The following is a 40489-nucleotide window of genomic DNA, read 5'->3' as shown; positions in this document are numbered from 1 at the left end:
ACCCCGTCCGTCGTCGGGCCGTTGCTGGTCTCGTCGAGCGTCACCGAGCTGCCGACGACCGCGTTGGTGATCGAGGGAACATCGTCCTGGATATTGATCGAGATGGTCGAGGTCGACGTATTGCCAAAACCATCGGTTACGGTGAACGTGAACACATCCTGTATGGGCTGCAAATTAGCGCCATCGTTGCCCGCCGGGACATTCGCCTCCGGCGACGTCAATGTGTAGGTGTAAGTGCCATCCGCGTTGACATGCAGGATGCCGTACGTCCCATTGATGTTCGTCCCGACATTGCCGCTCACGTCGCTGCCGACATTGCCGGCCTCAACGCCGGTTACGGTCGCCCCGTCAGGATCCGAGAAGGTCAGCGTGCCCGTCGTGGTTTCCGAGCCGTCGCCCGCATGCGAGCCGTCCACCGTCCCTGGGCCGAGGTCGCCGGCCGGTGGCGTCGTGTTGATGCCCGCTTCGTTGACCGCCGCAACCTCCGCCACGACACGCGGCTGGCTGCCAGTCACCTCGATCGTCAGCGTCGCCGGCGAGGTGTCGCCGTCGCCGTCGGTGATCGTGTAGTTGAAGACATCGGTGCCGGTCGGAGCGTTCGGGGTGGCCTGATAGCTGTAATCGCCATTGGCGTAGACCGTCAGCACGCCATGCGCGCCCGTCACCGTCGTCACGCCGTTGTTCGTTACCGAACCTGTCCACGCGATCGACGCGATCCCGTCCGCTCCCGCCGTGTCGGCCGCGCCGGTGCCGTGGGTGCTGGTGCCGGTCTCGACATTGCCCGTCACCGTTTCGCCGGACTGCGCCGCGTCTGTATCGGCACGCGCCGTCGGCACGTCGTTGACGATGTCGATGGTAAGTGTGGTGGAGGCGGGATCGCCGTCGGAATCGACCACCTTGACGGCGAAGTCGTCATGGGTGCCGTTGCCCGAGGTGTTGTCGAGCAGCGTGTAGGAATAGGTATAGCCGGTCGCCGGCGTGCCGGTGATGGTCAGGTCGCCATACTGACCGTGCACCAGGATGCCGCCGGCCGCGTTGGTCACCTCGACCTGGACGTTGTTCTTGTCGGTCACATAGAGGTGGCCGATCGTGTCGCCGCCCGTGGTGATGTTGAGCGAACCTGTCGCGGTCTCGCTGGTGTCGGCGAGATTGTTCGGATCGCCGGCCGTTGCCGAGGAGCCCGCAGTCTCGCCGGCCCGCGGCGGCAGGCCCGCCTCGTTGACGCTGGTGTCGGAGCCCGCGCCGATCTCGATCGTCGGCGTCGAGTCGTTCAGCAGGTTGATCGTCACCGTCGCCACCGACGGGTCGCCGTCGCCGTCGACGATCCGGTACTGGAACGTCACCGTGCCCTGCTCGCCGGCGGCCGGCGTGTAGGTGAAGGTGCCGTCATTGTTGTAGGTCACCGCTCCGGAGCCGGTCAGCGAGTTCGCCACCAGGCTCACCTTGGTCGGGTCTGCGATGTTGACGCCGTCCGCGCCAGGCACGTCGTTGGCGAACACGTCCACCGTCACCGGGGCGTTCTCGGTCGCCTGCGTGGCGCTGTCGTTGTGCGCCGTCGGAACATCATCGACGATCCGCACCGACAGCGTGCCGGGAGCGGAGACGTCGCCATCGGTGTCGGTGACCGTCACCGTCATGTTGTCGAAGATCGGATCGCTGCCTGCTGGGTGGGTCTCACTATGCTCCAGCGTGTAGCTGTAGCTCACCTGGCCGGTCGCGGCGTCGTAGCCGTCGATGGTCAGCGTGTTGCCGAGCGGCGTGGTGATTTCGATCGGCGTCGACGCGCTGTTGGCAAGGGCTGCGCCCGAAATCACCTGGTCGTTGACGGTCAGCGAGCCGACCCCGTCGGGAGAGGAGATGGTGAAGGTGCCCGTGTTGTGTTCGGAGGGGTCGCCGTCGACGCCTGGCGCCGCGACCTCGCCGGAGCCTTCCGGCAGGCCTTTTTCATTGACGATGGTGTCGCCGCCGCCGGCCTCTGGCGTCAGGTCGATGATTGACGGCGTCGAGTCGGGCAGAAGGCCCGGAAACAGCTCGCGATGGTCCGGCTGGCCGAACGCCAGGTCCGTTGGCGGCAGCAGCGAGGTCAGGCCGAAGCCGTCGCCGATCCCGCCTGCCGGATGCTCGAAATTGCCGCCGGCGCTGCTCGGCGAGCCGTTTCCGCCGGCCGAGATCGAGCCGTCGGCGCCAAAGGCGACGTCGACATGGCTCGCTTCAAGAGCGGCGATCAAGGCGACGCGCGGCACCTCGACATCGCCGATGATGAAGGTCGGCACGTTGAGCGCGCCGTCCTTGATGACGATCTCGGATCCGTCGGGCTGCTGCAGCACGAGGTTGTGCCCTTCGACCTTGATGTTGTCGATCGACACATTGGCCGGAAGCTTCACGACATTGCCGGCTTCGGCGTGATATTCATGCGGAACGTTCGAGGCCGCGGCATTCGCCGCCGGCGCGTTTGCGGCAGGTGCACTGGCGTCCGCCGCCGGCTTGTTCGCACCCTGTGCATTGTCGGCGCCCTGTGCCGGCGCGCCTTTGCCGACATCGACCGGCACCGGCTCGCCCGCGGCCTGGCCGCTGGCCTGGGCGACTTGCACGCCCGCCGGGATCGGATGTTCGCCAACGGTCGAGTGGTCGTCCCAGGAATTGGAAACGGCGTCGAATTCGATACTGGTCGTCATAGCTCAAGCCCCCTTCGGCATTTCCCGGAAAGAGACATGCGAGGCCCGAACTTTGCAACAGAGCTTCAACTTATTTCATATACCCGAATATGTAGAGATTTGCATTTTTTACACTTGGTAAATCCACATGATATATGGCGTTATGTATTCTCCGAAACCGCGCCGGATCAATTTCGGAGCCCGAATCAGGTTTGGTAAATAGAAGTATAAATTTGAATAAAATTTGATAGAAAACAGAATAGATTGATTCGCGGAAATTTACCCACCTTCCTTTCCGATAATTTGAGACAAGATTGGTAGCGTCCACAGTCAAAGGTGGGCGTTATGAAAATACAAAAGACTGCCCCTGGAGTGTCGGGGATCAAGGTTCTGCTGCTGGCCATTGGCTTCGCGGGGGTGGCGAATCAGTCATCCGCCGGCACGATCTCCCTGGCCAATCCGACCCCCCAGACGGTGTTTGCGCCAGCCCTTCTCGGCGGCGTTTCGCTGAGCAGGCCGCAGCCCTGGCAGCCGGCCGCCGCCTACCGGATAACCGGCGTCGTCGGCGCTTACGGACCCCTCGACGCTTACCCGGCGGCGGGTTCGGGCGGCGAGGCTGCCCCTGGCATCGACCCGAGCCAGGTTGACCCGATCCAGACTGGGGCGATCATCCCCGGCGTGTTCGGCTCGGTGGCCTTGTCCATGCACAACTTTCCGGTCGCCGCGCGCTGGGCTCCTGTCTACAAGGCCATCGTCGACTGCACGGCCGGAAGTCCCTGCGATCGTGAGAACGCTGCGTTTGGTACAATCATCGACATCGCCGGCAGCAAGGGTTTTCGCGATAAGCTGTCCTTCGTCAACAGCAGCATCAACCGGCTGATCGCCTATCGCAAGGACAGCGCCGTCTACGGCAAGCTCGACTACTGGGCGAAGCCGTCGGAAATCCTGGAGCATCGTGCCGGCGATTGCGAGGATTTCGCCATATTGAAGATGGCGGCGTTGCTGCGCGCCGGCATCCCGGCGCGGAGCATGTCGCTCGTCGTGCTGCAGGACCGCCGCCGGAAATTCTTTCATGCCGTGCTGTCGGTGAGCACGGGAAGCGGCACCTTCATCTTGGACAGCCTCAGCAACAACGTGGCGATGGACAGCGACCTGCCCGACTACGTCCCGCTCTATTCCTTCAGCACCGATCGCGCCTGGATCCACGGATCGAAGTCGGGCGCGCAAATCGCCGATATCGCCGGCGGCTTCGCCACGGTCGCGCCGGGCGAGGGCGCTTCGCCTGAGGCGACGGTGACGCCAGCGAGTTCCAGTCCTGGTGCGAATTAGGCCGCTTGTCGGTTAAACTATTCAAGGATAGTACCCTGGAACCTTCGCGATTGGCCGAAGCCCTTCCAACGTCGTCATCCTTGGGCGTAGCGACGCGAAGCGGAGCGAAGACCCAAGGATCCATGCCGTGACATTCGCCGAAGTGTACAACGGAGCAGAATTCTGCACCGTGGCAGAGCGTTAATGTAACGGCATGGATCCTCGGGTCTGCGCCGCGTCGCTTCGCTCCTTGCTCCGCCCGAGGATTGTTTGAGAAGGATCGGGTAGTTTGGCGGCCGGGACTGCGGCCTATCACAGCCAGCAGTCCCTGCGGCAGGCGACCGTCCCAAGGTTCGGGTAACACCCGACGTCATCAAGGTCCCTGCCGTCTTTGTCCGCCATCGCTTGGAGAGTTGATTGGCCGCTGGCTCACGCCACGCCCGCAAACAATCCGAAGCCCTTTAAGGATACCACCAGCATGGCCTTCCTGCATCAACAACCGCAATTGTGCCTCGGCTTCGACATCGCCAAGGACACCATCACCGTCTATGACGGCGCCACCACCCGCACCATCGCCAATCAGCGGCGTACGATCCGCGCCTTGCTCAAGAGCTACAAACACATCGACCTTGTCGTGTGCGAGCCGACAGGTGGTCATGAAAGCCTGCTGCTCGAGGAGTGCCTGCGCGCCAGTATCGCCTGCCACCGCGCCGACACGCTCAAGCTCAAGAGCTTCATCCGCTCCTTCGGCACGCACGGCAAGAGCGACGCCATCGATGCCGGCATGCTTTGGGCCTATGGCCGTGAGCGCTGGGAGAAGCTGTGCCTGTGGCAGGCTCGGGACGCCGACGAGACCCGCCTGCGCGCCTTGGTGCGCCGCCGCCAGGATCTCATGACCTTCAGGGGCGCCGAGAAGAACCGCCTCAAGGCCCCCGGCGGCCGCGAGCTCGCCGCCTCCTTCAAGGCGCTGATCAAAGCCGTCGACAATCAGATCAAGGCCATCGAGGCCGACATCCGCGAGCTTATCGCCAACAGCACCACCCTTAAGCACCGGGCAGCCATCTGCACGGCCATGGACAGTCTCGGCCCGATCGTGGCGGCCAAACTCTTGGCGACCTTGCCCGAGCTCGGCACCATGACACGCCGCAAGGCTGCAGCCCTTGCAGGGCTCGCGCCTCATCCAAACGACAGCGGCCAAAAACACGGCTACCGCAAAATCCGTGGCGGACGACCAGAGATCAGGAGCATGCTCTACATGCCCGCCTTGCACGCCGCTGCCGGAAGGGGCGAGTTCGCAGCCTTCTACAAACGCCTTCGCGCCAACGGCAAGAAGCCAATGGTCGCCATCGCCGCCGTCATGCGAAAGATCGTCGTCACCCTAAACGCTAGGCTCAGAGACGCCGCCATTCCTCAGAGTTGATGACGAAGTGACAGGCGTCCCGGCTAATCTCCGGCGCATACGACCTGCCAACGCAACACCGTCCGCGTCGTCAAATGCTGCGCTTGCGACCTACCCGTTGAAGACGAACGCCATCAAAAGCTCCGGCTCGGCCACCGGCGCTCGCACCGCGCTGAGCTGGCCGCGGTAGCGGCGCTCGCCGGCGCCGATGACGAAGCCCGTGGTGACGGGCGTCTCGCTGTTGGCATCGAGGCGGGCGAAGATGTCGGTGACGTTCAGGTCCAGCGCCAGCTTGAGGTCCTGCCTGCCGTCGTCGCCCGGTGCGTTCGGCAATTGCCGCCTGACCAATTGCTGGAACGGCGCGTTGAACGTCAGGATCTTCTTCGACGACGACAGCGCGAAGGCAGGCGAGGGGCAGGCGACCAGGATTGCGTTGATCGTCCGGATCGAGGCGAGCTTGCGCAATTCCATGCTTTCCTCGGCGAGGCCCCTCATGCACGCGACCCGGATCGCCGAGGTGAGGTTGCCCTGGTCGGGATGATTTTCGGCAATCTCTTCGACCAGCATGCCGATCGTGCATTTGCGGCTTTCGGCCATCTGCTTCAGCGATACCCAGAAGGCGCGCTCCAGCCGGATGCCGCGGCGCACGCCGCCACGCGCCACGACCCGGAACTCCGGGCCGAAATCCTCGGCCGCGAGCGACGGCAGCAGCCGTTCGCGCGGAGCGTCGGGGCGGGCGGCGTTATCGTTCACTCATCGCCTCCTGACGCGCCTTGTTGATAGGCTTCAAAAGATAGTTGAGGATCGTCTTGCGGCCGGTCCTGATGTCGACCGAGCAGATCATGCCGGGGATGATCGAGTAGGTCTTGCCGTTCCTTTGCAGCGTGGATTTCTCGGTCGCGACGCGCACCTGGTAGTAGGGCTCGCCCGTCTTCTGGTCGACCAGGCTGTCGGCGGTGATATTGGAAACCTTGCCTTCGATACCGCCGAAGATCGAAAAATCATATGCCGTGACCTTGATCAGCGCGTCCTGGTCCGGCTGGATGAAGGCAACGTCGCGCGGCGAGACCCGCGCCTCGACAAGCAGGGTCTCCGATGTCGGCACGATGCCGGCCACCACCGCGCCGGGCTGCACGAAGGAGCCGAGCGTGTTGACATCGAGCGTGTTGACGATGCCGTCGACAGGCGAGCGTATGTCGGTCCTTGCCACTTTGTCGGTGGCGCCGCGGATGGTTTCGTCCACCACCGACAGGTCGGCCAGCGCCTGCGTCAGGTCGCTCAACGCCTCCTGCTGCAGCTGCAGGCCGAGCTCGTTGACCTGGAGCTGCGCCTCGGTGATCGCCGCCTGCGTCTTCTTGATCGTCTCGCCCGCGAGGTTGAGCTGTCCGTGGAGGTCGGCCTGCTCGCGCTCGACGCGGATCTGCTCGGTCTTGGCCATCAGCCCCTTCTTGACCATCGATTCGACCAGCGCCGTTTCCTGATCGCTGACGGCGAGGCTCTTGGACAGGCGATCGGAATTGGCGGTTGCTTCGTCCAGCTCCTTCTCGCGCTGATCGAGACGCGACTTGAGCACCGACAGCTTCACCTCGAAATTCTCGCGGCGCGCGACCAGCAGCTTCTGCTCGTTGTCGCAGATTTCCGGCGCGACCTTCTGGATTTCCGCCGGACAGGGAAACGACCCCTCGACATTGCCGCTCTGCTCATACTTCAACCGCGCGATGCGCGCCTGCAGCGCCCTCGCCTTGGCCTGCTCCTCGCCAAGGCTCGAAGTGTTCCCGGAATTGTCGAGCCGGATGATCAGGTCGTTCTTCTTGACGGTCTGGCCGATCTTGACGGCGATCTCCTGGACCACGCCGGCCTCGGTCGCCTGGATGATCTGCGTCTTGGAGGCGGGAATGACCTTGCCGTCGCCGCGCGCGATCTCGTCGACCTCGGCAAAGGATGCCCAGGCGGTGAAGGCCACGAACAGTGCCCCTATGATGTAGACGGACGCCGATGCGAAAAGCGGCGGCCGATCTTCCCTTGCAAACATTCCCCAACGCGCCCCAGTCAGGCATTCGCCTTTTGCAATGCCTGGATGACTTGTTCCTTCGCTCCGTCCGCGACCACGCGGCCCTGCTCGATGACGATGAGGCGGTCGACCAGCTCCAGCATGCTGTAGCGATGGGTCGACACGATCAGCGTCGTGTTGCGGTCGAATGCGACCTTGAGCTGTTTGATCAATTGCCGTTCCGAGGCGAGGTCCATCGAACCCGACGGCTCGTCCAGGAAGACGATCTTCGGCTTGGTCAGAAGCAGCCGCGCGATCGCCACGGCTTGCCGCTGGCCGCCCGAGAGATTGGTGCCCCGCTCGCCGACATTCATGTCGTAGCCGCGCGGATGCCGTGAGACGAAGTCGTCGACGCCCGCGGCCTTCGCGGCATCGATGATCTCCTCGTCGGTCGCCTCCGGAGCGGCCATCAGAAGGTTTTCCTTGATGGTGCCCGAAAAAAGGTCGCCGGCCTGCGCGACGATGCCGACCGCGGCGCGCACCTCCGACGGGTGATATTGGCGGATGTCGATGCCGTCGAGCAGCAGCTCGCCGGAGGTCGGCAGGAAGAGCCGGCCGACTAGGCGGCCCATCGTCGTCTTGCCGGAGCCGATGCGGCCGATGATGCCGATCCGCTCGCCCGGCCTGACGGCGATGTTGAGCCCGCTCAGGACCTCGTTCTCCGTGCCCGGATAGGCGAAACCGACATTCTTGAACAGCATCGCGCCGCTGCGGATAGGCCGGTTGACGAAGCCGACCGTGTCGGGCCGGTCCTCCGGCTGCGACATGATCGTGTTGACGATCCTGAGCGACAGCATGGCCTGCCGGAAGCGGGCGAGCGTGATGGCGATCTGGCTGAGCGGCGCGACCGCCCGGCCGGCCAGCATGACGGTGCCGATGATCGCGCCCGTCGAGACCTGGCCTTCCGAGAAGGCGTAGGCGCCGGCAACCACCAGGGCGACGGTCACGAATTGCTGGATGGCGCCGGTGATGTTGCCGGCGGCGGCCGAAAGCTCCTTGATCTTTTCCGACGTGTTGGCCGCGTTCTTCGAATGCTCGCGCCATTTGCGCAGCAGATAGGCCTCGGCGCGCAGTGACTTGATCGTCTCCAGCGTGGAGATCGATTCGACCAGAAGCGCCTGGCGCTGCGACGCTTCGTTCATGGAAGCGGCGACCCGCCTGCCGATGCGCCGCTGCGTCACCAGCCCGACGACGACGGCGATAACGAAGGCCACGGCTGGGATGATCACCAGCCAGCCGCCGATGGCGTAGATGACCGCCAGGAAGACGAAGACGAAAGCCGTGTCGATGAACACGCTGATCGTGTTCGAGGTGAAGAACTCGCGCACGAATTCATATTGCGTCACCCGGTTCGCGTATTCGCCGGTCGAGCCGGGCCGCGCCGCCAGGGACGAGTTGAGCACCTTCTCGAACAGCAGGTAGGAAATCCTGAGATCCGCCTTGCGTCCGGCATAGTCGATCAGCGCGGCGCGGGCCGTCTTCAGCAGGAGATCGAACAGGATGGCCGCGCCGATCCCGAGCGCCAGCACCCAGAGCGTCGAGATCGCCTTGTTCGGCAGGATGCGGTCGTAGACGTTCATGGTGAAGATCGGCGAGGCGATCGCCAACAGGTTGATGAAGATCGCCGACAGCGCGACCTTCGAATAGGTGCGCCAGAAGGCGCCCATCGTTCCGGTCAGCCAATGGCGCCTTTCGATCCTCGGCGCCGTGCCGACTGTCATCTCTTCGGCGGTGTTGTCATAGGTGATCGAGAAGGAGGCGCCGCCGCTGATATAGCTCTCGGCGAGTTCCGATTTGCCGATCGTGGTGCGGCCGTTTTCCTGCGGCGCCGTCAGATATTGCCCGGTCTCGGTCTCGGCGAGCAGCGCAACCGGCGACTGGTTGGCACGGAAGACGATGGCTGGAAGATCGACGCGGCCACGCACGAAATCGCGATGGCCGAACGCCTGCGTCTCGAGGCCGATGCGTTCGGCGAGATGCCTGATGTCGTCCGGCTCGATGCGCGTCTCCGAGATCGGCACCCCGGCAAACAGCACGGTCTCCGCGCTCGGCCGGCCGAGATAGGCTGCAATCGCCGAGAAGCAGGCTTTGAAAGCCTCCTTGGGCGAGACGATGTTAGGTTGCTGGTTCACGATCCGCCCCGGAGGACCAGAGATCGATGGTTACATCGGCTACTTCTTCCTGACCGGCGCGAGGATGTCGAACGGCACGTCGTTCTTCTGCTCCGACGGCGTCCGCGCATAGGTTTCGGTATCGGCCGTTTCCGGCACGCCGAATTCCGTCCGCGCGTAGGCCGCGGCCTGCTTGGCCGGCTGGATGTTCATCGTCTTCAGCAACTGCCCGGTCGCGGCCAGCAGCCGGTATTCGGCAAACAGCGACGCATAGGACGAGGTATCGGCCAGCGTTGCAGTGTTGAAACGGGTGTTCTGTGCGTCGAGCACGTCGAGCAGCGAGCGCTGTCCGACCTTGAACTGCTCGCGGTAGGAAGCAACCAGCTTCTCGTTGGTGGCAGCCTGCAGCCGCAGCGTCTGCGCCAGTTCCGCCTGGCGGAAGCGGCGGTCCCACGATGTGCGGACGGCTTCCTCGATCTCGCGCAGCACCTGATGCAGCGCGAGACGCTGCTCGCTGGTGCGGCGGATCTGCTCCTGCTCGTTGGCTTTGTCGATGCCTCCGCGATAGAGGTTCCAGCGCAGCACGACCCGAGCCTGCAGGTCGCTGGTGTCGCCATTGTCGCCGTCGATGTCATATCCGCCCCTGGCGACACCCTCGGCGGTGATCGTGGGGCCGTATTTCGCCCGCGCGGCGTCGACCAGCGATGCGGCGGCGTCGATGTCGCTGTTGGCCATATGCACGCGTGGATTGTTCTGCCGGGCAAGCCCGATCGCGTCGTCGAGCGAGCGCGGCAGCGCGCCGGCCACATCGGCGGGCCGCGACGGATTGGTCAGCGGCTTGCCGACATTCTTGAAGAAGCGGATCTTGGCCGCCTCCAATTCTTCCGTTGCCTCCTGCATCCGCGCCTTGGCGGCATAAAGGCGCTCCTCGGCCTGCTGCCGGTCGGCATCGTTGAGCGCGCCGCCCGCGATGCCCTGCTTGATGTCGCCGAGGATGGACTGATGGAAGGCGAGGTTCTTCTTCGCTTCGGCGACGATCGACGCCTGCAGCATGTATTCGAGATAGTCCTGGACGACCGCAAGCCCGATGAATTCGGACCGCTCCAGCACCCTAAAGGAAGCTCCGTCCACGCGCGAGGCCTGCCGGTTCAATTCGGCCCGCCTTGCCCCGCTGTCATAAAGCGTCTGCGAAACGGTGAGGTCCGCCTCGTTCGGGTAGAGAGCGTCGTGCTGTTCGTCGAGCGCGCGCCGGGAGGAATTGTCCAGGCGGCGAACGCCGGTCGACGCTTCCAGATCGACGCTGGGAAGGTAGAGGCCTTTTGCCTGGCGCAGCTCGAATTCGATGGCTTCGCGGTTTTCGATCGCCTGCCCAATCTCAGGATTGGACTCGACGGCGACTGCTACAGCTTCCTTGAGTGTGAGTGCGCTGGCGCTTCCGCAAGCCAGCATAGACGCCGTCATGGCGAGCGCAAAGCGCCAGCCGACGGTAACTTTACCCGTCCTGGTCATTTCTACCCCGTAACTATCCCCGCGCCTTATTGTTTTTCTAGACGCTTATTTGCCCAAGCCTGCCACCGGAGCTTTCGGGCAGTATCTAACAGATTTTTCGGGGATGTGAGCGCTTATTGATTTTGGCACCTCTAAAAGCGGGGATTCCGGCCATTAGTCCGATCGGTTGTAGCAAAAATAGCACAGAAACGGTGCCCGCCTGGATCCCGATTCCGCCGAAAACGACTGCAATCATAAGTTTTGTTAACCATTTGCGGGTCCGCAAAGGGATTCGCGCGAAAGCCGCCCGGCAGCTGGCGCCCCTTGCCGGCAAAAACACCGTTTGGTGTCGACCTGGCCATTTTCTCCCTCGGAAAATCGGGCCTTTCCAAGACTCGAGCATATCGCGAAGGCCGCGAATCCGCTGCGAAAAAACTGCTCGGGTTGTGCGCGGCGCGCACCGGAAATTGCCATGACCGGCTGGTTTTGTTGGCAAACGGGGATCGTTCCCTGTATTGCGGGCTGAAGCAAAGCATGGACGTTCTTGTATGACAAATGTCGCCCTGACCGGGCTTGCCCGCGATCTCGCCCGGCGCGCCGCCGAGGGCCGTCCCGTGCGCATCGGCGTCATCGGCTCCGGCGAGATGGGCACCGACCTGGTGACGCAGGGCATGCTGATGCCCGGCATTTCGGTAGCGGCCATCTCCACGCGCCGCCCGCACACGGCCCGTGACGCGATTCGCATCGCCTATGGCGACGATGCGATGGCCGCCGAAGCCGATACCGCCTCCAAGGTCAGCCGGGCGGTCGAGAGCGGCAGGATCGCCATCACCTCGAACGAGATGCTGGTCACCAATCCGCTGATCGATGTCGTCATCGATGCCACGGGAAAACCCGGCGTCGCCGCCGATTTCGACCTGATGGCCATGGAGCATGGCAAGCATCTGGTGATGATGAATGTTGAGGCCGACGTCACCATCGGCTGCTATCTGAAGCAGCAGGCCGACCGGCTGGGTGTCGTCTATTCGGTCGGCGCCGGCGACGAGCCGTCGAGCTGCATGGAGCTGATCGAGTTCGCCTCGGCGCTCGGCTACACCATCGTCTCGGCCGGCAAGGGCAAGAACAACCCGCTCAACCACGACGCCGTTCCCGACGACTACCGGGAAGAGGCGCTGCGCCGGAACATGAACCCGCGCATGCTGGTCGAGTTCGTCGACGGTTCGAAGACCATGGTCGAGATGTGCGCCATCGCTAATGCCACCGGCCTTGTGCCCGACGTTCCGGGCATGCATGGCCCCAAGGCCGATCGCGACCAGCTCGCCGAGGTGCTCGTCCCGCGTGAGGACGGCGGCATCCTGTCGAAAAAGGGCGTCGTCGACTACACGATCGGCAAGGGCGTGGCGCCAGGCGTCTTCGTCATCGTCGAGGCGACGCATCCGCGCGTCATCGAGCGTATGGACGATCTCCATGTCGGCCACGGCCCTTACTACAGCTTCTTCAGACCCTACCACCTGACCTCGCTGGAGGTGCCGCTGACCGCGGCCCGCATCATGCTTTACGGCAAGCCGGACATGGTGCCGCTGCCAAGGCCGGTGGCCGAGGTCTGCGCGGTCGCCAAGCGCGATCTCGCCGCAGGCGAGACCTTCGATGCCATCGGCGAGACCTGCTACCGCTCCTGGACGATGACCACCGCCGAGGCGCGCGCCAGCCGCGCCGTGCCCGTCGGGCTGCTCGAAGGCGGCAAGGTGCTGAAGCCGGTCGGGAAGGGCGAGCTGCTGACCAGCGACAATGCCGCCCCAGACAAGACGACCAGGCTTTATGCCCTGCGCAAGCTGCAGGACGAGATGCTGTACGGCGTGAGTGCTATTTCCCCAGCTCTATCGACCTGAGCCGCGCCGCTTCGACAGCGTCGGTCAAAAGCTTCGTCAGCCGGTCTTCGCCCATCAGCACGGCAAGTGCCGCGGCTGTCGTGCCGTTGGGGCTGGTCACCTGTTGGCGCAGGACGCCCGGTTCTTCGTCGCTTTCGGCGGCAAGCGAGGCGGCGCCATAGACGGTCTGCATAGCGAGCAGCTTGGCGATTTCGGTCGGCAGGCCGGCCTTCTCGGCGGCAACCGTCAGCGCCTCGATGAAATGGAAAATATAGGCCGGGCCGGAACCGGAGACCGCGGTCACCGCGTCCATGAGGCTCTCGTCGTCGATCGTCGTCACGACACCGCTGGCCGAGAGCAACTCGGCGACGAAGCGTCTGACGTCGTCCAAAACCATCGGGTTGGAAAACACCACCATCATACCCTTGCCGATCGCCGCCGGGGTGTTGGGCATGCAGCGGACAATCGGCGCGAGGTCGCCGAGGATCTCCTCGAAGGTGGCGACCGGCGTGCCGGCGGCGATGCTGACGAATGTGGTCCTGCCGTCGCCGAAGCGCTTGTAGCTCGCCGTCACGTCGCGGATCACCTGCGGTTTCACAGCGATGACGACGAGGTCGGGCACGGCATCGGCCGGAATGGCTGAGGCGTCGGCGGCGGCACCGCAGCCCAGTGCCTCGGCGCGCTTGCGCAATTCTGCTTTGGGCTCGACCACGAACACCGTCGACGGCTCGAGCTTGCCGGACTTCAGCCAGCCCGAGAGCATGGCGTAACCCATATTGCCGCAACCGGCGAGAACGAGCCTGATCGTCATGAGAACCTCCGCAAGACGGCTCTCCTTAAACGCTCGCGCGGTTAGGGAAAAGTCCAGTCTCAAGGAGATCGATCGGCCAGATCAGTTGGGACTGCGGGTCGGGAAACGGCATTGGCGTCGATATAGAACCACGACCAGACGCCGATGGTGCGCTGCGCGCCGAGCATGAACAGAACCGCGCCGGCAGCCTGCAGCGCCGTCGCCAGGATCGCCAGCACCGCGGCGCGGCCGAACTTGCCGAGGCCGTTGTTGACAATCAGCACCACCTCCACCGGCCGCCACAAGAGCGCTTCGGCGAAGACGACCGCGGCAAAGACCGGCAGCGCCACCGTGCCGGCGAAGAAGATCAGGTAGACGCCGTAGGAGGCGGCGGCGAGGACCGGCAGCGAAATCACGCCGGGGAACAGGAAACCGGCGGTGGCCGGCTTGGACCAACCTGCGCACGCCCGCAACGCGCCGCTGTCGGAGCGCGGCTTCGAGGCGCCGCCTGCGTAATGCCGTGCCTATTCCCGTCAGCCGGACTATACGCTGTCGGCGGGACCCTCCGAGGATGTCTACGCCTCGTCGTCGACGCCTTTCCAACAATCGCCAGTCGCCGAAGAGCGCACTCCCCAGCCGATCAGCAGGGCCAGATCGACGAGATCCGCGCCAGCCTGCGCGAGTTCCGCGAGGCGGTGCGCGACCTGACCGAAAGCCGCTCCCGCCGCCGCTATTTCTAAAACGCCCGGTCTTCGATAGAAGCTGCCTTCGATAAAAGCTGGCTTCGATAAAAGCAGCCGGTTTCGGGTTTACGGCATCCGACGACGTTTTGACGGGATTGCGCTGTCGAATTTTCGTGAAAATGCCGCGCGGCATTCGACCGCCCGCGCCTAGCGCTGGCGGATCACGATGCTGGATCGAGGATCAGGCTGCGCGTGAGCGCGGCCGCGGAACGTGTTGAGGGTGAATGATGGCCGAAGTGATCGACGGAAAGAGTGTCGCCGAAGACGTGGTTCAGAAGGTCAAGGCACTGACCGTCGAGCTGTCGGCCAAGGGTGCGACCAGGCCCGGCCTGGCGGTGGTGATCGTCGGCGAGGATCCGGCGAGCCAGGTTTATGTCGCCTCGAAATCGCGCACGGCCAAGGAATGCGGCTTCCATTCGCTCCAGCACACGCTGCCGGCCGAGACCACCGAGGCTCAACTACTCAAGATCATCGGCGACCTCAACGCCGATCCGTCGATCCACGGCATCCTGGTGCAGCTGCCGCTGCCTGGCCACATCGACGCCGGCAAGGTCATCCAGACGATCGCGCCGGAAAAGGATGTCGACGGCTTCCATTTCATCAATGTCGGCAAGCTCGGCACTGGCGAACTGGAGACCGCCTTCGTGCCCTGCACGCCGGCTGGCTCGATGCTGTTGATCGAGCGCGTGCGCGGCAAGGACCTTTCCGGCCTCAACGCCGTGGTCGTCGGCCGCTCCAACATCGTCGGCAAGCCGATGGCCAATCTGCTGCTCGCCGCCAACTGCACCGTCACCATTGCCCATAGCCGCACCAGGGACCTGCCGGCACTCGCTCGTACCGCCGACATCCTGGTCGCCGCCGTCGGCCGTCCGGAAATGGTCAAGGGCGATTGGGTGAAGCCCGGCGCCACGGTCATCGATGTCGGCATCAACCGCATCCCCGCTCCGGAAAAGGGTGAGGGCAAGTCGCGGCTGGTCGGCGACGTCGCCTATGCCGATGCGGCCAAGGTCGCCGGCGCCATCACGCCGGTCCCCGGCGGCGTCGGACCGATGACCATTGCCATGCTGATGGCCAACACTGTAGCTTCCGCCTACCTCGCGGCTGGGTTGAAGCGGCCGTCCTTCTGATCGGAAAGCCTGATCCTTGCCGAACTTAATCGCCCCTGTGGAACGGCCGGTCACGAACGATCCCGTTCAGGGGGGGCGGCAGTTCGGCTTTCTGCTGGTCGACAAGTTCTCGATGTTCTCGCTGGCCGCGGCGATCGACTGTTTCCGCTCGGCCAACCGCCTGCTCGGCCGCGATTTTTACGGTTGGACGACGATATCGGCGGATGGCGACGCGGTCATGGCCTCCAACGGCCTGCCGCTGAAGATCGACTATTCCGTCGCCGACATGCCGCCGGTCGACATCCTGTTCGTGTCGGTCGGGCTGACCACCGAATTTCCCGGCAAGAGCAAGGTGCTGGCGGCGCTGCGCAGCTGGGGCCGCCGCGGCAACGCGCTCGGCGCGCTGTCGGTCGGCTCCTACTTGCTCGCCGAGGCCGGGCAGCTCGACGGCTATCGCTGCACCATCCACTGGGAGAACCGCGCCGGCTTCATGGAGCGCTTCCCGGACATCAACTGCACCGGCAACGTCTTCGAGATTGACCGCAAGCGCTACACTTGCGCCGGCGGCACCACCTCGATCGACCTGATGCTGGAGATCGTGCGCGGCGATTTCGGCTCCAATCTTGCCAATGGCGTCGCCAACCAGTTCCAGCACGAGCGCATCCGCTCGGCTGGCGACCGACAGCGCGTCGGCCCCGAGCGCGATCTCACCGGCAAGTCGGAAAAGCTGAGACGCATCGTCGAACTGATGGCCGACCATCTCGACGAGCCTTTGTCGGCGGTTCAGCTCGCCAAGTCGGCGGGGCTTTCGGTGCGCCAGGTCGAGCGCCTGTTCCTGCGCCACCTCAATGTGACGCCCGGCCGCTATTACATGCGGCTCAGGCTCGAGCGGGCGCGCGAATTGCTGCGCCAGACCAACATGCCGATCCTCGACGTGGCGATCGCCACCGGCTTCACCTCGCATTCCTATTTCGCGCAGAGCTACCGGCTGCAATTCGGCCGTCCGCCCTCGGAAGAGCGCCGCACCACCTACTGAGCGGCTTCGCCGGCCATTGGACTTGTCTCCAACGCCCGCCTCAAATAGCTTTCCCGGCGCGGACAGGGGGCTCACTCAGGAGATTTTCATGGCGGGACTGGCACGGAGCGTCGCTGCGGCGATCCTCCTTTTGTCGACGACCACGTTTGGCTTTGCCGCCAACAAGGTCATCATCATTCTCGACGCATCCGGCTCCATGTGGGCCCAGATCGACGGCAAGCCGAAGCTCGAGATCGCGCGCGAATCGCTGCGGACGGTGCTGCAGTCGGTGCCTGCCGACGACGAGATCGGCTTCATGGCCTATGGCCATCGCGCCAAGGGCAGTTGCGAGGATATCGAGCTGATCGTGCCGCCGCAGGCGGGTTCGGCGAGCGCGATTTCGGCTGCCGCCGACAGCATGAAATTCCTCGGCAAGACGCCGCTGACGGCGGCCGTCAAGCAGGCGGCCCAGGCGCTGAAATACACCGAGGACAAGGCCACCGTCGTCCTCATCACCGATGGGCTGGAGACCTGCGGCGGCGATCCTTGCGCGCTCGGCAAGGAACTGAAGGAAACCGGCGTCGACTTCACCGCCGACGTGGTCGGCTTCGGCCTGACCGCCGACGAGGGCAAGCAGATCGCCTGCCTCGCCGAAAATACCGGCGGTAAATACATCCAGGCCTCCGACGAGAAGGCGCTGCAAGAGGCGCTCGTCGAAACCGTCGCGGCGCCGGCTCCCGCGCCAGAGCCCACCCCGGCTCCCGCACCGGCGCCAGCGCCCGAACCCGCCAAGCCTGAATTCAATTTCATGCCGAGCGTGGTCATGGCCGAGGGCGGCGATCCGATCACCGATGGCAATGCCTGGGAGATTTACAAAGCCGCGGCCGATGGCTCGCGCGGCGATCAGGTCATGACCGAGTATGGTGAGCTCAAGACCAACCTCGAGCCGGGCGACTACATCGTCGTCGGCCGCGACGACGAGGCAAGGAGCGAGCAGAAGATCAAAATAGAGGCCGGTCAGGTCTACAAGCCGCTGTTCACGCTGAACGGCGGCACCTTGGTCATCCATCCGCATGCGAGCCAGGGCTCGGAGATCAGCGGCGAGGCGCGCGTTGACTTCGCCTATCCGGGCGGCAGCACCACCCACTATGGCGACGCCAAGGCGACCGTGCCGGCGGGTGAGCAGAAGGTGACGGTGCAGATCGGCGCCGGCAGCGCGATCGAGACCGTCCAGCTTGCCGCCGGGCAGACCGTCGAGAAGGACGTCGTCGTCGGCGTCGGCCACGCCGTGCTCAACGCCTTCTACACCGCCGGCGGCGACAAGGCCGACAATTCCGGCATCGGCTTCGAGATCGTCAAGGCGAAGAAGAAGATCGATGGCAGTCGCGAGAGTGTCGAGCACTCTTATGGCGCCGACAGCAAGTTCTGGTTGCCGCCGGACGATTATGTCGCCATCACCACGCTCGATCTTGCCGTCTCGGAACAGCCCTTCAGCATCAAGGCCGGCGACAACCAGGACATCAAAGTCACGCTGGATGCCGGCGTGCTGGCGATGTCGGCGCCCGGCGCCTATTCGATCGAGATACTGTCGTTGAAGAAGGACATCGAGGGCAAGCGCAAGTCGCTGGGCTTGAGCTATGGCGACAGCTGGCAGCAGACAGTTCCTGCCGGCGACTATGTCGTCGTTCGGCACATGTCGGCTGAAGGCCAGGAGAAGGAAGTGCCGGTGACGATCAAGGCCGGCGAGCGGACTGAGGTCACCGTTCAATAGACATCGCGGTCCGTGACCAAAGAAAAAGGGCGGCTTTGAACCGCCCTTTTTGAGCGCTTAGGGAAGCCGTCAGGCGTTTGCGAAGGCGGCGGCGCCGTGGTCGGCACGGCCGACCAGCTGCCGGAAGCCGGCGAACAGCTCTCGGCCGAAGCCGAATTCGTTGCCGATGAGGTCGGCATCGGCCGTGCGGCGCAGCGCGAGTTCCGTCCCCGGCATCAGCACTTCCAGCGTGCCGGCATCGGCGTCGAGCCGGATGATGTCGCCGTCGTGTATCCTGGCGATCGGTCCGTCCTCGACCGCTTCCGGCGTCACATGGATCGCCGCCGGCACCTTGCCGGAGGCGCCCGACATGCGCCCGTCCGTCACCAGCGCGACGCGCTGGCCGCGGTCCTGCAGGACGCCGAGCACGGTGGTCAGCTTGTGCAGCTCCGGCATGCCGTTGGCCTTCGGTCCCTGGAAGCGGATGACGGCGACGAAGTCGCCGGTGAGCGTGCCGGCCTTGAAGGCATCGTTCAACCCCTGCTGGCTGTCGAACACCTTGGCCGGCGCCTCGATGATGCGGCGCTCGGGCTTGACGGCCGAGGTCTTGATGACGGCATGGCCGAGATTGCCGGCAAGCACCTTCAGTCCGCCGGTCGGCTGGAACGCTTTCTTGAACGGCGCCAGCACCTTCTCGTCGCCGCTCTTGAGCGGTGCCGCCTCGCGCGCGACGCTTCCATCGGCGCCGAGCTTCGCCTCGACCGCATAGGGCCGCAGGCCTTCGCCCCAGACGGTCTGCACGTCCTCATGCAGGATGCCTTCATCGAGCAGCTCGCGGATCAGGAAGCCGAGCCCGCCCGCGGCGTGGAAATGGTTCACGTCGGCAAGTCCATTGGGGTAGACGCGGGCTAGCAGCGGCACCGCTTCCGACAAGTCGGAGATATCCTGCCAGGTCAGCGCGATGCCGGCTGCCGCGGCCATCGCGATCAGATGGATGGTGTGGTTGGTCGAGCCGCCGGTCGCGTGCAGGCCGACCACGCCATTGACGATCGAGCGCTCGTCGATCATGCGACCGACCGGCGTATAGGCATTGCCGAGCGCGGTGATCGCCAGCGCGCGCTTCGCCGCCTCCTTGGTCAGCGCGTCGCGCAACGGCGTGCCCGGATTGACGAAGGAGGCGCCGGGCATGTGCAGGCCCATGATCTCCATCAGCATCTGGTTGGAATTGGCGGTGCCGTAGAAGGTGCAGGTGCCCGGCCCGTGATAGGATTTGGACTCCGCCTCGAGCAGTTCGGCGCGGCCTGCCTTGCCCTCTGCATAGAGCTGGCGGACCTTGGCCTTCTCGTCGTTCGGCAAGCCCGACGTCATCGGTCCGGCCGGGATGAAGACGGCCGGCAGGTGCCCGAAGGTGAGCGCCGCGATCACCAGCCCGGGCACGATCTTGTCGCAGACGCCGAGGAAGACGGCGGCATCGAACATGTTGTGCGAGAGGCCGATCGCCGCCGCCATGGCGATCACGTCGCGCGAGAACAGCGACAGTTCCATGCCCGGCTGGCCTTGCGTGACGCCGTCGCACATCGCCGGCACGCCGCCGGCGACCTGGGCGATGCCGCCGGCCTCACGTGCCGCTTCCTTGATCAGCGCCGGAAACGTTTCGAAGGGCTGATGCGCCGACAGCATGTCGTTGTAGGAGGTGATGATGCCAAGGTTGGGCACGCGGTCGCCGCCGAGCGCGACTTTCTCCGACGGGCTGCAGACGGCAAAGCCGTGAGCGAGGTTGCCGCAGGACAGCACCGCCCGGTTGGCGGCGCGGCCGGATGCCTCCGCGATGCGGCCGAGATAGGCCTCGCGGCCGGCTTTCGAGCGTTGGCGGATGCGTTCCGTGATGGTTTCGATATCGCGTCTGGCTGTCATGACTGGTCCTTTCGAGCCCCGGAAACGTCCTCCCACAGCCTCCGGGGCTGCCTCTTCGTGAAATCAGGGTGCCCAGAACACCTCTACCGGTATTGGCGCCGCCTCGAGCACTTCGCGGATGGGCTTTTTCACGCCCGCTCCCATCGCGCCGTCGAAGGCCGTTCGCTTGTCCTCTCCCTCGATGTGGAGCGCGATGAAGCCGGCGGCAACGATCCGCGCCATCGAAAGCGTCAGCCGCGGCTCGCCTGCGCTCGGTGCCTGCACCGGCAGCACGATCCGCTGCGACGACGGGTCGAGCAATTCAGCGAGATTGTCCGCATCGGGAAAGAAGGAGGCCGTGTGGCCGTCGCCGCCCATGCCGAGCACCACGACGTCGAGCGGCCATGCCAATGATTGCAGGGCCTCGCTGTCCGAGGCGGCTGCGTCCTCGATGCTCGCCGCTTCATGGTAAAGGGGCACGAAATGCGCGGCTGCGGCCTTGTTCTGGAGCAGGTTGGCAGCCACCAGCCCGGCATTCGAGCGCGGCGAGGAGGGCGGCACGAAACGCTCGTCGACCAGCGTCACCGTGACCTTGTCCCAGGCGATCGGGATCGAGGAGAGGGCGGCGAAGAACCTTGCCGGCGTCGTGCCGCCGGATACGGCGAGCAGCGCCGTGCCGCGCTCGGCAATCGCTTTGGTCAACCGGGCCGCGACGTTGCCGGCAAGGGCGGCCGCCAGCTGCTGCCGGTCGGCGAAGCCGTCCCAGTTATAGGCAGGCTGGCTCAGTTGCTCTCGTGCCATGTCCGTCCGTCACGTTCGATCAGCGCGATGGAGGCCGATGGCCCCCAGGTGCCGGCCGTATAGCCCTGCGCTTCCTGCCGGGCGCTTTCCCAGGCGTTCTGGATCGGATCGATCCACTTCCAGGCCGCCTCGACCTCGTCGCGGCGCATGAACAACGTCTGGTTGCCGCGCACCACATCCATGATCAACCGCTCATAGGCGTCCGGCGCCCGGCCCTGGAACGACTGTGCGAAACTCATGTCGAGCGATATCTGGCGCAGCCGCATGCCGCCAGGCCCGGGATCCTTGATCATGATATACTGCTTGACGCCTTCGTCCGGCTGCAAGCGGATGACCAGCTGGTTGGGGAAGATCGGCCCGGCGCTGTCGCCGAAGATGGAATAAGGGATCGGCTTGAACTCGATGACGATTTCCGAAACGCGGGTCGCCAGACGCTTGCCGGTCCTGAGATAGAAGGGAACGCCGGCCCAGCGCCAGTTGCCGATCTCGGCCTTCACGGCAACGAAGGTCTCTGTGTTGCTGTCCTTGCCGAGCTCCTCGACATAGCCTTTGACGGGCCCACCGGCGGAGGCGCCGGCGCGATATTGGCCGCGCACGGTTTGCTTCGGCGCCTCGTTGCCGTTGATGCGCTTCAATGCCCTCAGCACCTTCAGCTTCTCGTCGCGCACGGCGTCCGCGTCCATCGACGACGGAGTTTCCATGGCGACCAGGCAAAGCAGCTGCAGGATGTGGTTCTGCACCATGTCGCGCAGCGCGCCTGCCTTGTCGTAGTAGGTGACGCGGTCCTCCAGCCCGACCGTCTCGGCCACGGTGATCTGCACGTGATCGATATGGGCGGAGTTCCACAACGGCTCGTAGAGCGCATTGGCAAAGCGCAGCGCCATCAGGTTCTGTACCGTTTCTTTGCCGAGATAGTGATCGATGCGGAAGATCTGGCTTTCGTGGAAATCGTCGCCCACCGCGTCGTTGAGGGCCCGCGCCGAGATGAGGTCCCGCCCGATCGGCTTCTCCAGCACGATGCGCGAGTTCGGCGTGATCAGCTTATGCTCTTGGAGCTGGTGCGAGATGTCGCCGAACAGCGCCGGCGCCACCGCGAGGTAAAAGGCGCGGATGCGGTCGCTGTCGCCGACGGCCTTCTTGAGCTTGTCGAAACCCACGCCACTGGTCGCATCGGCCGAAACGTAGGAAAGGCGAGCAAGAAACCGATCCAGTTCCTTGGCGTCGATATCAGCCGGCTTCACATGCCGCGATATCGCCTGCTTGGCGAAGGTCTGGAATTCGGCATCGGTCATCTTCGCGCGTGACGTGCCGATGATGCGCGTCGGCTCGGAGAACTGATGGTCGCACTGGCGATAGTAGAGCGAAGGCAGAAGCTTGCGTTCCGACAGGTCGCCGGTGCCGCCGAAAATGATGAAGTCGAAAGGGTCGACGGGGATGATCTGGCTGGTCATGGTCAGTCCGATTTGATGCCGGTCGCCGGTAGCGGGGCTGATATATTCTAATCGATTTAAATCGTCCAGTGCCATGGTGTCACATCTAGGACCAATCGCTTGCCATTGATTGGGCCCAGATGTGGCCTTGACACTGGCGCTACCGGCAGGCTTGTCGGCAAACAATGGCTTTCCGGAAGCGTTCGCGCCTGCAACATAGATCGTGAATGTGACGAAAGCTAAGGGAGAATGGCGGCGGACACCCCTCAAAGACGGGATGACTGCAATGATGGGGAAAACCATGCGTCTGGAAAACAAGGTTGCCATCATCACCGGCGCGGCGTCGGGCTTCGGCAAGGGCATGGCGAAGCGCTTCGCCGAGGAGGGCGCGCGCGTCGTCGTCGCCGACCTCAACGCCAAGGGCGCCGAGCGCGTCGCGGAGGAAATCGGCGACAGCGCGATCTGGACCCAGACCGACGTCTCGCTACGCTCCGAATTCGACGAGATGGTCTATGCCGCCAAGAGCGCTTTCGGCCGCGTCGACATCATGGTCAACAACGCCGGCTACACCCATCGCAACGGCGACATGCTCGGCGTCGACGAGGAAACCTTCGACCTGATCACAGCCGTCAACATGAAGGCGATCTACCATGCCGCCCTTGCCGTCGTGCCGATCATGGATCGGCAGGGCGGCGGCGTCATTCTGACCACGGCCTCGACGGCCGGCATCAGGCCGCGGCCGGGCCTCACCTGGTACAATGCCTCCAAGGGCTGGGCGATCACCGCCACCAAGTCGATGGCGGTCGAACTCGCCCCGAAGAATATCCGCGTCAACTGCCTTTGCCCGGTCGCCGGCGAGACCGGCATGCTGGAGAAGTTCATGGGCGCCGATACGCCGGAGATCCGCGAAAAATTCCGCGCCACGATCCCGCTCGGCCGGCTCTCGACGCCGCTCGACATCGCCAACGCGGCACTCTGGCTTGCTTCGGACGAAGCCGCCTTCATTACCGGCGTGGCGCTGGAAGTCGATGGTGGGCGCTGCATCTGATCCGCCCCAGCGCGACAGGGCTTTGGCGTTCCGGCCGGCTTCAGCCGGAGCAATTCCAGGGAAAGCGCGCAACGGTCTTCGTCCGGAATCGCTAAAAACAGACACTTTGAAGGCGGATCAGGCGCCGGTCTTGACGTAGGTCTTGTAGATCCAGCCGCGCTTGCCGTTATAGACGATCTCGCACCATTTCTTGCAGCTCACCACCTGCACCGATGCCTTTGCCGGCACCGTGACGATTGCGGCGGCGCCTTTCTTCGGGCCGGTGCGCATGGTGACTGCCCTAAGGATGCGTCCATTGGCGGCAGCGCTGACTTTCTGCTCGTTTGGCTTTGTCGCGGCGTCATTTTCGTCGCCGGCCGGCTGAGCCTCTGGAACCTGTGGCTTTGCGTCGGGGATAGCTGCTGTCTGGGCGCCATCCATCTTGTCGTCCGGCTGCTTTTCATCCACCGATTGCTCAGCCGCCGCAACTTTCGACAGGGCCGTCGAGGCATCGGTCTCGGCAACGGAATCGGCGAAGGCGGCAACGGTCGGCTTCTGCTCCGCCGGCGGCTTGGCAGCCGGAGGGGGTGAAGCGGGCGCAGCCCCGGCCGATGCTGGCTCGGCTCCCGCGCCGGTCCAGCGCGGGCTGTTGGCTGCCAGCGCCGGGATGGCGGCTTCGCGAGCGGCGGTGACCGACGAAACCGCGTCGGCCTTGCGCGCGGCTTGCGGCGCGGCGGCGACGCTGACTGCGCTTGCGGCGGCCGGGGCGATTTTCGTCGTCTTGACCGGGATTGCAGGCACGCTTTGCTCAGCGCTCGCCTGCCGCTCGTTGGCCGGCAGGGCCAGCCAAAGCGCTACCGCCGCCACACCGAGTAGCGCCGCAGTACCGACAGCCGCTATCACAAGATGCGCGTTCGACCGCAGTCCCTGCCAGAACGAGGGCCGCATGTCGTAACCGAACTGCACTGCAAAGCGCCGTCGTTCCGGTGCACCGAAACTGAAGGGCACGTTCACTTAGACCACCTCCAACAACCGGGCCGACGTTCTTTCGATCTTGCCGCAAGAAGTTCGCGGCTGAACGGCATCGGTCCCGAAATTTCAGCGGGCAGGCCCGCGCAAATCCCCGTTTTATCGCCCAGAACCGGCATCCTTTACCGCCGATTATGGCATCACTGCGCCTTTTTGCGAAATTCTGTGCGTTCGTTAAGGATTCTGCAACGTGCCGTAAGGGAAGCGGACTTGTCGAATCAACAGCTTCCGCAGCGTCCCGCTTCAGATCCTGTCGCGCAGCGCGAACCAGTTGAGCGCCAGAAACAACAGCGGCGCGCGGAAACGACGACCGCCCGGGAAGGCGGGAATCTTCAGATCCTCGATAAGCTTCAGCCGATCGCGATTGCCGGCGACCGTCTCGGCATAGAGCTTGCCGAAGAAGTTGGCCAGCATGACGCCATGGCCGGAATAACCGCCCATCGAGATCACGTTCGGCATCACCTCGCGCACGAAGGGTTTCCTCGGCATGGTGATGCCGACATAGCCGCCCCAGCCATGCGTGATCTCGACGTCCTTCAGCGCTGGGTAGAGCTCGGCGATCTGCCGGCGGATGTGGATATGGATGTCCTTTGGATCGTTGACGGCATAGACTTCGCGGCCGCCGAACAAAAGCCGCCCGTCCCTCGACTTGCGGAAGTAGCGCACGACGAAGCGGGAGTCGTCCACCGACTCGCCTCCCGGCAGCACCTTGGATTGTGTTCCGAGCGGTACGGTCGCGCCGATGAAGGAGCCGATCGGCATGATGTGGGACGCGCTCACCGGCTCCAGATTGCCGCCATAGGCGTTGACCGCGATCAGGCATTTCTCGGCCGATATCGTGCCCTTCGGCGTCGTTACCTTCACCTTGCCGCCGCCGCAGGCGATGCCGGTCGAAGGCGTCCGCTCGAACAGGTGTGCGCCGGCCGCGGCAGCCACCCTTGCCGTGCCGATCACCAGCTTCAACGGGTGGATGTGCCCGGTGCCGGTGTCGCGGGTGCCGCCGAAATAGCGCGTCGAGCCCAGCCGTTCCGCCGTCTCGCCGGCGCCCATGAAGGCGATGTGCGGATAGCCGAAGCGGCTCGCCATGATCTCGGCATGGCGCTTGTAGTCGTCGACATAGCGTCGCTTGTGCGCAACCGACAATTGGCCCGGCATGTAGTCGATCTCGATTTCGTTGGCGGCGGCGAAATCCAGCAGATGCGCCTTGGCTTCTTCCGCGAGATCGAACAGCGCCTTGGCGCGCGAGAGGCCGTATTCGGCTTCAAGTTCTTCCGCCCAAGCGCGCTGGCCGGTGCCGAGCTGACCGCCATTGCGCCCCGACGCGCCGTCGCCGAAACGGTACGCATCGATCAGCGCGACATTCATGCCGGCCTTCGCCAGATGTGCCGCCGCCGAAAGACCGGTGAAGCCGCCGCCGATTATGACGACATCGCAAGTCCGGTCGCCGTCCAGAGCCGGATATTCGGGGCGGGTTCCGACCGTGTCCTCATACCAGGAGCGGCCGGGGGAAATGGGAGATTGGTAGGCCATAGTTCGATTGGCAGTAGGACAGTAGGGCAGTAGGGCAGTAGGGCAGTAGGGCAGTAGGGCAGTAGGGCAGTAGGGCAGTAGGGCAGTAGGGCAGTAGGGCTAGTCGTTCGACAGCTTGCGGATGAGAAGACGTAACAGCTTCCCTACGCTTTCGGTGCGTGTCATCAACGATTCGACAGTTTCGGAAGCGACGATCCCAATTCGTTGAGCGATGAGAAGATGGGTCTCCAACTCCTTCGGTGATCCTTGGGCAATCCGGAGAAATTGCTGGTAGGTGGCACGGCTCTCTCTGCCGTAGGCTTCAGCGAGATTCGCGGGGACGGAAGTCGCAGCTCGTCGTGTCTGAGCGGTCAGCCCATAGAGTTCCTCCTTGGGCCAGGATTTTGTCGCTTCATATGTCGAGGTTGCTAGGTCCATGGCCTGCTGCCAAACGACCAACTCCCGGTACGACTCGATCTTTGCTGCCATCCCTACTGCCTTACTGCCCTATTGCCTTACTCCCTAAACATTCAGCAGCAGATACTCCCGCTCCCACGGGCTGATCACTTCCATGAAGGTCTCGAATTCCGCCCGCTTGATCGCCGCGTAGGTTGCGGCGAAGGATTTTCCGAGGATGGCGCCGAGTTCCTTGTCGCTTTCGAACAGGTCGACGGCCTCGAGAAGGTTGCGCGGCAGGTCGATCTCATCCTCGTTGGCGGTGGTGAGCACCGGCGCCGACGCCTTTTCCTTGTGCGTCATGCCGATCAGCCCGCAGGCAAGCGAGGCGGCGAGCGCCAGATAGGGATTGGCATCGGACGACGGGATGCGGTTTTCGACGCGCCGCGCCCCGGGGTCGGATCGCGGCACGCGGAAGGCCGTCGTGCGGTTGTCGTAGCCCCACTTGGTGTTGACCGGCGCGGAGGCCGCCTGCGTCAGCCGGCGGTAGGAATTGACGTAAGGCGCGAACATCACCAGCGCGTTCGGCACATGCTTCTGCATGCCGCCGATGAAATGGAAGAACGCGTCTGTCTCGGAACCGTCCTCGGTCGAGAAGATGTTTCTGCCGGTCTTCTTGTCGACCACCGACTGATGGATGTGCATCGCCGAGCCCGGCTGCCCCTGGATCGGCTTGGCCATGAAAGTGGCGTAGATCTCGTGCTTCAGCGCCGCCTCGCGGATCGTGCGCTTGAACATGAAGACCTGGTCGGCGAGTTCGATCGGGTTGCCGTGGCGCAGGTTGATCTCGAGCTGGCCGGCGCCTTCCTCGTGGATCAACGTGTCGATCTCCAGGCCCTGCCGCTCGGAGAAATGATAGATGTCGTCGATCAGCTCGTCGAACTCGTTGACGCCGGCGATCGAGTAGCCGGCGCCGCCGCCGATCGGCCTACCCGAGCGCCCGACGGGCGGCGTCAGCGGATAGTCCGGGTCGGGGTTCTTGCGCACCAGGTAGAACTCGATCTCGGGCGCCACCACCGGCCTCAGGCCACGGTCGTCATAGGCGGCCAGCACGCGCTTCAGCACATTGCGCGGCGTGAACTCGACGGACCGGCCATCCTGGTGGACGAGGTCGCAGATCACCGCCGCGGTCGGATCCTCTTCCCAAGGCACCGCGGTCAGCGTCGACAGATCGGGAAGCAGCTTCAGGTCGCCGTCATCCTCCGGATAGTGGAAGCCGTTGCCGTCTTCCGGGTAGCCGCCGGAAATCGTCGTCATGAACACCGCCGAAGGCAGCGCCAGCGAAGTGTTGGAGGTGAATTTCTTCGACGGCATCATCTTGCCGCGGGCGACGCCGGCCTGGTCCGGCGTGATGCATTCGATGTCCTCGATGCCGCGCCATTCCAGCCAGGCGCTGGCTTCTTTCCAATTCTTCACACCGCGTTCGTTTTTCAGGAAGGCAGGCGTGCGGGCGCGTCCCCCCCGGCTCGACGGACGGACTTCCTTTTTTTCAGGCGGCATCATTCACCAGATTGTGTTGCGGATTTCGAAGTATAGCCGGGCGTCACCGGGGAAGGGAAGGGGAGGCCGCCAAAGCGCGTCGCGTCGAAACGGATTCGAGCGACGCGCGTCAAACTCTTGTTTTTATGTATGTCGTTCGCCCAAAACCGCTGCGCAGCTTTGGGCGACGTGCATTAAATCGCCTCGGGCGGGTAACCATCTTCAGACTGGCGGCGCGGTGCAACAACGTCTACACCACCCGCTTGCAAGGAACGGTGTCCACTTATGTCCGTCCCCCATTTGACGACGATCGGCTTCGATGCCGACGACACGCTGTGGCAGAACGAGCAGTTCTTCCGCATGACCGAGCAGCGCTTTGTCGCGATGCTTGCCGAACACGGCGAGGCAGGCCAGGTCTCGGCAAGCTTGCTTGAAGCCGCAAGGCGCAATCTCGGCCTCTATGGCTTCGGCATAAAGAGTTTCACGCTGTCGATGATAGAAACGGCGATCGAGGTTACCAAAGGTCGAGTTCCAGCCTCGACAATTGCCGAAATACTGGCCGCCGGCCGGGACATGCTCAGTCACCCGATCGAGCCGCTGCCGCATGCGCGTGAGACGGTCGAAAGGCTCGCCGGTGCCTATCGCGTGGTGCTGATCACCAAGGGCGATCTTCTCGACCAGGAGCGTAAGCTTGCGCAGTCGGGAATGGGCGATCTCTTCGATGCCGTCGAGATCGTCAGCGACAAAAGCGCCGACACCTATGCCCGCATCTTCAGCCGCCATGGTGACGGTCCGCAGAACAGCATGATGGTTGGCAATTCTCTGAGGTCCGACGTGGTTCCCGCCATCGAGGCCGGCGGCTGGGGCATCCATGTGCCGCACGAATTGACCTGGGCGGTCGAACATGCCGAGGCGCCCGTTGCAGCGCCGCGTTTTCGCGAGATCGCAAATCTCGGCGAGTTGCCGGGGCTGGTCGAGGCGATCGCAAAAGCTGGCTGAACGCTGCTCCAGCCTAAGCAATTCCAGGAAAAGTGTGTAACGGTCGGGCTCGGCGACTTCGCCGTAGCCTTCCGTCCGGAATTGCGTCAAAACAAAGAGATAGAGCGGCTCGGCGTTTCCGTGAAACGGTAAACCGCTCTAGCAGCGGCCGACCAGGCGATCGATCACTGGTTGCAGCCTTTCAGGCGTGATCGGCTTGGCAACCACAGCGTCGACCACGCTCGCCAGGCCGAGGCTGTCCGGAGTGCCATTCCTGGTTGAAAGCAGGATCACGGAGGGCAGCGCCTTGCCGGAAGCGCGCCGCAGCGCGTCGATGCCGGACAGCAGCCTGTCGCAATCCTTGTCGTCGGGGCCGCCGTCGACGATGACCGCGCCAGGAATCTGGCTGGCCAGCGCCTTCTCGGCCGTCTCGGGCGGCTCCGAAATCGGCTTCAGACCGCATCTTTCCACGATCTTCGACACGACAACCCGGTTGATCGATGATTTGCCGACCACAAGCACCTTGGAGAAATCCGCCGGCAGCCGGGCTGCCGCGCCGCGGTCCGCCGGTTTCACTGGGTTTGGAGAGTCGTCACGGTTGGTGGGACACATGTCTGGCGGGCGCTCTGGTTCAATGCAGGGTTGAAACCTGAGCCAATTGGCGCGAGATCGCCAGCGGTGTCAAGGAGAAATAGTGGAAAATGAGAATATAGAAAGAATTGCTAAAATTCGGCGCAAGTTCTCCCTGCTATCGCAAGCGGAATTCGAAAAAACCGAAAGTCTCCCGAACGTATAGCGCACGGGAGACACTCGTCGAAGATTTGTTACGTAACGTCAACTATGGTTCTGCTGGGTGACGATCACCGGGATCAAAAGATCACCCCAGTTGCCGTCCCCGCCATGGTGCCTGGCCGAACGCACCAGCTCCACGGACACCCCCGCCTCGACCGCCTTCATCACCGACTGGTTCAGCCTGTGCAGGTCGTTGGCAAGCATGCGGATCGTCGCCTGTTGATCGACGCTCATCGCGCTCGATTGTTCCTCGGCACGTTCCTTGACGCGGCTTATCGATGCCATTGCTCTTCTCCTCGACGTAAAGTGCCTCTCTGGGCGTTTCCTCTTAAGTTGTCGTCACTCGGCGGCCGGCCTGAACTGGGCGTGCTCGGTCGACTCATTCATGGCGGTGGTCGAAGACTGGCCGCCGGTGATCGCAATCGACACGGCGTCGAAATAGCCGGTGCCGACCTCTCGCTGGTGCTTGGTCGCGGTGTAACCGTGGGCCTCTGCCGCGAATTCGGCTTCCTGCAGTTCCGAATAGGCCGCCATCTGCCGGTCCTTGTAGCCGCGGGCCAGCTCGAACATGCCGAAGTTCAACTGGTGGAAGCCGGCAAGCGTGATGAACTGGAACTTGTAGCCCATGGCGCCGAGCTCCCTTTGGAACTTCGCGATGGTCGCGTCGTCCAGGTTCTTCTTCCAGTTGAACGACGGCGAGCAGTTGTAGGCCAGCAGCTTGCCCGGATGATGCTTGCGCACGCCCTCGGCGAACTTCCTCGCCTGCTCGAGATCTGGCTTGGAGGTTTCGCACCAGATCAGGTCCGCATGCGGCGCGTAAGCGACGGCGCGCGCGATGCAGGGCTCGATGCCGTTCCTCACATGGTAGAAGCCCTCGATCGTGCGGCCCGCATCGTAATCGACGAAGGGCCGGTCGCGCTCGTCGATATCGGAGGTGAGCAGCTTGGCCGCCTCCGCGTCGGTCCGCGCCACCACCAGCGTCGGCGTGCCCATCACGTCGGCAGCAAGCCGCGCCGCGTTGAGGTTGCGGATATGCGCCGCGGTCGGGATCAGAACCTTGCCGCCGAGATGGCCGCACTTCTTCTCCGACGCCAGCTGGTCCTCGTAATGGACGCCCGCGGCGCCGGCTTCGATGAAAGCCTTCATGATCTCGAACGCGTTGAGCGGTCCGCCGAAGCCGGCCTCGGCATCGGCGACGATCGGTGCGAACCAGGTGTCGACCGACAGCCCCTTGCCCTCGGACGTTTCGATCTGATCGGCGCGCTGAAGCGTGCGGTTGATGCGCTTGACCAGCTCCGGCGCTGCATTGGCCGGATAGAGCGACTGGTCCGGATACATGGCGGACGCCGTGTTGGCGTCGGCCGCGACCTGCCAGCCCGACAGATAGATCGCCTTCAAGCCCGCCCTGACCTGCTGCATGGCTTGGTTGCCCGACATGGCGCCGAGCGCGTTGACGAAGTCTTCCTCGTGGATGAGCTTCCACAGCCGGTTCGCACCCATTTCGGCAAGCGTTTGGCGAATCTGGACCGAACCGCGCAGCCGCTTCACGTCCTCGGGTGAATAGGGTCGTTCGATGCCGTCGAAACGGCCTTCCGGCGCGGACGGGACGAGGTTGTAAAAATCAGTCATCGGTTGCTCCAGATCGGTTCTGCTTCTTCGGATGACGCTTTCGCGGGAGTCATTTCGGCGCCACTGGTGTGTGACATAATTTACATTGCGACGCAAAAGGTGCCAGAAAAACCAAGGGCTCCTGCCAAAAATAAGAGAAAAACTGTGTTGTGTTTGACAGGTTGGTGCTGTAAATTTGTCATGATTGTAAAAGGCGGATGGGCGGCAACCACGCGTGTAAATTCTTGTCAAGGATAGATGATTGGCCGACCAGAAGATCTTTGCCGGGCCGCGCATCCGCCGGCTTCGCAATGCCAAGGGGCTGACCCAGACGGCGATGGCCGAAGGGCTGGCCATCTCGCCGTCCTATCTCAACCTCATCGAGCGCAACCAGCGGCCGCTGACGGTTCAGTTGATCCTCAAGCTGGCGTCCGTCTACAAGATCGACCCGCACGAACTGCAGGGCGAGACCAAAGGGTCGATCGCGGCGCTGAAGGAAGTGTTCGGCGATCCGCTGCTGGCCGGCGAATTGCCGGGGGACCAGGAACTGATCGATCTCGCCGAAATCGCGCCGAACGCCTCCACGGCCATGGTAAAGCTGTTTCGCGCCTATCGCGAGCAGGCCGAGCGGCTATCGGATCTCAATGAGCTTCTGGCGCGCGAAGGCAGGGCGACCGCATTGTCCGGCACGCGGCTGCCTGTCGATGAAGTGCACGAGACCTTCGAGCGTCGGCCGAACTATTTCGCCGCGCTGGAGGAGGAAGCGGAAGCCTTCGTTTCGCTGCTCGATCCTGGAGACTACCTGTTCGGGGCGCTGAAAGCTTGGCTGAGGCGTGAGCACGGCATCGTGGTCAAGGTGCTGCCGGTCGCCACCATGCCGAACTGGCGCAGGCGTTATGACCGCCATTCGCAACGCCTGTTCCTGTCCGAGCGGCTCTCCCCCTTCGATCAGTTGCGCGAGGTCGCCATGGAGGCGAGCCTGATGCGCATGACCGTCGCCGTGGCCGCTGAGATCCAGGCGTTGAAGCTCGCGACCGACGAGGCGCGCCGGCTTGCCCGCTTCGAGCTCGGCCGCTATGCCGCGCACGCCCTGATGATGCCCTATCAGGCCTTTCATGCGGCGGCCGTCCGCGCCCGCTACGATATCGACGTTCTGCGCTCGCGTTTCGGCGTGTCGTTCGAACAGGCGGCAAACCGTCTGACCATGTTACAGCGGCCGGGCGCGGCGGGCGTGCCGTTCTTCATGCTGGAGGTCGACAATGCGGGCAACCGCTTCCGCAAGGCTGGCAGTCAGGGCTATCCGCAAAGCCGTTTCGGCGGCGCTTGTCCGAAGCTTCCTGTACATGCGGCCTTTTCGCAACCTGGCCGGATACTGGTCGAGGCGGTGGAAATGCCCGACGGCGCCGAGTTCCTCTGCATCGCCCGCACGCTCGAAGGGCCGCAAGGCGCCTTCTCCGAGCGGCCGCGGCGCACGGCGCTTCTGCTTGGCTGCGACATCGGCTTTCGCGACGAGATCGTCTACAGCGCGGCGCTGCCTGGGCCGGCCGCCGGCAAGACCGCGCAGGGCGCGGCCCTCGCAACGCCGGTCGGTCCGGCCTGCAGGCTCTGCGAGCGCGTCGGCTGCCTGGCCCGCGCCGAGCCGCCCGTGACGCGGCCGCTCGGCCTCGATGAGATGGTGACGGGCCTCAGCGCTTTCGATTTCCAGGGATGATGCCTGCCGAACCTTAGCGGGCCGGCGGGCGCAGGCCGGCTTTGTCCCATATTTCAGCGGATGCTGGATCACGCCTGGCTTTCGCCTTTGCGCTACGCGATTGGACATGGTGTTGTCGTCCTTGGTGGATCGTACCGCCTGCAACTCGCTGACAGTCGAGCCCATGTCCGATACCGCTTCGCCCCGCATTGCCTTGCCTGCCGTCTCGCCGCGCGACGAGCGGATCGGCATGCTCTTGGTCTTCCTGTCGGCGCTGATGTGGAGTTTTGGCGGCACCATCGCCCGCTTCATCCATGTCGGCGACAGCTGGACAGTGGTGTTCTGGCGCTCGCTCTGGGCGGTGGCCTTCCTCATCGCCTTCATGGTCTGGCGCGACGGCTGGCGCGGCACTTTGAAACTGTTCCGTGACATGGGGCTGCCCGGGCTTGGCGTCGCCTTCTGCTTCGCTACCGCTTCGACGAGCTTCATTGTCGCGCTCGCCTACACGACGGTCGCGAACATCCTGTTGATGCAGGCAGGCGTGCCGCTTCTGGCGGCCTTGCTCGCCTGGGTGCTGTTTCGCGAACGTGTGAGCCCGGGGACCTGGGCGGCAATTGCCGCCGTCATCACCGGCGTCGCCATCATGGTCTCGGAGTCTTTGGGCGGCGCCGTCTCGCCGATCGGCGACGGGCTGGCGCTGCTGATCGCGGTGATGTTTTCGTTCGCGACCGTGATCACCCGGCGCTTCGCCCATGTGCGCATGGTTCCGGCCACGTGCCTCGGCGCGCTGTTGGCCGGCGCCTTTGCCGCCTCGCAGGCCACGGAATTTGCCGTCTCCGCGCGCGATATGGGCTTTCTCTTCGCCTTCGGCGTGATCAATCTCGGCGTCGGCCTCGCCTTTTTCGTCATGGGCGCGCGGCTGGTGCCGGCGGCCATCGCGGCACTGCTCGGCACCTTCGAACCGATCCTCGGCCCGATCTGGGTCTGGCTCGTCCATTCCGAGGTGCCGTCGGTGCGCACCATCATCGGTGGCGCGGTCGTGGTCACGGCACTGCTCGTGCATATCGCATTCGAGTTCAAGCGGCAGACCCGGCCCGAGCGGCCAGGCATTACAGGCCTGCCATCTCCTAATTGATGCCACACAAGCGTTTGCCATTGACAACCGTGTCGCCGCGCGGGCAGGCTGCGATTACGGCAACAACAAGACAGGCGTATCTTGCCAAGTGTCTCTGCCGGCCTCACCGGGGCCGGACCGCAACGTCATATTTCTGACTACGCCGCGGCGAACGCCGCTGACGCCGCTCTGATACCCTTCCGGAGGGGGTGCAAGGGCCGGAACCGCTACTCAACGATCCAGCGCGGTCCCAGCGGGTCGCGCCCATTGCCCTCCGGAAAGCTCAACAATCCGAACCAAACGCCGTCCCGCGCCCATATCGCGCCGAGCCGGCAGGGGAACATTCACCAAAGGAGAACATCATGATCCGCAAAGCGCTTTTGCTTTCGGCGACCTCGGCATTCCTGACGATCTTTACCGTAGGCGGTCATGCCGACGATCGCGTCGTCAATGTCTATAACTGGTCGGACTACATCGACAGCTCGATCATCGACGACTTCACCAAGAAAACCGGCATCAAGGTCGTCTACGACACCTTCGATTCCAACGAAATCCTGGAGACGAAACTGCTGGCCGGCGGCAGCGGCTACGACGTCGTCGTGCCCAGCGCCAACTTCCTGGCGCGTCAGATCCAGGCCGGCGTCTTCCAGAAGCTCGACAAGTCGAAGCTGCCGAACATCTCCAACATGTGGGACGTCATCACCGAGCGCACCGGCAAGTACGATCCGGGCAATGAGTACTCGGTCAACTACATGTGGGGCACGGTCGGCCTCGGCTACAACGTCAAGAAGGTGCAGACCGCGCTCGGCACCGACAAGATCGACAGTTGGGACGTGTTCTTCAATCCGGAGAGTCTGGCCAAGCTGAAGGACTGCGGCGTCTATGTGCTGGATTCGCCCGCCGACATCATTCCGGCGGCGCTGAAATATCTCGGCCTCGACCCGAACAGCACTTCGCCTGACGACATCGCCAAGGCCGAGGAAGCGCTGCTGAAGGTTCGACCCTATATCCGCAAGTTCCATTCGTCCGAATACATCAACGCTTTGGCCAACGGCGACATCTGCCTGGCGGTCGGCTGGTCGGGCGACGTGTTCCAGGCGCGCAACCGCGCCGAGGAAGCCAAACAGGGCGTCGAGATCGGCTATTCGGTGCCGAAGGAAGGCGCCCAGATGTGGTTCGATCAGATGGCGATTCCGGCCGATGCGCCGCATGTCGCCGAGGCGCTCGAGTTCATCAACTACATGATGACGCCGGAAGTTATCGCCAAGTCGTCGAACTACGTGCTCTACGCCAACGGCAACAAGGCCTCGCAGAAGTTCGTCGACAAGGCCCTGCTTGAAGACACCTCGGTCTACCCGGACGAGGAGACGACCAAGAAGCTTTATACCGTGCAGCCATACGATCCCAAGACACAGCGCGTCATCACCCGCACCTGGACCAAGATCGTCACCGGCCAATAGGCACTGAGAAGCGACCCCGGCAGCCAATTGCCGGGGTCGCTTTCCTAGAGCAATTCCAGGAAAAGTGCGCAGCGGTTTTCCGTCCGGAATTGCGCCAAAACAAAGAGACAGAGCAATTCCAGGAAAAGTGCGCAGCGGTTTTCCGTCCGGAATTGCGTCAAACAAAGAGACAGAGCAATTCCAGAAAGTGCTTGGCGGTTTTCCGTCTGGGATTGCGTGAGAACGAGGCAGCAATTCCAGAAAAGTGTGGACGGTTTTTCGTCCGGGAATTGCGTCAAAACAAAAGCTAAAGCGGTTCTGCGTTTCCTTGGAAACGATGCACCGTTCTAGCGGAAAGAAACAGAACCGGAGTGGGGATATGAAATCGCTTGGCAGCATCCGCAGGGATTTCGCGCCATGGAATGATCCGAACGCCAAGCCGTATATCCAATTCGACAAGGTGACCAAGAAATTCGGCGACTTCATCGCCGTCAACAATCTGTCGCTGACCATCTTCGAGCGTGAGTTCTTCGCCCTGCTTGGCGCCTCGGGTTGCGGCAAGTCGACCTTGCTAAGGATGCTCGCCGGATTCGAGGAGCCGACCGCGGGGCGCATTCTGCTCGACGGCCAAGATCTGCGCGGCATCCCGCCCTACAAGCGGCCGGTGAACATGATGTTCCAATCCTATGCGCTGTTTCCGCATATGACGGTGGAGAAGAACATCGCCTTCGGCCTCAAGCAGGAAGGCATGCCCGCCGCCGATATCGAAAAACGTGTTGCCGAGATGCTGAGGCTGGTCAAGCTCGAGCAGTTCGCCAAGCGCAAGCCGCATCAGCTTTCCGGCGGCCAGCGCCAGCGTGTGGCGCTTGCCCGCTCGGTCGCCAAGCGGCCGAAGGTCCTTCTCCTGGATGAGCCGCTCGGCGCGCTCGACAAGAAGCTGCGCGAGGAGACGCAGTTCGAATTGATGGACCTGCAGCAGGAACTCGGCCTCACCTTCGTCGTCGTCACCCACGACCAGGAGGAAGCCATGACCATGGCCGACCGCATCGCCATCATGGACAAGGGCGAGGTGATGCAGGTCGCCACACCGGCGGAAATCTATGAGGCGCCGACCTCGCGCTTCGTGGCGCATTTCGTCGGCAACGTGAATATGTTCGAGGGCAAGGTCGCCGAGCGGGCGGCCAATACGACGCGCATCACCGGCACAACCGGCGCGCAGATCGTCGTCGAGAATGCCGCCGATACCGCCAAGGGCGCCGATATCGTCTTCGCGATCCGGCCGGAGAAGATCAAAGTCTCGTCTAAGAAGCCGGCGGATGCCGTCAACGCCCTCGAAGGCGAGGTCTATGACGTCGCATATCTCGGCGACATGACCGTCTATCACATCAAGCTCGATGACGGTCAGATCGTGCGGGCCAGCGCGTTGAACGCCTCGCGCGTCACCGAGGACCCGCTGACCTGGAACGACCGCGCCTGGGTTTCCTTCCGGCCCGACGCCGGCGTCGTGCTGACCAGGTAGGAGCGGGGCCATGACCCACATAGCCGTAACCGCCTCCTCATCGGTCGAAACCGCCGCTCAGTTGCCAACCAGGCTGGCGAAGGGATTCGTCAGTCGCCTCGTCATCATCATCCCCTATCTCTGGCTGCTGTTCTTCTTCCTCGTTCCGTTCATCATCGTCTTCAAGATCTCGCTGTCGCAGACGGCGATCTCGATGCCGCCCTACACGCCCGTGCTCGATTTCAGCGATGGGATTTCCGGATTCTTCGCCGGATTCCGCGAGCTCAATTTCGACAACTACACCTGGCTGACCCAGGACGCGCTCTACTTCAATGCCTATGTGACCAGCCTGATCATCGCGGCCATCTCGACGGCGCTGACGCTGATCGTCGGCTATCCGATCGCCTATGGCATGGCGCGCGCGCCGGCGACGGTCAGGCCGACCCTTCTGATGCTGGTGATCCTGCCGTTCTGGACCTCGTTCCTGATCCGCGTCTATGCCTGGATCGGCATCCTCAAGCCGGAAGGGCTGCTCAACCAGGTGCTTTTGTCGCTGCACATCATCAGCCAGCCGCTGGTCATCCTCAACACCTACACCGCGATCTTCATCGGCATCGTCTATTCCTACCTGCCCTTCATGGTGCTGCCGCTCTATTCGTCGCTCGAGAAGATGGACTATTCGCTGATCGAGGCGGCGCAGGATCTCGGCTGCCCGCCGACCGGCGCCTTCTGGAAGATCACCTTTCCTCTGTCGTTGCCGGGTGTGATCGCCGGCTGCCTGCTGGTCTTCATCCCGGCCGTCGGCGAGTTCGTCATTCCGGATCTTCTCGGCGGCTCGCAGACGCTGATGATCGGCAAGACGCTGTGGAACGAGTTCTTCGCCAACCGCGACTGGCCGGTCTCGTCGGCGGTGGCGGTCATCCTGCTGTTGGTGCTGACCGTTCCGATCATGTTCTTCCAGCAGGCTCAGGCTCGTGCACAGGAGCAAGGCAAATGAACGCCACCTGGAGCCGCTTCAACATCACCTCGATCGTGCTCGGCTTTGCCTTCCTCTATCTGCCGATCGTGCTGCTCATCGTCTTTTCCTTCAACGAATCGAAGCTCGTCACCGTCTGGGGCGGCTTCTCGACCAAATGGTACGTGTCGCTGTTCCACAATCAGGGCCTGATGGACGCCACCTGGGTGACGGCTCGCGTCGGCGTCATCTCGGCCACCGTGGCGACTGTGCTCGGCACGCTGGCCGCGATCACCTTGACGCGCTACACGCGCTTCAAGGGGCGGGTGCTGTTTTCCGGCATGGTCTTTGCGCCGCTGGTCATGCCGGAAGTCATCACCGGCCTGTCGCTGCTGCTGTTGTTCGTGGCCGTTGGGCTCGATCGCGGCTTCTTCACGGTCACGCTCGCCCACATCACCTTCACCATGTGCTTCGTGGCCGTCGTCGTGCAGTCGCGCCTGGTCTCCTTCGACCGCTCGCTCGAGGAAGCGGCCATGGACCTCGGCGCGCCGCCGGTGAAAACCTTCTTCCAGATCACCTTGCCCGTGATCCTGCCGGCGATCATCTCGGGCTGGATGCTGGCCTTCACGCTTTCGCTCGACGACCTGGTCATCGCCTCCTTCACCTCTGGCCCGGGGGCCACGACGCTGCCGATGAAGATCTACAGCCAGGTGCGTCTCGGGGTGACGCCGGAGATCAACGCCGCCTGCACCATCCTGATCGCCGTGGTCGCGGTCGGCGTCATCATCGCCTCGATCGCCAACAAGCGCCGCGAGGTCCAGCGCCAGCGCGACGAGCAGGCGGCGCAGCGTGGGTGAGGAAAAAGGACGGGCGCGACCTGCGACTTGCCTTCCTATCGGTTGCGCGCTGTTCGGAAATTACTGGCCTGAAACGCCCCGGCTGATCGGCGAGATGAACGGCGTGCTCCAGTTGCCGCCGACGAAGAACAGTGACTGCTTTGGTGGCGGCGGCGCCTGCACGGCCGCCTGACTGCCGGCGGCCGGTTGCTGCGCCGGCTGTTGCTGTGCGGGCTGTTGCTGCGCAGGCTGCCCGTTCGGGATGACGCCGCCGGAGAGCGCCAGCCCGCGTCCGCTATAGGAGGCGATGCCCGAAAGCCAGATCTTGTACTTCTGTGAATTGACCTCCGCCTTGTCCAGCCGCGCCACGCCTTTCGAGATGCTCGCCTTGATCTCGGCGCCGTCTATCGGCAGCGAGCCGTCGGCGACGTCGTCGAGCGCGAAGAACCCGCCCTGTTCGTTGCGCTTGAGGAAGGCGGGCAGGTTGAGCCCGTTGAGCGAGCCTGGTCCGAACGTAGCCGAAAAGGATCCGTCGGCATTCTCGAAAATCGAATCCCAGGCCTTGCCCGGCCCCTTGAGGATGATCGAGACGGTGCCGGTGCCGGCCGGCACCAGTCGCGTCATCCCCGCCGCGGTGGCGAAGGCCCCGGTATCGACATCCGACGCCAGGAGTCGCATTTCGACCTGAGTGCCGTCCGGCTTGCGGTCGAAACGCAGGCTGCTTTGGATGTTGCCGTTGAAGGCAGAAGCGTCGGAAATGTCGAAGACGGCAAGTCCGTTCTTGACCTGCGCTGTCGCGGCGACGTCGGCCAGCTGGACCGGGCCGGCGGTGGCGTGCGCCGCCGACAGCCTGAGATCGAGGTTGATCTTGTCGGCGAAGCTGGTGTCGATCTCGCCGGGACCCGCTTGGCCGGCCGGAGCGATCGGCGTGAAAGCGGAAAGGAACGATCGAAGATCGAGCGTGTCGAAGGCGAGCGTTCCGGAAATGACGGGCCGCGCCTCGCTGAACGAAAAGTCCAGCGCTCCCATGCCGGGATTGTTGTCCAGCGCTACCGTTGTGTTCTCGAATTTCGCCCGTCCGGCCGACGCCGTCACCTTGCTCGTGACCGAGACGGAACCGATCGCGGCGCCGGGCGCGATGCCGGCCTGCGACCATTCGAGCAGGCGTCTCAGCGAAGGAGCGGCGAATTTCGCCTGACCGTCCAGATAGGCATTCTCCGACATCGAGGCGACGCCGTCGAAGGAGAGCGTGGCGGGCGCCGCCTTGAAGGCGAACGTGACGGGCGCGACGCCTCCGGCAAACAGCACCAGCGGCTTGGCAGAGGAAAAATCGACCTGGACACTCTCGCCGCGCCATATACCGGTCGCCGTGAGCGCGGCTTCGCTGTTCATCGCCGCCCAGTTCACCTGGCCGCTGAGGCTGCTCAGGATCTCGATGTCCTTGCCGCCCGCCGAGGTCACGATGCGGCCGTCACGGAACTCGACGATGCCGAATGGATCGGAAGGCAGTCTGCCGAGATCTGGCTTTTGCGGGTTCGCGGTGACAACGCCGCGCGCGGTGTCGATCGAGCGCGTGATGCGGCCGCCGGTCGGCAGCGGCGGCAGATAGACGCCGCTCGCCGTACGCTCGACCCTGATGGTCGGTCGCACCAGCCTTGCCGTTGAGAATTGGA

Annotated in this window: 33 protein-coding genes (1 of these 33 running past the window's edge); 15 read left to right on the top strand and 18 right to left on the bottom strand. The window is 63.7% G+C overall.

Annotated elements, in window-relative coordinates:
• Positions 1-2675 (bottom strand): Ig-like domain-containing protein (locus P9236_RS14845; RefSeq protein WP_278075383.1); only part of this gene is annotated, 2675 nt, incomplete at its 3' end.
• A gap of 324 nt (positions 2676-2999) precedes the next feature.
• On the opposite strand from P9236_RS14845, the gene P9236_RS14840 reads away from it, so the two are divergent.
• The gene (locus P9236_RS14840) at positions 3000-3983 is read left to right on the top strand and encodes a transglutaminase-like cysteine peptidase (protein ID WP_278075382.1); all 984 of its coding nucleotides are present in this window, start codon (positions 3000-3002) and stop codon (positions 3981-3983) included.
• A gap of 457 nt (positions 3984-4440) precedes the next feature.
• Positions 4441-5382, top strand: coding sequence for an IS110 family transposase (locus P9236_RS14835; RefSeq protein WP_278075381.1), 942 nt, complete (start codon positions 4441-4443; stop codon positions 5380-5382).
• A gap of 90 nt (positions 5383-5472) precedes the next feature.
• On the opposite strand, the gene P9236_RS14830 is transcribed toward P9236_RS14835, so the two are convergent.
• Genes P9236_RS14830 through P9236_RS14815 form a run of 4 tightly spaced genes read right to left on the bottom strand, consistent with a single transcriptional unit; the run spans position 5473 to position 11031 of the window.
• Positions 5473-6114, bottom strand: a complete 642-nt coding sequence (locus P9236_RS14830; RefSeq protein ID WP_278075380.1) for a ribbon-helix-helix domain-containing protein — start codon at positions 6112-6114, stop codon at positions 5473-5475.
• Positions 6104-7393 carry an HlyD family type I secretion periplasmic adaptor subunit gene (locus P9236_RS14825; RefSeq protein WP_278075379.1) on the bottom strand — a complete coding sequence of 430 codons (1290 nt, stop codon included), beginning with the start codon at positions 7391-7393 and terminating at the stop codon, positions 6104-6106. The genes P9236_RS14830 and P9236_RS14825 overlap by 11 nt, the downstream gene beginning before the upstream one ends.
• Before the next feature lie 17 nt (positions 7394-7410).
• Complete coding sequence (locus P9236_RS14820) at positions 7411-9543, bottom strand: type I secretion system permease/ATPase (protein WP_278075378.1); 2133 nt, start codon at positions 9541-9543, stop codon at positions 7411-7413.
• A gap of 39 nt (positions 9544-9582) precedes the next feature.
• A complete protein-coding gene (locus tag P9236_RS14815) occupies positions 9583-11031 on the bottom strand; it encodes a TolC family protein (protein ID WP_278075377.1) in 1449 nt (482 codons plus the stop codon).
• A 303-nt stretch (positions 11032-11334) separates the two neighbouring features.
• On the opposite strand from P9236_RS14815, the gene P9236_RS14810 reads away from it, so the two are divergent.
• Both P9236_RS14810 and P9236_RS14805 read left to right on the top strand, forming a co-directional pair.
• The gene (locus P9236_RS14810; RefSeq protein ID WP_278075376.1) at positions 11335-11562 is read left to right on the top strand and encodes a hypothetical protein; all 228 of its coding nucleotides are present in this window, start codon (positions 11335-11337) and stop codon (positions 11560-11562) included.
• Entirely contained in the window at positions 11559-12899 is a 1341-nt protein-coding gene (locus P9236_RS14805) for an NAD(P)H-dependent oxidoreductase (protein WP_278075375.1), read from the top strand. The genes P9236_RS14810 and P9236_RS14805 overlap by 4 nt, the downstream gene beginning before the upstream one ends.
• On the opposite strand, the gene proC is transcribed toward P9236_RS14805, so the two are convergent.
• Complete coding sequence (proC, locus tag P9236_RS14800) at positions 12874-13689, bottom strand: pyrroline-5-carboxylate reductase (protein ID WP_278075374.1); 816 nt, start codon at positions 13687-13689, stop codon at positions 12874-12876. The two genes, P9236_RS14805 and proC, sit on opposite strands and share 26 nt — an antisense overlap.
• A gap of 59 nt (positions 13690-13748) precedes the next feature.
• The gene (locus tag P9236_RS14795) at positions 13749-14141 is read right to left on the bottom strand and encodes a hypothetical protein (RefSeq protein ID WP_278075373.1); all 393 of its coding nucleotides are present in this window, start codon (positions 14139-14141) and stop codon (positions 13749-13751) included.
• Positions 14142-14638: 497 nt separating this feature from the next.
• Between P9236_RS14795 and folD the strand changes: the two genes are divergently transcribed.
• From folD to P9236_RS14780, 3 genes are all read left to right on the top strand, one after another.
• Positions 14639-15538: a bifunctional methylenetetrahydrofolate dehydrogenase/methenyltetrahydrofolate cyclohydrolase FolD gene (gene folD, locus P9236_RS14790; protein WP_278075584.1), complete on the top strand. Its 900-nt coding sequence runs from the start codon at positions 14639-14641 to the stop codon at positions 15536-15538.
• A 16-nt stretch (positions 15539-15554) separates the two neighbouring features.
• Entirely contained in the window at positions 15555-16553 is a 999-nt protein-coding gene (locus tag P9236_RS14785; protein ID WP_278075372.1) for a GlxA family transcriptional regulator, read from the top strand.
• A gap of 88 nt (positions 16554-16641) precedes the next feature.
• Positions 16642-18303 (top strand): VWA domain-containing protein, encoded by a 1662-nt coding sequence (locus P9236_RS14780; protein ID WP_278075371.1) that lies wholly within the window; start codon positions 16642-16644, stop codon positions 18301-18303.
• A 69-nt stretch (positions 18304-18372) separates the two neighbouring features.
• On the opposite strand, the gene edd is transcribed toward P9236_RS14780, so the two are convergent.
• The 3 genes from edd to zwf form a co-directional block, all read right to left on the bottom strand.
• Positions 18373-20196, bottom strand: a complete 1824-nt coding sequence (gene edd, locus P9236_RS14775; protein WP_278075370.1) for a phosphogluconate dehydratase — start codon at positions 20194-20196, stop codon at positions 18373-18375.
• A 63-nt stretch (positions 20197-20259) separates the two neighbouring features.
• Positions 20260-20976: a 6-phosphogluconolactonase gene (gene pgl / locus P9236_RS14770; RefSeq protein ID WP_278075369.1), complete on the bottom strand. Its 717-nt coding sequence runs from the start codon at positions 20974-20976 to the stop codon at positions 20260-20262.
• The gene (zwf, locus tag P9236_RS14765; RefSeq protein WP_278075368.1) at positions 20958-22427 is read right to left on the bottom strand and encodes a glucose-6-phosphate dehydrogenase; all 1470 of its coding nucleotides are present in this window, start codon (positions 22425-22427) and stop codon (positions 20958-20960) included. The genes pgl and zwf overlap by 19 nt, the downstream gene beginning before the upstream one ends.
• A gap of 280 nt (positions 22428-22707) precedes the next feature.
• On the opposite strand from zwf, the gene P9236_RS14760 reads away from it, so the two are divergent.
• Complete coding sequence (locus P9236_RS14760; protein ID WP_278075367.1) at positions 22708-23454, top strand: SDR family oxidoreductase; 747 nt, start codon at positions 22708-22710, stop codon at positions 23452-23454.
• A gap of 117 nt (positions 23455-23571) precedes the next feature.
• On the opposite strand, the gene P9236_RS14755 is transcribed toward P9236_RS14760, so the two are convergent.
• The 4 genes from P9236_RS14755 to P9236_RS14740 form a co-directional block, all read right to left on the bottom strand.
• A complete protein-coding gene (locus P9236_RS14755) occupies positions 23572-24447 on the bottom strand; it encodes an SH3 domain-containing protein (RefSeq protein WP_278075366.1) in 876 nt (291 codons plus the stop codon).
• A gap of 258 nt (positions 24448-24705) precedes the next feature.
• Complete coding sequence (locus P9236_RS14750) at positions 24706-25992, bottom strand: FAD-binding oxidoreductase (RefSeq protein WP_278075365.1); 1287 nt, start codon at positions 25990-25992, stop codon at positions 24706-24708.
• A 99-nt stretch (positions 25993-26091) separates the two neighbouring features.
• A complete protein-coding gene (locus P9236_RS14745; RefSeq protein ID WP_278075364.1) occupies positions 26092-26460 on the bottom strand; it encodes a four helix bundle protein in 369 nt (122 codons plus the stop codon).
• A gap of 33 nt (positions 26461-26493) precedes the next feature.
• Positions 26494-27927: a glutamine synthetase family protein gene (locus tag P9236_RS14740; RefSeq protein ID WP_278075363.1), complete on the bottom strand. Its 1434-nt coding sequence runs from the start codon at positions 27925-27927 to the stop codon at positions 26494-26496.
• Between the two features lie 264 nt (positions 27928-28191).
• Here P9236_RS14740 and P9236_RS14735 point away from each other — a divergent pair, with 264 nt between their 5' ends.
• Positions 28192-28905 (top strand): HAD family hydrolase, encoded by a 714-nt coding sequence (locus tag P9236_RS14735; RefSeq protein ID WP_278075362.1) that lies wholly within the window; start codon positions 28192-28194, stop codon positions 28903-28905.
• Positions 28906-29043: 138 nt separating this feature from the next.
• Here the strand turns inward: P9236_RS14735 and P9236_RS14730 are convergent, their stop codons facing one another.
• The 3 genes from P9236_RS14730 to aceA form a co-directional block, all read right to left on the bottom strand.
• Positions 29044-29460, bottom strand: coding sequence for a response regulator (locus P9236_RS14730; protein WP_278075361.1), 417 nt, complete (start codon positions 29458-29460; stop codon positions 29044-29046).
• Positions 29461-29718: 258 nt separating this feature from the next.
• Positions 29719-29961, bottom strand: a complete 243-nt coding sequence (locus tag P9236_RS14725; protein ID WP_126085800.1) for a hypothetical protein — start codon at positions 29959-29961, stop codon at positions 29719-29721.
• A 54-nt stretch (positions 29962-30015) separates the two neighbouring features.
• Positions 30016-31305, bottom strand: a complete 1290-nt coding sequence (gene aceA, locus P9236_RS14720) for an isocitrate lyase (RefSeq protein WP_278075360.1) — start codon at positions 31303-31305, stop codon at positions 30016-30018.
• A 241-nt stretch (positions 31306-31546) separates the two neighbouring features.
• Here aceA and P9236_RS14715 point away from each other — a divergent pair, with 241 nt between their 5' ends.
• The 6 genes from P9236_RS14715 (at position 31547) to P9236_RS14690 (ending at position 38837) form a co-directional block, all read left to right on the top strand.
• Positions 31547-32995, top strand: a complete 1449-nt coding sequence (locus tag P9236_RS14715; RefSeq protein WP_278075359.1) for a helix-turn-helix domain-containing protein — start codon at positions 31547-31549, stop codon at positions 32993-32995.
• Between the two features lie 163 nt (positions 32996-33158).
• Positions 33159-34109: a DMT family transporter gene (locus P9236_RS14710; protein WP_278075358.1), complete on the top strand. Its 951-nt coding sequence runs from the start codon at positions 33159-33161 to the stop codon at positions 34107-34109.
• 341 nt (positions 34110-34450) lie between these two features.
• Positions 34451-35548, top strand: a complete 1098-nt coding sequence (locus P9236_RS14705) for a polyamine ABC transporter substrate-binding protein (protein ID WP_278075357.1) — start codon at positions 34451-34453, stop codon at positions 35546-35548.
• A 358-nt stretch (positions 35549-35906) separates the two neighbouring features.
• Positions 35907-37046, top strand: coding sequence for an ABC transporter ATP-binding protein (locus P9236_RS14700; protein WP_278075356.1), 1140 nt, complete (start codon positions 35907-35909; stop codon positions 37044-37046).
• A gap of 10 nt (positions 37047-37056) precedes the next feature.
• Positions 37057-38022, top strand: coding sequence for an ABC transporter permease subunit (locus tag P9236_RS14695; protein WP_278075355.1), 966 nt, complete (start codon positions 37057-37059; stop codon positions 38020-38022).
• Positions 38019-38837 (top strand): ABC transporter permease subunit, encoded by an 819-nt coding sequence (locus P9236_RS14690; protein ID WP_278075354.1) that lies wholly within the window; start codon positions 38019-38021, stop codon positions 38835-38837. Before P9236_RS14695 ends, P9236_RS14690 begins: the two co-directional genes overlap by 4 nt.
• Before the next feature lie 60 nt (positions 38838-38897).
• On the opposite strand, the gene P9236_RS14685 is transcribed toward P9236_RS14690, so the two are convergent.
• Positions 38898-40489, bottom strand: partial view of an AsmA family protein gene (locus P9236_RS14685; protein WP_278075353.1) — the 3' portion only. It continues 316 nt past the right edge of the window; only the last 1592 of its 1908 coding nucleotides appear in the window; its start codon lies off the right edge, out of view; it ends in the stop codon at positions 38898-38900.

The organism is Mesorhizobium sp. WSM4884, assembly GCF_029625675.1.
Classification (GTDB): Bacteria; Pseudomonadota; Alphaproteobacteria; order Rhizobiales; family Rhizobiaceae; genus Mesorhizobium.
Note: the sequence above shows the minus strand (reverse complement) of the source record. Positions and strands in the feature narration are given on the sequence as shown.

What these genes read in the sequence shown, in the direction of transcription:
- pgl (WP_278075369.1), bottom strand. Translation starts at nt 20,976, where the DNA reads ATGGCACGAGAGCAACTGAGCCAGCCTGCCTATAACTGGGACGGCTTC.
- P9236_RS14840 (WP_278075382.1), top strand. Translation starts at nt 3,000, where the DNA reads ATGAAAATACAAAAGACTGCCCCTGGAGTGTCGGGGATCAAGGTTCTG.
- aceA (WP_278075360.1), bottom strand. Translation starts at nt 31,305, where the DNA reads ATGACTGATTTTTACAACCTCGTCCCGTCCGCGCCGGAAGGCCGTTTC.
- edd (WP_278075370.1), bottom strand. Translation starts at nt 20,196, where the DNA reads ATGACAGCCAGACGCGATATCGAAACCATCACGGAACGCATCCGCCAA.
- P9236_RS14815 (WP_278075377.1), bottom strand. Translation starts at nt 11,031, where the DNA reads ATGACCAGGACGGGTAAAGTTACCGTCGGCTGGCGCTTTGCGCTCGCC.
- proC (WP_278075374.1), bottom strand. Translation starts at nt 13,689, where the DNA reads ATGACGATCAGGCTCGTTCTCGCCGGTTGCGGCAATATGGGTTACGCC.
- P9236_RS14725 (WP_126085800.1), bottom strand. Translation starts at nt 29,961, where the DNA reads ATGGCATCGATAAGCCGCGTCAAGGAACGTGCCGAGGAACAATCGAGC.
- P9236_RS14695 (WP_278075355.1), top strand. Translation starts at nt 37,057, where the DNA reads ATGACCCACATAGCCGTAACCGCCTCCTCATCGGTCGAAACCGCCGCT.
- P9236_RS14835 (WP_278075381.1), top strand. Translation starts at nt 4,441, where the DNA reads ATGGCCTTCCTGCATCAACAACCGCAATTGTGCCTCGGCTTCGACATC.
- P9236_RS14745 (WP_278075364.1), bottom strand. Translation starts at nt 26,460, where the DNA reads ATGGCAGCAAAGATCGAGTCGTACCGGGAGTTGGTCGTTTGGCAGCAG.
- zwf (WP_278075368.1), bottom strand. Translation starts at nt 22,427, where the DNA reads ATGACCAGCCAGATCATCCCCGTCGACCCTTTCGACTTCATCATTTTC.
- P9236_RS14825 (WP_278075379.1), bottom strand. Translation starts at nt 7,393, where the DNA reads ATGTTTGCAAGGGAAGATCGGCCGCCGCTTTTCGCATCGGCGTCCGTC.
- P9236_RS14780 (WP_278075371.1), top strand. Translation starts at nt 16,642, where the DNA reads ATGGCGGGACTGGCACGGAGCGTCGCTGCGGCGATCCTCCTTTTGTCG.
- P9236_RS14805 (WP_278075375.1), top strand. Translation starts at nt 11,559, where the DNA reads ATGACAAATGTCGCCCTGACCGGGCTTGCCCGCGATCTCGCCCGGCGC.
- P9236_RS14690 (WP_278075354.1), top strand. Translation starts at nt 38,019, where the DNA reads ATGAACGCCACCTGGAGCCGCTTCAACATCACCTCGATCGTGCTCGGC.
- P9236_RS14760 (WP_278075367.1), top strand. Translation starts at nt 22,708, where the DNA reads ATGCGTCTGGAAAACAAGGTTGCCATCATCACCGGCGCGGCGTCGGGC.
- P9236_RS14705 (WP_278075357.1), top strand. Translation starts at nt 34,451, where the DNA reads ATGATCCGCAAAGCGCTTTTGCTTTCGGCGACCTCGGCATTCCTGACG.
- P9236_RS14750 (WP_278075365.1), bottom strand. Translation starts at nt 25,992, where the DNA reads ATGGCCTACCAATCTCCCATTTCCCCCGGCCGCTCCTGGTATGAGGAC.
- folD (WP_278075584.1), top strand. Translation starts at nt 14,639, where the DNA reads ATGGCCGAAGTGATCGACGGAAAGAGTGTCGCCGAAGACGTGGTTCAG.
- P9236_RS14710 (WP_278075358.1), top strand. Translation starts at nt 33,159, where the DNA reads ATGTCCGATACCGCTTCGCCCCGCATTGCCTTGCCTGCCGTCTCGCCG.
- P9236_RS14700 (WP_278075356.1), top strand. Translation starts at nt 35,907, where the DNA reads ATGAAATCGCTTGGCAGCATCCGCAGGGATTTCGCGCCATGGAATGAT.
- P9236_RS14735 (WP_278075362.1), top strand. Translation starts at nt 28,192, where the DNA reads ATGTCCGTCCCCCATTTGACGACGATCGGCTTCGATGCCGACGACACG.
- P9236_RS14740 (WP_278075363.1), bottom strand. Translation starts at nt 27,927, where the DNA reads ATGCCGCCTGAAAAAAAGGAAGTCCGTCCGTCGAGCCGGGGGGGACGC.